This window comes from Streptomyces sp. NPDC001108, assembly GCF_053598535.1.
Map to the genome: position 1 here is coordinate 169,902 of NZ_JBSFKL010000010.1, position 54,555 is coordinate 224,456.

Annotated in this window: 57 protein-coding genes, 1 tRNA gene and 1 pseudogene (2 of these 59 running past the window's edge); 23 read left to right on the plus strand and 36 right to left on the minus strand. The window is 69.9% G+C overall.

Translation table 11 applies throughout. The annotated features are described in order from the left end of the window. The 3 genes from ACWC97_RS22870 to ACWC97_RS22880 form a co-directional block, all read left to right on the plus strand. Positions 1-569, plus strand: the 3' portion of a protein-coding gene (locus ACWC97_RS22870) for an S-methyl-5'-thioadenosine phosphorylase (protein ID WP_385206987.1). 265 nt of this gene lie to the left of the window's left edge; only the last 569 of its 834 coding nucleotides appear in the window; its start codon lies off the left edge, out of view; the stop codon is at positions 567-569. A 402-nt stretch (positions 570-971) separates the two neighbouring features. After that, entirely contained in the window at positions 972-1,439 is a 468-nt protein-coding gene (locus ACWC97_RS22875) for a hypothetical protein (protein ID WP_450651226.1), read from the plus strand. 129 nt (positions 1,440-1,568) lie between these two features. Next, positions 1,569-2,039 carry an MscL family protein gene (locus tag ACWC97_RS22880; protein ID WP_352278159.1) on the plus strand — a complete coding sequence of 157 codons (471 nt, stop codon included), beginning with the start codon at positions 1,569-1,571 and terminating at the stop codon, positions 2,037-2,039. Positions 2,040-2,094: 55 nt separating this feature from the next. Here the strand turns inward: ACWC97_RS22880 and ACWC97_RS22885 are convergent, their stop codons facing one another. From ACWC97_RS22885 to ACWC97_RS22910, 6 genes are read right to left on the minus strand one after another with little or no spacing between them, the layout of a single operon-like run. Beyond that, the gene (locus tag ACWC97_RS22885) at positions 2,095-2,298 is read right to left on the minus strand and encodes a hypothetical protein (RefSeq protein ID WP_352278157.1); all 204 of its coding nucleotides are present in this window, start codon (positions 2,296-2,298) and stop codon (positions 2,095-2,097) included. A gap of 21 nt (positions 2,299-2,319) precedes the next feature. Then, positions 2,320-2,691, minus strand: coding sequence for a hypothetical protein (locus ACWC97_RS22890; RefSeq protein ID WP_450651370.1), 372 nt, complete (start codon positions 2,689-2,691; stop codon positions 2,320-2,322). Positions 2,692-2,723: 32 nt separating this feature from the next. Next, positions 2,724-3,395: a Rieske (2Fe-2S) protein gene (locus tag ACWC97_RS22895; RefSeq protein ID WP_450651229.1), complete on the minus strand. Its 672-nt coding sequence runs from the start codon at positions 3,393-3,395 to the stop codon at positions 2,724-2,726. Further along, on the minus strand, positions 3,392-3,994 hold the full coding sequence (locus ACWC97_RS22900; protein ID WP_352278151.1) for a 4Fe-4S dicluster domain-containing protein: 603 nt from the start codon (positions 3,992-3,994) through the stop codon (positions 3,392-3,394). The genes ACWC97_RS22895 and ACWC97_RS22900 overlap by 4 nt, the downstream gene beginning before the upstream one ends. 6 nt (positions 3,995-4,000) lie before the next feature. Continuing rightward, positions 4,001-6,358 (minus strand): molybdopterin oxidoreductase family protein, encoded by a 2,358-nt coding sequence (locus ACWC97_RS22905; protein ID WP_450651231.1) that lies wholly within the window; start codon positions 6,356-6,358, stop codon positions 4,001-4,003. After that, a complete protein-coding gene (locus tag ACWC97_RS22910) occupies positions 6,355-7,518 on the minus strand; it encodes an MFS transporter (protein ID WP_352278149.1) in 1,164 nt (387 codons plus the stop codon). Before ACWC97_RS22910 ends, ACWC97_RS22905 begins: the two co-directional genes overlap by 4 nt. Positions 7,519-7,642: 124 nt before the next feature. Between ACWC97_RS22910 and ACWC97_RS22915 the strand changes: the two genes are divergently transcribed. From ACWC97_RS22915 to ACWC97_RS22925, 3 genes are all read left to right on the plus strand, one after another. Then, positions 7,643-8,806 (plus strand): low temperature requirement protein A, encoded by a 1,164-nt coding sequence (locus ACWC97_RS22915; RefSeq protein WP_450651233.1) that lies wholly within the window; start codon positions 7,643-7,645, stop codon positions 8,804-8,806. A 40-nt stretch (positions 8,807-8,846) separates the two neighbouring features. Further along, the gene (locus tag ACWC97_RS22920; protein WP_450651234.1) at positions 8,847-10,055 is read left to right on the plus strand and encodes a P1 family peptidase; all 1,209 of its coding nucleotides are present in this window, start codon (positions 8,847-8,849) and stop codon (positions 10,053-10,055) included. A 142-nt stretch (positions 10,056-10,197) separates the two neighbouring features. Next, entirely contained in the window at positions 10,198-10,968 is a 771-nt protein-coding gene (locus ACWC97_RS22925) for a DUF6227 family protein (RefSeq protein ID WP_450651236.1), read from the plus strand. Between the two features lie 118 nt (positions 10,969-11,086). On the opposite strand, the gene ACWC97_RS22930 is transcribed toward ACWC97_RS22925, so the two are convergent. Beyond that, the gene (locus tag ACWC97_RS22930; RefSeq protein WP_450651238.1) at positions 11,087-12,670 is read right to left on the minus strand and encodes an MFS transporter; all 1,584 of its coding nucleotides are present in this window, start codon (positions 12,668-12,670) and stop codon (positions 11,087-11,089) included. Between the two features lie 219 nt (positions 12,671-12,889). Here ACWC97_RS22930 and ACWC97_RS22935 point away from each other — a divergent pair, with 219 nt between their 5' ends. After that, positions 12,890-13,852, plus strand: a complete 963-nt coding sequence (locus ACWC97_RS22935; protein ID WP_450651240.1) for a helix-turn-helix transcriptional regulator — start codon at positions 12,890-12,892, stop codon at positions 13,850-13,852. Between the two features lie 202 nt (positions 13,853-14,054). Here the strand turns inward: ACWC97_RS22935 and ACWC97_RS22940 are convergent, their stop codons facing one another. Further along, a complete protein-coding gene (locus ACWC97_RS22940) occupies positions 14,055-15,053 on the minus strand; it encodes a sigma-70 family RNA polymerase sigma factor (protein ID WP_352278141.1) in 999 nt (332 codons plus the stop codon). 484 nt (positions 15,054-15,537) lie between these two features. Between ACWC97_RS22940 and ACWC97_RS22945 the strand changes: the two genes are divergently transcribed. After that, positions 15,538-16,578, plus strand: a complete 1,041-nt coding sequence (locus ACWC97_RS22945) for a questin oxidase family protein (protein WP_450651243.1) — start codon at positions 15,538-15,540, stop codon at positions 16,576-16,578. Positions 16,579-16,674: 96 nt separating this feature from the next. Here the strand turns inward: ACWC97_RS22945 and ACWC97_RS22950 are convergent, their stop codons facing one another. Beyond that, the gene (locus ACWC97_RS22950; RefSeq protein WP_352278138.1) at positions 16,675-17,457 is read right to left on the minus strand and encodes a dioxygenase family protein; all 783 of its coding nucleotides are present in this window, start codon (positions 17,455-17,457) and stop codon (positions 16,675-16,677) included. Positions 17,458-17,595: 138 nt separating this feature from the next. On the opposite strand from ACWC97_RS22950, the gene ACWC97_RS22955 reads away from it, so the two are divergent. Next, on the plus strand, positions 17,596-18,108 hold the full coding sequence (locus ACWC97_RS22955; RefSeq protein WP_385207022.1) for a MarR family winged helix-turn-helix transcriptional regulator: 513 nt from the start codon (positions 17,596-17,598) through the stop codon (positions 18,106-18,108). A 228-nt stretch (positions 18,109-18,336) separates the two neighbouring features. On the opposite strand, the gene ACWC97_RS22960 is transcribed toward ACWC97_RS22955, so the two are convergent. Both ACWC97_RS22960 and ACWC97_RS22965 read right to left on the minus strand, forming a co-directional pair. Then, on the minus strand, positions 18,337-19,866 hold the full coding sequence (locus ACWC97_RS22960; protein ID WP_352278135.1) for an MFS transporter: 1,530 nt from the start codon (positions 19,864-19,866) through the stop codon (positions 18,337-18,339). Positions 19,867-20,098: 232 nt separating this feature from the next. Further along, positions 20,099-20,911, minus strand: a complete 813-nt coding sequence (locus ACWC97_RS22965) for a TetR/AcrR family transcriptional regulator (protein ID WP_450651246.1) — start codon at positions 20,909-20,911, stop codon at positions 20,099-20,101. Positions 20,912-21,199: 288 nt separating this feature from the next. On the opposite strand from ACWC97_RS22965, the gene ACWC97_RS22970 reads away from it, so the two are divergent. Further along, positions 21,200-22,474, plus strand: a complete 1,275-nt coding sequence (locus tag ACWC97_RS22970) for a M6 family metalloprotease domain-containing protein (RefSeq protein ID WP_450651248.1) — start codon at positions 21,200-21,202, stop codon at positions 22,472-22,474. Between the two features lie 121 nt (positions 22,475-22,595). Here the strand turns inward: ACWC97_RS22970 and ACWC97_RS22975 are convergent, their stop codons facing one another. Next, positions 22,596-23,174, minus strand: a complete 579-nt coding sequence (locus ACWC97_RS22975; RefSeq protein WP_450651250.1) for a TlpA family protein disulfide reductase — start codon at positions 23,172-23,174, stop codon at positions 22,596-22,598. Positions 23,175-23,506: 332 nt separating this feature from the next. Between ACWC97_RS22975 and ACWC97_RS22980 the strand changes: the two genes are divergently transcribed. Then, entirely contained in the window at positions 23,507-24,025 is a 519-nt protein-coding gene (locus tag ACWC97_RS22980) for an SRPBCC family protein (RefSeq protein WP_450651252.1), read from the plus strand. 210 nt (positions 24,026-24,235) lie between these two features. Next, positions 24,236-24,308: transfer RNA gene (locus ACWC97_RS22985), tRNA-Arg, on the plus strand. Positions 24,309-24,388: 80 nt separating this feature from the next. On the opposite strand, the gene ACWC97_RS22990 is transcribed toward ACWC97_RS22985, so the two are convergent. From ACWC97_RS22990 to ACWC97_RS23040, 11 genes are all read right to left on the minus strand, one after another. After that, positions 24,389-25,543: a tyrosine-type recombinase/integrase gene (locus ACWC97_RS22990; protein WP_385543791.1), complete on the minus strand. Its 1,155-nt coding sequence runs from the start codon at positions 25,541-25,543 to the stop codon at positions 24,389-24,391. Then, positions 25,543-25,734 carry a helix-turn-helix domain-containing protein gene (locus ACWC97_RS22995; RefSeq protein WP_450651254.1) on the minus strand — a complete coding sequence of 64 codons (192 nt, stop codon included), beginning with the start codon at positions 25,732-25,734 and terminating at the stop codon, positions 25,543-25,545. Before ACWC97_RS22995 ends, ACWC97_RS22990 begins: the two co-directional genes overlap by 1 nt. After that, a complete protein-coding gene (gene repSA / locus ACWC97_RS23000; RefSeq protein WP_450651372.1) occupies positions 25,731-27,110 on the minus strand; it encodes a replication initiator protein RepSA in 1,380 nt (459 codons plus the stop codon). The genes ACWC97_RS22995 and repSA overlap by 4 nt, the downstream gene beginning before the upstream one ends. 111 nt (positions 27,111-27,221) lie before the next feature. After that, entirely contained in the window at positions 27,222-27,539 is a 318-nt protein-coding gene (locus ACWC97_RS23005; RefSeq protein ID WP_450651255.1) for a SpdD-like protein, read from the minus strand. A gap of 23 nt (positions 27,540-27,562) precedes the next feature. Beyond that, positions 27,563-27,718, minus strand: coding sequence for a hypothetical protein (locus tag ACWC97_RS23010; RefSeq protein WP_266690365.1), 156 nt, complete (start codon positions 27,716-27,718; stop codon positions 27,563-27,565). A gap of 13 nt (positions 27,719-27,731) precedes the next feature. Further along, positions 27,732-27,923, minus strand: coding sequence for a mobile element transfer protein (locus ACWC97_RS23015; protein ID WP_383920488.1), 192 nt, complete (start codon positions 27,921-27,923; stop codon positions 27,732-27,734). Between the two features lies 1 nt (position 27,924). Continuing rightward, positions 27,925-28,119 carry a hypothetical protein gene (locus ACWC97_RS23020; protein ID WP_450651258.1) on the minus strand — a complete coding sequence of 65 codons (195 nt, stop codon included), beginning with the start codon at positions 28,117-28,119 and terminating at the stop codon, positions 27,925-27,927. A 19-nt stretch (positions 28,120-28,138) separates the two neighbouring features. Further along, positions 28,139-28,804 (minus strand): DUF2637 domain-containing protein, encoded by a 666-nt coding sequence (locus ACWC97_RS23025; RefSeq protein WP_450651260.1) that lies wholly within the window; start codon positions 28,802-28,804, stop codon positions 28,139-28,141. Positions 28,805-28,886: 82 nt separating this feature from the next. Then, positions 28,887-30,242, minus strand: a complete 1,356-nt coding sequence (locus ACWC97_RS23030; protein ID WP_450651262.1) for an FtsK/SpoIIIE domain-containing protein — start codon at positions 30,240-30,242, stop codon at positions 28,887-28,889. A 3-nt stretch (positions 30,243-30,245) separates the two neighbouring features. Further along, positions 30,246-30,602: an SCO3933 family regulatory protein gene (locus ACWC97_RS23035; RefSeq protein ID WP_450651263.1), complete on the minus strand. Its 357-nt coding sequence runs from the start codon at positions 30,600-30,602 to the stop codon at positions 30,246-30,248. 139 nt (positions 30,603-30,741) lie between these two features. After that, positions 30,742-31,521: a GntR family transcriptional regulator gene (locus ACWC97_RS23040; protein ID WP_450651265.1), complete on the minus strand. Its 780-nt coding sequence runs from the start codon at positions 31,519-31,521 to the stop codon at positions 30,742-30,744. Positions 31,522-31,539: 18 nt separating this feature from the next. Here ACWC97_RS23040 and ACWC97_RS23045 point away from each other — a divergent pair, with 18 nt between their 5' ends. Then, complete coding sequence (locus ACWC97_RS23045) at positions 31,540-32,004, plus strand: NUDIX hydrolase (RefSeq protein ID WP_450651267.1); 465 nt, start codon at positions 31,540-31,542, stop codon at positions 32,002-32,004. Between the two features lie 369 nt (positions 32,005-32,373). Here the strand turns inward: ACWC97_RS23045 and ACWC97_RS23050 are convergent, their stop codons facing one another. Genes ACWC97_RS23050 through ACWC97_RS23060 form a run of 3 tightly spaced genes read right to left on the minus strand, consistent with a single transcriptional unit; the run spans position 32,374 to position 35,128 of the window. Continuing rightward, the gene (locus tag ACWC97_RS23050) at positions 32,374-32,967 is read right to left on the minus strand and encodes a hypothetical protein (protein ID WP_450651269.1); all 594 of its coding nucleotides are present in this window, start codon (positions 32,965-32,967) and stop codon (positions 32,374-32,376) included. A gap of 47 nt (positions 32,968-33,014) precedes the next feature. After that, positions 33,015-33,998: a hypothetical protein gene (locus ACWC97_RS23055; protein WP_450651271.1), complete on the minus strand. Its 984-nt coding sequence runs from the start codon at positions 33,996-33,998 to the stop codon at positions 33,015-33,017. A 5-nt stretch (positions 33,999-34,003) separates the two neighbouring features. After that, a complete protein-coding gene (locus ACWC97_RS23060) occupies positions 34,004-35,128 on the minus strand; it encodes a nucleoid-associated protein (RefSeq protein WP_450651273.1) in 1,125 nt (374 codons plus the stop codon). Between the two features lie 539 nt (positions 35,129-35,667). Here ACWC97_RS23060 and ACWC97_RS23065 point away from each other — a divergent pair. Together ACWC97_RS23065 and ACWC97_RS23070 are read left to right on the plus strand one after the other, a co-directional pair. Then, positions 35,668-36,234, plus strand: a complete 567-nt coding sequence (locus tag ACWC97_RS23065; protein WP_450651275.1) for a hypothetical protein — start codon at positions 35,668-35,670, stop codon at positions 36,232-36,234. Between the two features lie 310 nt (positions 36,235-36,544). Beyond that, on the plus strand, positions 36,545-37,189 hold the full coding sequence (locus ACWC97_RS23070) for a hypothetical protein (protein WP_450651277.1): 645 nt from the start codon (positions 36,545-36,547) through the stop codon (positions 37,187-37,189). Between the two features lie 292 nt (positions 37,190-37,481). Here the strand turns inward: ACWC97_RS23070 and ACWC97_RS23075 are convergent, their stop codons facing one another. From ACWC97_RS23075 to ACWC97_RS23090, 4 genes are all read right to left on the minus strand, one after another. Then, positions 37,482-37,790 carry a hypothetical protein gene (locus ACWC97_RS23075; protein WP_450651278.1) on the minus strand — a complete coding sequence of 103 codons (309 nt, stop codon included), beginning with the start codon at positions 37,788-37,790 and terminating at the stop codon, positions 37,482-37,484. Next, entirely contained in the window at positions 37,787-38,518 is a 732-nt protein-coding gene (locus tag ACWC97_RS23080; RefSeq protein WP_450651374.1) for a GntR family transcriptional regulator, read from the minus strand. The genes ACWC97_RS23075 and ACWC97_RS23080 overlap by 4 nt, the downstream gene beginning before the upstream one ends. Before the next feature lie 8 nt (positions 38,519-38,526). Then, positions 38,527-38,751, minus strand: a complete 225-nt coding sequence (locus tag ACWC97_RS23085; RefSeq protein WP_450651280.1) for a hypothetical protein — start codon at positions 38,749-38,751, stop codon at positions 38,527-38,529. 529 nt (positions 38,752-39,280) lie between these two features. Then, positions 39,281-39,559, minus strand: a complete 279-nt coding sequence (locus ACWC97_RS23090) for a hypothetical protein (RefSeq protein ID WP_450651282.1) — start codon at positions 39,557-39,559, stop codon at positions 39,281-39,283. A gap of 78 nt (positions 39,560-39,637) precedes the next feature. Here ACWC97_RS23090 and ACWC97_RS23095 point away from each other — a divergent pair, with 78 nt between their 5' ends. Together ACWC97_RS23095 and ACWC97_RS23100 are read left to right on the plus strand one after the other, a co-directional pair. After that, complete coding sequence (locus ACWC97_RS23095) at positions 39,638-40,393, plus strand: GntR family transcriptional regulator (RefSeq protein WP_450651284.1); 756 nt, start codon at positions 39,638-39,640, stop codon at positions 40,391-40,393. Between the two features lie 20 nt (positions 40,394-40,413). After that, on the plus strand, positions 40,414-40,611 hold the full coding sequence (locus ACWC97_RS23100; RefSeq protein ID WP_450651286.1) for a hypothetical protein: 198 nt from the start codon (positions 40,414-40,416) through the stop codon (positions 40,609-40,611). A gap of 277 nt (positions 40,612-40,888) precedes the next feature. Here the strand turns inward: ACWC97_RS23100 and ACWC97_RS23105 are convergent. After that, a pseudogene (locus tag ACWC97_RS23105) lies at positions 40,889-40,990 on the minus strand (tyrosine-type recombinase/integrase); the annotation flags it as partial. A gap of 69 nt (positions 40,991-41,059) precedes the next feature. Here ACWC97_RS23105 and ACWC97_RS23110 point away from each other — a divergent pair. Continuing rightward, a complete protein-coding gene (locus ACWC97_RS23110; RefSeq protein WP_450651288.1) occupies positions 41,060-41,320 on the plus strand; it encodes a cold-shock protein in 261 nt (86 codons plus the stop codon). Between the two features lie 270 nt (positions 41,321-41,590). Here the strand turns inward: ACWC97_RS23110 and ACWC97_RS23115 are convergent, their stop codons facing one another. Beyond that, positions 41,591-43,429, minus strand: coding sequence for an MFS transporter (locus ACWC97_RS23115; RefSeq protein WP_450651290.1), 1,839 nt, complete (start codon positions 43,427-43,429; stop codon positions 41,591-41,593). Between the two features lie 329 nt (positions 43,430-43,758). Further along, positions 43,759-46,350 (minus strand): serine hydrolase, encoded by a 2,592-nt coding sequence (locus ACWC97_RS23120; RefSeq protein ID WP_450651292.1) that lies wholly within the window; start codon positions 46,348-46,350, stop codon positions 43,759-43,761. A 194-nt stretch (positions 46,351-46,544) separates the two neighbouring features. On the opposite strand from ACWC97_RS23120, the gene ACWC97_RS23125 reads away from it, so the two are divergent. From ACWC97_RS23125 to ACWC97_RS23135, 3 genes are all read left to right on the plus strand, one after another. Further along, positions 46,545-47,267, plus strand: coding sequence for a GOLPH3/VPS74 family protein (locus tag ACWC97_RS23125; protein WP_352278103.1), 723 nt, complete (start codon positions 46,545-46,547; stop codon positions 47,265-47,267). A 226-nt stretch (positions 47,268-47,493) separates the two neighbouring features. Continuing rightward, complete coding sequence (locus ACWC97_RS23130) at positions 47,494-48,360, plus strand: helix-turn-helix domain-containing protein (protein ID WP_352278101.1); 867 nt, start codon at positions 47,494-47,496, stop codon at positions 48,358-48,360. Positions 48,361-48,689: 329 nt separating this feature from the next. Continuing rightward, positions 48,690-48,896, plus strand: coding sequence for a DUF397 domain-containing protein (locus ACWC97_RS23135; protein ID WP_450651295.1), 207 nt, complete (start codon positions 48,690-48,692; stop codon positions 48,894-48,896). A gap of 132 nt (positions 48,897-49,028) precedes the next feature. Here ACWC97_RS23135 and ACWC97_RS23140 read toward each other — a convergent pair whose 3' ends face one another. Continuing rightward, positions 49,029-49,889 carry a hypothetical protein gene (locus tag ACWC97_RS23140; protein WP_352278098.1) on the minus strand — a complete coding sequence of 287 codons (861 nt, stop codon included), beginning with the start codon at positions 49,887-49,889 and terminating at the stop codon, positions 49,029-49,031. A 91-nt stretch (positions 49,890-49,980) separates the two neighbouring features. Between ACWC97_RS23140 and ACWC97_RS23145 the strand changes: the two genes are divergently transcribed. Continuing rightward, a complete protein-coding gene (locus tag ACWC97_RS23145) occupies positions 49,981-50,763 on the plus strand; it encodes an SDR family oxidoreductase (RefSeq protein WP_352278096.1) in 783 nt (260 codons plus the stop codon). A gap of 151 nt (positions 50,764-50,914) precedes the next feature. On the opposite strand, the gene ACWC97_RS23150 is transcribed toward ACWC97_RS23145, so the two are convergent. Next, positions 50,915-52,030: an ADP-ribosylglycohydrolase family protein gene (locus ACWC97_RS23150; RefSeq protein WP_352278094.1), complete on the minus strand. Its 1,116-nt coding sequence runs from the start codon at positions 52,028-52,030 to the stop codon at positions 50,915-50,917. A gap of 290 nt (positions 52,031-52,320) precedes the next feature. On the opposite strand from ACWC97_RS23150, the gene ACWC97_RS23155 reads away from it, so the two are divergent. Further along, complete coding sequence (locus tag ACWC97_RS23155) at positions 52,321-53,385, plus strand: cobalamin-independent methionine synthase II family protein (protein ID WP_450651297.1); 1,065 nt, start codon at positions 52,321-52,323, stop codon at positions 53,383-53,385. Positions 53,386-53,494: 109 nt separating this feature from the next. Here ACWC97_RS23155 and ACWC97_RS23160 read toward each other — a convergent pair whose 3' ends face one another. Further along, positions 53,495-54,555 carry the end of a bifunctional FO biosynthesis protein CofGH gene (locus tag ACWC97_RS23160; protein ID WP_450651299.1) on the minus strand. 1,522 nt of this gene lie beyond the right edge of the window, so only the last 1,061 of its 2,583 coding nucleotides appear in the window; its start codon lies off the right edge, out of view; its stop codon occupies positions 53,495-53,497.

Below are 54,555 nucleotides of genomic sequence, written 5' to 3' on the forward strand. Positions count from 1 at the left end.
GCCTGCGCCCGGAGTACGGACCGGGCACGCTGCTCGTCCCGGACCAGATGGTGGACCGCACCAAGAGCCGGACGCAGACCTTCTACGACGGGGAGCCCCGCGCCGACGGCGTGCGGCCGAACGTGCTGCACCTGGGCTTCGCCGACCCGTACTGCCCCGAGGGGCGGCGGGCCGCGCTGGCGGCGGCGCGGGCGAAGGGCTGGGAGCCGGTGGACGGCGGGACGCTGGTGGTCGTCGAGGGCCCGCGCTTCTCGACCCGGGCGGAGTCGCGCTGGCATGCGGCGATGGGTTGGTCGGTGGTCGGGATGACCGGTCACCCGGAGGCCGTCCTCGCCCGTGAGCTGGGGCTCTGCTACACGACGACGACCCTGGTGACGGACCTGGACGCGGGCGCGGAGGCCGGTGAGGGCGTTTCGCACGCGGAGGTGCTGGAGGTGTTCGCGGCCAATGTGGACCGGCTGCGTTCGGTGCTCTTCGACGTGGTCGCCGCGCTGCCCGCGGAGGCGGACCGGGACTGCCCGTGCTCGCACGCGCTGGACGGCATGGAGCCGGGGTTCGAGCTGCCGTGATCCGGGGGTCCAGATGATCCGGGTGACCCAGGTGGGCCGAGTGGTCCGGGATGGGCTGGGTGGGCCGAGTGGTCCGGGTGGCTGTCGGGGCGTGCGTGGGTGACGGAGTTGTCCACAATCCCGGGAGCGTCCACAGCCTCCGGCGGGGATCGCGCGGACGGTGGATCGTGAGGGGAGTCCGCCCGGATCTCCTCACGACAGGTGGTGCCCACCGTGTTTCCTTCCGCCCCTCCCCCTGCCCCGCTGCCGCCGACCGCCCCTCCTTCCGCCTCGCCGTCGACCGCCCCGGCCGCGACTCCGGCCGCTTTCTCCTTCGCGCGACCCGCTCCTTCCTCGGTACCGCCCACGCGTGAGGTGCCCGCCTTCGAGCCGTTACGGGTGCGCGGAGGCGGAGGGCGCCGGTTGCGGCAGGCCCTGTGGCGGCAGCGTCGGGCGCTGGCCGCCGGGCTGGCCCTGACGGCCGCCGTGCTCGGCGTCACGGTGCCGGGCGGGGGCGGTACGGCGCCGGGCGGCGCGGCCGCGTACGGGGCGGGGAGCGGAGCCGGGGAGGTGCCGGAGCGGGGCCGGCCACCGGGGCGGCGGGTCTCCGCGCCGGTCCGGATCGCGGACGCGGGGGCGGTGCGCCTCCTGCGCCCCGGCGACCGGGTCGACGTGGTCTCGGCGGGGCGGGGCGGGCCCGGGAGCGACGCCGGGGACGGCGACGGGGTGCGGGTGCTGGCGAAGGGGGCGCTGGTCGCCGAGGTGCCGCCGCCCCCGGTCGAGGACGCCGGCCGGGACGGCGCGCTGATCGTGCTGTCCGTCCCCCGGTCCACGGCCACCGCACTGGCGGGCGCGGCCATCTCGTCCCCGCTGGCGGTGACCCTGTGCTGAGCTTCATTCGTACTGGCGACCGATCACCTCGCCTTGCCGCGCACCGGAATGGGGCGTTTTCTCCGCTTACTGCCGTACATTTCACCCGAGTCTGCTCGGTCCACGGCACATGCGAAGGAAGGCTCATCCGTGAAGGAGAAGAAGGTCGGTCTGCTGGAAGGGTTCAAAGCCTTCCTGACCCGCGGCAATGTCGTCGATCTCGCGGTCGCGGTCGTCATCGGCGCCGCGTTCACCCAGATCGTGAACGCGTTCGTCAAGGGCGTCATCAATCCGCTGGTCGGTGCGTTCGGCACCAAGGACCTGGAGAGCTACAGCTCCTGCCTCAAGGGTCCGTGCGTCACGGACCCGAAGACGGGCGAGGCGACCGAGGGCATCCGCATCCTGTGGGGTTCGGTGCTCAGTGCCGCGATCGGCTTCGTGATCACGGCCGCGGTCGTCTACTTCCTGCTGATCCTGCCGATGTCGAAGTACCTCGCCAGGCGGGCGGCGATGCAGGCGGCGAAGGACGGCGTCCAGGAGACGCTGGAGGTGAGCGAGCTGGAGGTGCTGAAGGAGATCCGCGACACCCTGGTCGCCCAGCGCGGCGGCCCGACGGGGTGACCCCGGCGCCGTGGGAGCGGGTGGCGGCGCCACCCGACCACCACGGCGCGGAACGTCAGATGTGGTGGGGCGGCTTCTCGTCGAGGAAGCGCGCCAGATCGGCGGCGCTGCCACCGGCCGGGGCCCGCTCGCCCCATCCCTGGTCCGTATCGTCCGAGGACTGCTGGTCCAGCGGATCGTCGAAGACCAGCGCCGGTCTCGGTTTCGGAGCCGGCTGCTGCTCCGGATCACGCGGGCCGGGGGCGGGGGCGGTACTCATACGTCAAGGGTACGGCGGCGGTCAGCGGTCCTTCGGGTCGATCAGCCACAGCGCGAGGACGACGAGGAACGACAGGCAGAGGAAGCCCGCGCCCCACCAGGCGGTTCCGGTGCGGCCCTCCATCCAGGAGTCGATGACGACGGTCAGCCCCCAGAGCTGGCCGATGACCACCGTCATGGCGAGGGTCAGCCGGGCCGTCAGCTTCGAGGACCGCTCGGGCTCCTGGTCGGTGCCGGCCCCCGGGCCGGGCCCGGTGTGGCGGACCCGGGGGTCGCCGTAGCCGCTGGTGGCCCGGATCTGCGGGTAGCGCTCGTGGACGGGCCGGTTCAGCTCGGGGCGGGCGCTGCCCGGGTGGTACTCCGGGTACCGCTGGTCCCCCGCATTCGGGCCCATGGGCCGGTCGCCGCCGGGCTGCGGGGAGCCGGTCATGACGGCCTGCCCGGGTGACCGGCGGCGGTGCCGGCGTCGGGGGCCTCCGCGCCGCCGTCCCTGACGTTCGGGCAGCCGATCCGGGAGGCGAGGTCCGGACGGTTCTCGCCGAGCTGACGGCACAGGCCGTGCTGGACGCTCTCGCCGGAGCGCGTCGTGCCGACCGCCCAGATGCTGCCGTCGGGCTGTTCGGCGAGCACCACCTTGGGCAGTGGGCGGGGCGGCGGACCGGCGGTGACCTCGCCGGTCCGGGCGTCGAAGACCCCCTCGTGGCAGGGGCAGTACAGCTCGCCCTCGGTCCCCCGGTCCTTGCGCCACAGCACGGCGCAGGCGAGGTGGGTGCAGATCGCGGAGTAGCCGACGAGGGTGCCGTCGTCCAGCCGTACGGCGACCGCCCGGTCCTCCTCCTGCGGGTAGCGGAAGGCGAGGGACTCACCGGGCAGGAGCTGGGCGGCGATCCGCTTCGGCGCGGGCGCCTTGGCGTCCTCCAGTTCGCCGTGGCGCGGCAGGATTCCGGCGGCCACGCCGAGGCCGCCGACGGCGAGCCCGCCGGAGACGGTCGTCACGATCCGGAGGTAGTCGCGCCGGGTGGTGAGGGAGTCCGCGGCGATCCGGTCGTGCAGGGCTTCGCGCGGGTCCCCGGCCGGCGGCTGGTCGGTGACGCTCATCGGCGGACGTCCTTCCCATTGATCTCGACGACGGGGAGGCCGCCGGGCACCGGCCACTGGACCCGGTCGGCGGGCACGACCATGGCCACGCCGGTGCGCACCTCGCTCCGGCCGAAGGTGAAGGTGTCGGCGACCTGGACGCCGGGGCGCTCGGCCTGGAGTTCCTCGACGGTCCCGTAGAACAGGGCGCCGGTCGGGCAGACCGTCGCGCACATGGGGGCGAGGCCGTAGGCGGTGCGGTCGTAGCAGAGGTTGCACTTCATCTGGAGCTTCGCCCGCAGGTCAATCTTCGGTACGCCGAAGGGGCAGGCGTTGACGCAGTTGGCGCAGCCGATGCAGCGGGTGGTGTCGGCCTGTTGGACCACGCCGTCGGCGGTCACCAGGATCGCGTCGGCGGGGCAGACCTCGGCGCAGGGGGCGACGGGGTCCTCGCAGTGCATGCAGACCGTGGGAAGGGAGGCCACCGAATGGCCCTCGTCGGTGTAGTCGAGGTGGATCATCGATTTGCCGCGGTGCGAGTCGCACTCCCGGCAGGCGGAGACGCATGCCTGGCAGCCGATGCAGCGCCCCGGGTCGATGAAGATCGTTCGGCCCATCATGGGCGTTCAGCTCCTCTCCGAGGTGCCGCGCCCCTGCGGGGAGGTGGGCGGCAGCGGGTCGGTGCGGGAGACCTGGGTCTCCGGATAGGCGACGTGGCCGGGTGCTACGGGGGGTGCGGGGACCTCGTCGATCGTCTCGGCGTGCTCGATGCGGCAGGCGCACACCTTGTACTCGGGGATCTTGGAGCGGGGGTCGAGGGCGTCGATGGTGAGCGCGTTGGCCGCGGTGGGGACGGGCCAGTGGTACGGGACGAAGACGGTGTCGGGGCGGATCGCCTCGGTGACCAGCGCCGGGAACACCTCGCTGCCGCGCCGGGTGATGACCCGGACCGGTTCGCCGTTGCGGAAGCCGTGGGAGGGGTGGAGCTCGGCCCAGGGGCGCGGGGTCTGTTCGACGAGGGCGCCCAGGCGCCGGGTCTGGTTGCCGGAGAGGAAGTGCGCGACGGTCCGCCCGGTGGTGAGGCTCATGGGGTACTCGTCGTCGTACGGGTCCATCGGGGCGTGCCACTCGACGACCTGGAGATGGATCCTGCCGTCGGGGTGGTAGGTCTTCCCGTCCTCGAAGAGCCGGGGGGTGCCGGGGTGGTCGGTGGTGGGGCAGGGCCAGGCGATTCCGCCGGTCTCCTCCAGGCGTTCGTAGGTGATGCCGTAGTAGTCGTTGACGGTGCCGGCGGAGGCGATCCGCAGTTCGTCGAAGACCTCGCGGGAGTTGGCGAAGGCGAACTTGTCGCCCGCGCCGAGCCGCCTGGCGAGTTCGCACATCACCCAGGTGTCGGTGCGTACGCCGGGCGGCGGGTCCTGGGCCTTGTTGTGCTTGACGACCCGGGCCTCGGCGTTGGCCATCACCCCTTCGTCCTCGGCCCAGGTGGTGACGGGGAAGACGACGTGGGCGTTGGCGGCGGTCTCGGAGAGGAAGAAGTCGAACTGGGCGTGGAACTCGATGGTGTCGTACCCGTCCTTGACCACCCGGTAGTTGGGGAGGGAGACGAAGGGGTTGTTGCAGATGCCGATCAGTCCGCGGATCTCGCCGCGCTGCATCTGCCAGACCATCTCCATCATCGAGGTGCCGGCGGGCGGGAGTTCGGACTCCTCGATGCCCCAGATCTCGCAGATCTGCCGCCGGTGTTCCTCGTTCATGATCGAGCGGCCGCCGGGGAGGAGGTCGGCCTTCTGCCCGTGCTCCCGGCCGCCCTGGCCGTTGCCCTGGCCGGTGAGGGTGCCGTACCCGGCGCCGGGCCTGCCGATCTGGCCGGTGGCGGCGCAGAGGTTGATCACGGTGAGGCAGTTCTCGACGCCCTGCGAGTGGTGCTCGATGCCCCGGGCGTGCCAGGCCATCGCCCTGGGCGCGCGGGCGAAGGTGCGGGCGACCTGGACGATCTGTTCGGCGGGGATGCCGCAGATCCCGGCGGCGCGGGCCGGCGGGTACTCGGCGACCTTGGCCTTCACCTCCGCCCAGCCGGTGGTGTGGGCGGCGAGGTACGCCTCGTCGGTGAGGCCCTCCTCGACGACGACGTGGAGCACGGAGTTGAAGAACGCCGAGTCGGTGCCGGGCCTGAGCGCGACGTGGATGTCGGCGGTGCGGGCGATCGCGGTCTCCCGGGGGTCGATCACGATCAGGCTCGCGCCGCGGTCCCGGGCTCCCCACACGTACTGGGTCATCACGGGGAAGCACTCGCCGACGTTGGAGCCGGCGATCAGCAGGCAGTCGGTGAGCAGGATGTCGGAGAAGGGGTTCCCGGCCCGGTCGATGCCGAAGGCCAGCTTGTTGGCACCGGCGGCGCTGACCATGCAGAGCCGCCCGTTGTAGTCGACGTGCCGGGACTTGAGGGCGACCCGGGCGAACTTGCCGACCAGGTAGGTCTTCTCGGAGAAGAGGCTGGCGCCGCCGAGGAGCCCGAAGGCGTCGTTCCCGTAGCTGTGCTGGATGCGCTTGATCTCGGAGACGGTGAAGTCCAGCGCCTCGTCCCAGGAGACCTCGCGGAACGGTTCGTCGCGGGAGCGGCGCAGCAGCGGGGCGGTGAGCCGGTCGGGGTGGTTGACCTGCTGGTACGCGTTGATGCCCTTGGGACAGAGCCGCATCCGGTTGATGTCGTGGTTGCGGGGTTCGACGCCGAAGACCTTGCCGCCGTGGTCGACGCGGAGATACATCCCGCACTGCACCCCGCAGAAGCAGCAGTGGGTGGGGACGAGCGTCTCGCCCTCCTGGTCGGCGCGCCACTGGTCGGCGGGGATGCCTCCGGCGTCGCGGAAGGCCCGGGTGCCGGGCGGGGCGAGCGCCGGGTCGAGCGGTACGGCCGTACGGAAGCCGGAGCCGGTACGGGGGACGGTGGCGCCGGGGTCGGCCGGGCGCGGGTCCGCGGTCACTTGAAGCCCTTCTTCACCTGGGAGAGATAGGCGCTGCCGCGCAGTACCCGCTTGCAGCGCGGGCAGTACTCGGCCCACTCGTCGAAGCCGAGGTCGAGGTCGCGCATGGTGCCGCGCAGGTTCTCGACGTACGGCCCGGTGTCGATGGGCTCCTCGCAGCGGCGGCAGCCCCGGACCTCCTCGTCCCGCCGGGAGGTGTACTTGAACAGCTGCATGCCGACCGCGGCCGGGCGCTGGACGATGTGGAAGAACTTCCCGAACGGGATGTAGATGAGGGTGAACACCACCGCCACCATGTGGAGGACGGCCAGGAACTGGTAACCGCCGCCGTGCAGGAAGATCGAGGAGAAGGTGAGCAGCAGACCGGTCACCGAGATGACGATGAGCGCGATCAGCGGTACCAGGTCGTAGCCGAAGCGCTGCCCGGTGATGGCACCGCGGTCCTTCATCCGGCGCCACAGGAAGTACGCGGCGCCGGGGATGACGAGCACGGCGGCGATGTCCAGGCCGTGGAACATCAGCCAGCCCGGGACGGAGAGGGAGTCGAAGCCGAGGATCTTGAACCCCCAGATCCGCATCTCGTAGCCGGGGCCCGAGCCGCTGCCGGAGGTGAAGGTGAACCAGCCCCAGGTCAGCGGGAAGGTGATCAGCGCGGCCAGGACACAGCCCCAGAAGATCAGCTGGTGGGCGGCCCAGCGGGCGTGCGAGCGGGCGCCGAGGAACTTCTGGAAGCCGAGGTAGGTGGCGATCATCCGGGGCAGCGCGGTGGGCGCCCTGCGGAAGTTGGCCGCCGAGAAGAAGCTCCGCCAGCCCTGCTTGAACAGCCGCCGGGCGCCGGGGGCGGAGACCCAGACCGTGTAGCGGTAGGCGACGCCGAAGGCGAGGAAGACGGTGGCGACGGCGTACGGGAGGAGGGCGGAGTCGAAGTTCTCCAGCAGCCGGCTGCCGAACACGATGGCCAGGATCAGCAGGACGGAGACGGCGGCCCCGGCCGCGGTCGCGCGGCCGGCGACGGAGCGGGAACCGGCGCCGGTCCGCGGTCCGGCGGTGCGTGGTCCGCCGGTGCGCGTGCCGCCGGTGCCCGGGGCGTCGGCCCGGCGCCCGTCGGCCTGTGCGGGGGCGGGTTCGGGGGCGGCGGAGGCGTCTGACGGCTCGGTCACCCCGTCAACATAGGTCTGTATATGGGGGTTACCCCCGTTTTGCGGATCGGGTGGGTGAATCGTTGCTCCGTCCGGGGGTGTCCCCCCTCCGGCCGAGTGGCGCGCGTCTGGTGTGCTGGCTGCCATGCCTGTCATGACGGCTCGCAGCCGTACCGAGAAGCACCGCGTGTCGACGCCGCTGGAACTCTTCTTCGACCTCTGTTTCGTGGTCGCGGTGTCCCAGGCGGGCGCGCGGCTGGTCCACGCCGTCGCCGGGGGCCACGCCCTGGCCGGGATCGGCGGCTACGCGGCCGTCTTCTTCGCGATCTGGTGGGCGTGGGTCAACTTCAGCTGGTTCGCCTCGGCGTACGACACCGACGACACGCTGTACCGCGTCGTCACGCTGGTCCAGATCACCGGGGTGCTCGTCCTCGCCGCCGGGGTGCCGCGCGCCTTCGACGCGGGCGACTGGGCGGTCGTCGTCGCCGGGTACGTGGTGATGCGGCTCGCGCTGACCAGTCAGTGGCTGCGCGCCGCGCACTGCACCCGGGGCGCCGAGCGGCGGGTCGCGCTGCGGTACGCCGCCGGGATCACGCTGGTACAGCTCGGCTGGATCGCCATGCTGTTCCTGCCCGGCAACGCCTCCGTCGGGGTCCGGGCCGCCGTGTTCGTCGTGCTCGTGCTCGCGGAGATCACCGTTCCGGCGGTCGCCGAGCGCGACCGGCCGACGAGCTGGCATCCGCATCACATCGGGGAGCGGTACGGGCTGTTCACGATCATCGTGCTGGGCGAATCGATCGCGTCGGCCACGATCGCGGTGCAGGAGGCGCTGGACGAGCACGACGCGCTCGGCGAGCTGCTGCCGATCGCCGCGGGCGGGCTGCTGATCGTCTTCTCCGCCTGGTGGATCTATTTCGCCGTGCCGATCCATGACTACCTGCGCGGAAGCAGGGAAGCGTTCCTCTGGGGGTACGGGCACTATCTGATCCTCGGTTCCGCGGCGGCCATCGGCGCGGGCATCGAGGTCTCGGTGGAGGAGGCCGTGGGCAAGGCCCATGTCCCGACCACGGTGGCCGCCGCCGCGGTGACCCTCCCCTCCGCGCTCTTCCTGCTGACGGTATGGGCGCTGCACGCCCGCCACTTCAAGCGCGACCTCGCGGAGCAGTTGCCGCTCCCCGTGGCCGCAGCGGCCATCCTGGCCTGCACGTTCGTCGGCGGGTGGGCGGTGCTCGCGGCCGGTCTGGTGGCCTCGGCGGCGGTGGCCGCCGGGGTGCTGCTGTCCCGGCGGTCCGTGTCGGCGGCGGACTGAGCGCGGTGTGCGGGCAGGGCGGCGTGATGAGGAGCTGCGGATGACGGAAGCACCCCGGGGACCGGCGGAGCGCACCGGACCGCCCACTACCGGACCACTGGACTCCGGACCGCCCGCTGCCGGACCGCTCGACTCCGGACCGCCCGCTGCCGGGCCGCTGGACGCGCTGACCGATGTGGCGGGGCTGTGCGTCGGTCATGCCCAGGTGCCCGGCGCGGGCGCGCTGAGCGGGACGACCGTGGTCCTGGCACCCGAGGGCGGGGTCGTCGCGGCCGTCGACGTACGCGGTGGCGGCCCCGGCACGCGGGAGACGGACGCGCTCGATCCGCGCAACCTGGTGCAGCGGATCGACGCCGTGGTCCTGACCGGCGGCAGCGCGTACGGGCTGGACGCGGCGTCCGGCGTGATGGCCTGGCTGGAGGAGCGGGGGCGCGGGGTGCGGGTCGGCCCCGATCCCGCACAGGTGGTGCCGGTGGTCCCCGCCGCCTGCCTCTTCGACCTGGGGCGGGGCGGTGACTGGCGGGCCCGCCCGGATGCCGGAACGGGCCGCGCAGCGGTGGAGGACGCGGCGGGTACGGGGCCGGGGGCGCCGGTACCCGAGGGATGCGTGGGGGCCGGCACGGGGGCGGTGGCCGGTTCGCTCAAGGGCGGCGTGGGCACCGCGAGCCTCCGGCTGCCCTCCGGGATCACGGTGGCGGCGCTCGCGGCGGTGAACGCGGCGGGTTCGGTCGTCGATCCGCGCACCGGCGTGCTGTACGGGGAGTACGGCGCCGCCGGAGCGCCGGCGCACCACCCGGCGCCCGACACCGTGCGCGCGGCGGCGGATCGCCTGGCCGAGCTGCGGGAGGCCAACGCCCGGCCGCCGCTCAACACCACACTGGCCGTGGTCGCCACGGACGCCGACCTCACCCGGGCGCAGGCGCAGAAGCTCGCGGGCACGGCGCACGACGGGCTCGCGCGCGCCGTGCGCCCGGTGCATCTGCTCACCGACGGGGACACCGTCTTCGCGCTGGCCACGGGTGCCCTGCCGCTCGCCCCGGGCGGCCCCGCACCGTTCAACGAGCTGCTGGCGGCCGGGGCGGAGGTGCTGGCGCGGGCCATCGTGAAGGCGGTCCGCGCGGCCCACGGCGTCGACGCCCGCCCCGACGGCGGCTGTTACCCCTCGTACAGCGACCTGTACGGCATACGGGCACGCCCCTCGCCCGCGCCGGGGGACGGGCCGCCGGCTCCCGACTTGCCCGCCGGATAGGGCAGTTCGGACATTCGGACGAACCATCAGGAACCATCCTCGTGCGCCATACGTTTTCCCGAACCCCGGCCACGATGTCGGCCCCAGGGACTACGTTAAGCACGCAGCAAGTAACACGCGGCGACGGCCTGGAGACAGCACCTTGAGCGATCCGTACGAGACAACCGAGCAGCACCTCGACCGACTCCTGCGACGGGCACTCAACTCTTTCGACCTGCCCGACAGCACGGTCGAAAGACTCGGTACCGCGCTCGCCCACAGCAGTTCCCTGCACTCCTCGCACCACAGTTCCGTGCTCCACCGCGAGACCTACCGGCACACGTACCTCCTGTCGGACGGTTCGACGCTCAGCCTGTGGGAGCTGGTCCACGGCGGGCCGCGGAGCACGGCCGGCCCGCAGGCACGTACGGAGCCCGCCCTCACGCACCACGAGCTGTACGACGACGAGGGCGACGCCCAGGTGGCCGCGGCCCGGCTGGCGGGCAGCCTCGGCGACGTCCCGGTCTTCGCGGACGACGCGGTCCAGACCGACCTGGAGACGCTCTCGTTCCTGATGGCGGCTCCCCCGGCCCCGCTCCCCCGGGAGTACGCGCCGGACAACTCCGCCGACCACGCCCGCCGCGTCCTGCGCCGCGCCGAGAACAGCGACGGTCCCGGCGAGGAGACCGCCCGGCTGCTGCGCGCCGCCTTCGCCCACCACATCACCCAGGTCTGCGGCCGCCACTGCCAGGTGGAGGGGCGGGACGCCGGATTCACCCTGTACGAGCACGCCTTCCTGCTGCTCGACGGCAGCGAGACGAGCCTGTGGGAGGTCGAGCACACGGCCACCCCGGACGGCCGCCACATGTGCGAGGTGTACGGGGACGAGGACACCGCGCGCGGCGTGATGGAGAACCGCACCCACATCTGCTGACCGGGGCCGCGCCCCGCGATCCGGACCACGTGGACATGACGGTGCCCGCGCCCCGGAGCGGGGCGCGGGCACCGTGTGCGGCGCGGAGGCCGGTCGTCAGAGAGGCGGAGGCCGGTCGTCAGGGAGTCAGCGCGGGCTTCCTGGCGTCCTCGACGCCGTCCGTCGCCGCCCCGGCGTCCTCGGAGGCGTTGTCGGCGGCGCCCGCGTCGGGCTCGTCGCCGCCCTCCAGGTGCTGGCGCGGCCGCGCGGGCAGCGCGAACATCACCAGGAAGATCACCGCGAGCACCCCGGCCACCCACCACAGCGAGTGGCGGAACGCCTCGGCGAACGCCGGGCCCACCTCCTGCGGCATCAGCCGGTCGCCGATCGCGCCGAGGAAGACGACCGAGACCAGTCCGAGCCCGAGCGCGTTGCCCATCTGCTGGACGGTGTTGATCAGCCCGGAGGCCGAGCCGGCGTGCTCCTTCGGCACCTCGGACAGGACCGCGTCGGTCAGCGGCGCCACGATCAGACCCATGCCGAGCCCCATGACGGTCAGCGGCAGGATCATCTGCCAGGACGTGATCGCCATGCCGTAGTGGTCGGACTCCCAGATGTAGATCAACAGTCCCGTGACCATCAGCAGCGCACCGGCCTGGAGGACCTTGCGGCCGAACCGGGGCACCAGCTTCTGCACGGAGATCCCGGCGGCGACCGAGACGGCGACCGAGAACGGCACCCCGGTCAGACCGGCCCGCAGCGCGCTCCAGCCGAGCCCCATCTGCATGTACAGCGTCCAGACCAGGAAGAAGATGCCGAGCCCGACGCCGAAGGTCAGCTGGACGGCGATGCCCGCGGCGAAGCTCTTGACGCGGAACAGGTCCAGTTCGATCAGCGGCGATCCGCTCCGCCGCTTCTTGGCCCGCTCGAACAGCACCAGCGCGAGGAAGACCAGCAGGCTGCCGGCCATCGAGAGGTGGCCCCAGAGCGGCCAGCCCAGCTCGTGGCCACGGGTCAGCGGGTAGATCAGCATCAGCATGCCGAGGGTGACCAGGAAGACGCCGACCAGGTCGAGCCGGAGCGCCTTCGGGGCCTTGGACTCGGTGATGAACTTCCGGCCGAGGAGCAGACCGGCGATGCCGACGGGCAGGTTGATCAGGAAGATCGGCCGCCATTCGAGCCCGGCGATGTTCCACTCGGTGAGCAGCGCGCCCAGCAGCGGTCCGGAGACCGCTCCGAGGCCGACGATCGCGCCGAAGAGGCCGAAGACCTTGCCGCGCTCGTGCGCCGGGAAGGTGGCGTGCACGATCGACAGCACCTGCGGCACCATCAGCGCGGCGGTGCCGCCCTGGAGGATGCGGGAGGCCACCAGCATCTCCGGGTTGACGGCGAAGCCGCAGAGCGCGGAGGCCAGGGTGAAGCCGCCGATGCCGATGAGGAACAGCCGCTTGCGGCCGTAGATGTCGCCCAGGCGGCCACCGGTGATCAGGCCGGCGGCGAAGGCCAGGGCGTATCCGGCGGTGATCCACTGGATCGAGGTGAACGAGGCTCCGGTGTCCTCCCGGATGCTCGGTATCGCGATGTTGACGATCGTGACGTCGACCAGGTCCATGAAGGCCGCGGTCATCACGATGGCGAGCGCGAACCAGCGCCGCCGGTCCGACGGGTCCGGGGACGCCGCGGGTCCGGATGGAGCGGACGACAGAGATGAGGAGGAAGTCATGGGGACAACCTAGACAGCCATTAGGTCAGGTAATGACCCAATGGGCCATCATCCTGAGGGGACGCCCGACACACCGGGCGGCCACTCCGGACGGCTGCTGGCAGGGCGGCCGCTGTCCGGGCGGCTGGACGACGGGCGACCGTCGCTTGGACGCCCGACACTCCGGACGACACCGGACACCCCGTCCCTGGATGCCCGAACACCGGCGGAAGGCCAGCCATGACCGACACTCCGGCACGACTGCTGAACCTGTTGTCGCTCCTCCAGACGCCCCGGGAGTGGCCGGGCAGCGAGCTGGCCGAGCGGCTCGACGTCAGCCCGCGCACCATCCGCCGCGACATCGACCGGCTGCGCGAGCTGGGCTATCCGGTCGAGGCCACCCGGGGCTCGGTCGGCGGCTACCGGCTCGTCGCGGGCGCCGCGATGCCGCCGCTGGTCCTCGACGACGAGGAGGCGGTGGCCATCGCGGTGGGGCTGCGGGCGGGGGCGGGGCACGCCATCGAAGGGGTGGACGAGGCATCCGTACGGGCGCTGGCCAAGCTGGAGCAGGTGCTGCCGTCCCGGCTGCGGCACCGGGTCTCGGTCCTGCAGAACGCGACGATGCCGCTGGCCAGGGGTGACGGCTCGGCCGTCGATCCGCGGACGCTGACGGTGATGGCGGCGGCGGTCACCGGGAAGGAGCGGCTGCGGTTCTCCTACCGGGCGGGCGACGGTACGGGGACGAAGCGGGAGGCCGAGCCGTACCGGCTGGTGAGCACGGGGTGGCGGTGGTACCTCGTCGCGTACGACCTCGGGCGCGAGGACTGGCGCACGTTCCGGGTCGACCGGGTCAGCGAGCCGTTCGCGACCGGGGCCCGCTTCACACCGCGCGAGCTGCCCACCGGGGACGCGGCGGAGTTCCTCGCCGGGTCCATCGCCCGGCGGCAGCCGGAGCTGGCGGTGGACGTGAGTTTCGCGGCTCCGGCCGAGTTCGTCGCAGCGCGGCTGCCGGGGTCGATGAGGCCGCTGGAGCGGACCGGGGAAAACGGCTGCCGGCTGCGGGCGGTGCTCGCGGACTCGCTGGAGTGGGTGGCGCTCCGGCTGGCATTGGTGGACTGCGAGTTCACCGTGCACGAGCCGCCGCAGCTGGTGGACCACCTGGCCCGGCTGGGCGCCCGCCTGACCCGCGCGGCGAACCACTGAAGGGGCCTCCGCGACGCGCGACGCTCCGACCCTCTGCACCCATGCGGCCCGGCCCCCCTGCGACCCGGGGGCCCGGCGGCCTGCGGAGGAAGGGGCCCGGGCCAAAGAAATGAGCCCCGGCGCCAGGGGGGGTGGGCGCCGGGACTCAGCTCGGGGCGGGTCACTCGAGGCGACCCATTTCATATGTTACTGGATGAATCGGTCAGGCCGCAGCGTCGAAGCCCGTGTCGTGCGCCATGCGCTTCAGCTCCAGCAACGCGTGCTTCTCGATCTGGCGGATCCGCTCACGGGTGAGGCCGTGCTGCTTGCCGACCTCGGTGAGCGTCCGCTCGCGGCCGTCCTCGATGCCGTACCGCATGCGGATGATCGACGCCGTGCGGTGGTCGAGCTTGCCGATCAGGTCCTCCAGCTCCTCGCTGCGCAGCAGCGTCAGCACGGACTGCTCGGGCGAGACAGCGGAGGTGTCCTCCAGCAGGTCGCCGAACTGCGTCTCACCCTCGTCGTCCACGGACATGTTGAGGCTGACCGGGTCACGGGCCCAGTCCAGCACGTCGCCCACGCGCTCCGGCGTGGAGTCCAGCTCGGCCGCGATCTCCGCGTGCTCCGGCTCGCGGCCGTGCTCACGGTTGAACTCGCGCTGCACCCGGCGTATCCGGCCGAGCTCCTCCACCAGGTGGACGGGGAGCCGGATCGTGCGGGACTGGTCGGCTATGGAACGGGTGATCGCCTGACGGATCCACCAGGTGGCGTACGTGGAGAACTTGAAGCCCTTGGCGTAGTCGAACTTCTCGACCGCGCGGACCAGGCCCGCGTTGCCCTCCTGGATCAGGTCGAGCAGGGGCAGCCCGGCCCGCGGGTATCGGCGGGCCACGGCGACGACGAGCCTCAGGTTGGAGCGGATGAATACGTCCTTGGCGCGCTCGCCGTCGGCGACCAGCGCCTCCAGCTCCTCACGCGTGGCCCCGCCCGCCTCGCTGTCCACCGCGCCGTCGAGTATCCGCTGGGCGTAGACGCCCGCCTCGACGGCCTGTGACAGCTCGACTTCCTTCGCTGCGTCGAGCAGGGGCGTTCGCGCGATCTCGTCCAAGTACATGCCGACCAGGTCGCGATCGGCGATCTCTCCGCCCGAGGCGCGAACACTGCTCGCCCGGCTGGTCCCAGAGGTGGCGGACGAACGACGGGCGACGGCACGGGTTGCCATGCGTGCTCCCTTGCTGAGTAGGTCGCGACACCCTCCCGGGTGCCCTGCATCCGATGGAAACAACGACTGGAATCCGGACAGAATTCCCACGCCTGGCATTCTTTTTCTCGATCATGCAGTATCCTGCGCCGTCACATGACGGCACGCATGCGGAAATGCCCTGCGGAACCGCAGGTCAGGCGGGGCTTCGCGAGCGTTCCGACAGTCCCCCGGAACGTTCGCCGCGCCCGTCACATGAGACCGCGCTCACACATACAGGCCCCCTCGCCTCCTGAACGGCGGAAGCCCCACTCGCGTTCCCGCCAGGAGAGACGGCCCGGCCGACTCCCGGGTTGCTCGTACACCCCCGGGACCCCGGGTCGCGGGACCCCGGGTTGCTCGTACACCCCCGGGCCACAGCCCTAAGCCCTAAGCCCTGAGCACGGGGCGACCCGGGACCGTGGCCCGTTACGCAGCGTCCGGCCCGTGCCTAGCGTGTTCCGGCATGGGGAACACACCGAGCGACCACACATCGAGCGACGACACCGGCACACTGGACGAGGCGCTGGAACGGCTGCACGCCTCCGGGCCCGAACACGGCGGCTGGCTGAGCAACCATGCCCCGATGGCCGTCGAGGCCCTGGTCAGGCACGGTCAGGCACCGGCCGTCCACCACTGGCTCGACGGCTACCGGCACAAGCTGGAGGACATGCCGGAGACCTCGACCCGGGTGACCGCCGACAACTGGCGCGAGGCGCTCGGCGACCACCGCCGGGTCGCCGACTGGACGGAGTACTTCCTGCGGGAGACCGGGGAACGCCCCTGGCGGGAGGTGCTGGCCGAGTGGTGGCCCCGGCTGCTGCCCGGCATCGCGGCGGGCGCCACCCACCCGGTGATCCGGGTCGGCCACTCCGTACGCACCCTGCTCGCCGGGGAGGAGACCGCACCCCGGGTCGCGGAACTGGCGCACGGGCTGGGCTACTGGGCCGCCCGCCATCAGCCGCTGCCCGCGCTGACCCCGTTGGCGCCCGCCCGGTCCGCGGCGGCGGCGCTGGACGCGGTGCCTCCCGTTCCGGACCAGAGCGGCGGCATCCGGGACCGGCTGGCGCAGCTCGGCGCGTTCCCGGTCTGGCCCGGGGAGGTCACCGGCGACCCGGACCAGGCGCGGGCCCGGCTGACGGAGCTGGTCACGGCCGCCACGCACCGGTACGCCACGCACGGCCACGGGGAGCCGGTCATGCTGGTGCACGCGGCGACCGCGCCCAACGCGGTGCTGCGCACCCTGCCCGCGCTCCCCCGCACGCTGTGGGCACCGAGCACGGCGGCGGCCTGGGCCGCGAGCGCCGCGGTCACCGCCGCGTACGGCCCGGCCGAGGCCGCCCCGTACCGGCCGGCGGGCGCCTCCGCCGAGGAGCTGTTCGCCCGGGCGGCGGCGCACGGCGACGACCACACCATCAAGTTCACCGACACCGCGCTGGACGTCGGCGACGCGACGGCCCTCGCCGCCGCCCTCCGCTCGATCGAACTGAACCCGCCGGTCGGATAGCGCGGGAAGGGCGGACAGCGCGGGAAGGGCGGGCAGTACGGGGGAGACGCGTAGTGCGGGAGGGAGCCGCCGGTCGGGGAGCACCGGCGGGGCGGCTCAGCCGAACTGCACCGAGCGCTTCGCGAGCCCCATCCAGAAGCCGTCGATGACGCTGCGCCCCTGGTCCAGCTCGCCCTCCGAGGCACCGAGCGTCACGAAGAGCGGCGCGAAGTGCTCGGTGCGCGGGTGGGCCAGGCGGCCGGCCGGGGACTTGTGCTCGAAGTCCAGCAGCGCGTCGACGTCCTGCGCCTGGAGCGCCCGGTTCCCCCAGTCGTCGAACTCCGCCGACCAGCCGGGAACACCCCCGCCGGTGTGGCGCAGGGCGGCCAGGTTGTGGGTGAAGAAGCCGCTGCCGACGATCAGTACGCCCTCGTCGCGCAGCGGCGCGAGCTTCCGCCCGATCTCCATGAGCCGCTGCGGGTCCAGCGTCGGCAGGGAGATCTGGAGGACGGGGACGTCGGCGTCCGGGAACATCTCGACGAGCGGGACGTACGCGCCGTGGTCGAGCCCGCGGTCCGGGATGTCCTGGACCGGCGTACCCGCGCCCCGGAGCAGTTTGCGGACGCTCTCCGCCAGCTCCGGTGCACCAGGGGCGGCGTACTGGACGCGGTAGTAGTGCTCGGGGAAACCCCAGAAGTCGTAGATGAGCGGGGCCCGCTCCGTGGCACCGAGCGCCAGCGGGGCCTCCTCCCAGTGCGCGGAGACCATCAGGATCGCGCGCGGCCGGGGCAGCTCGGCCGACCAGGCGGCCAGCTCGCCGGGCCAGACCGGGTCGTCGGCCAGCGGCGGGGCGCCGTGCGAGAGGTAGAGGGCGGGCATGCGCTCCGCGGTGACTGTCATGGCACTCCCCATCCGTCGCCGATCCAGGTAAGTCTTCTACTGGCGGGTCTTTGAGAAGGAAGCATTCTTTAATCTTCAAGCTTCCTCTCACCGGAGACCTTAGCCCTATCTAGTTCAACTTTCAAGAAAAGGCGTAGAGTGGAGCACATGACCACGGCATCCACCGACGAGCCCCGCTGGCTCTCCGACGACGAGCAGCACGTCTGGCGCGCCTACCTCCATGCCACCACGCTCATGGAGGATCACCTGGACCGCCAGTTGCAGCGCGATGCCGGTATGCCGCACATCTACTACGGCCTGCTCGTCCAGCTCTCCCAGGCCCCCCGCCGCCAGAAGCGGATGACGGAGCTGGCCAAGGACGCCAAGATCACCCGTTCGCGGCTCTCGCACGCCGTCGCCCGGCTGGAGAAGAACGGATGGGTGCGCCGCGAGGAGTGCCCGTCCGACAAGCGCGGCCAGAACGCGGTCCTCACCGACGACGGTTTCGCGATGCTGCGCCGCTCGGCCCCGGGCCACGTGGACGCCGTCCGCCAGGCGATCTTCGACCGGCTCACCCCCGAGCAGGCGGACGCGCTGGGCGAGATCATGCGGGTCATCGCCGCCGGGCTGGAGCCGGAGGGCACGGACGCGGACCTGCCCTGGCTCCGCTGACCGCCGCGCACGAACGTGCCCGGCCCGCGTAGGAACGCGCGCCCGGGCCCACGTACGACCACTCCCGACCCGGCTCGCGTACGACCGCTCCCCGACTCGGCCCGCGTACGGCCGCGACCCGAACCTCCGCGTCCGTTCCGTCCGTACGACCGCACCTTCGTGCGTGCGACCGCGCCCCGGCCCCCGTGTGTACGGGGACCGGGGCGCGGCGCGCGTTCACCTGGCGGGTCAGTGGGCGACGACCGGCATCCGCACCTCGTCCTCGGCGCCGTCGGCGCCCGCCCCCGGGCCTCCGGACGCCGGGCCGGATCCGGGACGGCCCGCGTCGATGAAGGCCACCGCGATGACGGAGGCGGCCACCAGGATGCCCACCGCCCACCAGATGGCGCCGGTGAAGCCGTGCACCATCGCCTGGAGCTTCAGCAGCTCCGGGTCCCGGGCGCCGAGCGCGGCGTGCGAGGTGGCGTACGCGGTCGCGGCCGAGGCGGCGATGGTGTTCAGCAGCGCCGTACCGATCGCGCCGCCCACCTGCTGCGAGGTGTTGACCATCGCGGAGGCCACCCCGGAGTCCCGGGGCTCGACACCGTGCGTGGCCAGGGACATGGCCGGCATGAACGCCGTGCCCATGCCGAGGCCCATCAGCAGCTGTCCGGGCAGGACGACCGCGGCGTACGAGGAGTCGATGTCCAGCCGGGTCAGCAGCAGCATGCCGACGGCGGCGACCAGGAAGCCGGGGCCCATCAGCTTGCGGGCCGGGACCCGGGTCATCAGCCGGGCGCCGATCTGCGTCGAGCCGGTGATCATGCCCGCGATCATCGGGAGGAAGGCGAAGCCGGTCCTGATCGGCGAGTAGCCCCGCACGACCTGGAGGTAGTACGTCAGGAAGAGGAACAGCCCGAACATCGCGATGACGGCGAGCCCCAGCGAGAGGTAGACACCGCCCCGGTTGCGGTCCAGCAGCACGCGCAGCGGCAGCAGCGGCGACGCGACCTTGGACTCGGTCAGCACGAAGGCGAGCAGCAGCACGGCGGCGGCGACGAACATGCCGATGGTCAGCCCGTCCGACCAGCCCGCGGACTCGGCGCGGGTGAACCCGTACACCAGCGAGACCAGGCCCAGCGCGGAGAGCAGGACGCCCGGGATGTCGAGGGCGGAGCGGTTGCGGCTGCCGGACGGCTCACGGATCACGAAGTAGGCGCCCGCCGCCGCGACGACGGCGAACGGGATGTTGACGAAGAACGTCCAGCGCCAGTTCAGCGCCTGGGTCAGGAAGCCGCCGAGGATCAGTCCGACGGCGCCGCCGCCCCCGGCGATCGCACCGTAGATACCGAACGCCTTGGCGCGTTCCCGGGCGTCGGTGAACATCACGGCCAGGAGCGAGAGCGCGGCCGGGGCGAGCAGCGCCCCGAACACGCCCTGGAGTGCGCGGGAGCCGAAGAGCATGGCCTGGTTCTGCGCGGCGCCGCCCAGCGCGGAGGCCAGCGCGAAGCCGACCAGACCGACGACGAAGGCCCGCTTGCGGCCCCAGAGGTCGGCGATCCGGCCGCCGAAGAGCAACAGCCCGCCGAAGGCGAGGGCGTACGCCGTGATGACCCACTGCTTGTTGGCGTCGGAGATGTCCAGGGCGGTCTGCGCGTGCGGCAGCGCGATGTTCACGATCGTGGCGTCGAGCACCACCATCAGCTGTGCCAGGGCTATGAACGCCAGGGCCTTCCAGCGGCTGGGGTCCGGGAGTCGGAGGTCGGCTGTTTTCGACATGGGGATATCCACCTAGGAACGCGCGTGTACGTCGCGTACGTCGTGTACGTGAGTCGGGTTACGTAAGTCGTGTACGTGGGGTTATGGGTGCGAGGAGTCGTCATGGACCGGCGGCACCGGTGAAGTCGGCGGCCGGTAAAGGGAGTCGTGAGTACGGGCTAGGGGCGCGGGCGGGCGTGGGAGGCCGACCCCGGGGCGCCTCGGCGGCCGGGGGTGGAGGTCGGGTCGGGGATCAGGACCGGAGCCGCAGATCCTCCAAGGTCGCAGCCGTGCCCGGGAGTTCGGACCGGGCCGGGGCCTGGAGTCCGTCCAGGAAAAGCTGCAGATGACGGTGGGTGAAGCGGTCGATGTCCGGGCAACCGATGCCGGGCAGCGGCCGGGTGAGCTGGGAGAGGGCGACGATCACGTCCCCGACGGCGATGTCGGTGCGCAGCCGGCCCTCGTCCATGGCGCGCGACACGAGCCCGTCGACGGCCTCGTCGAGGTGCCGGCGCTCGGCGAGCAGGTCGGGGTGGTCCTTGTCGAAGCCGCCGGAGAGCATCGGGCACAGGGCCCCGATCCGCTCGTCGGCCGCCGCGTGCACGAAGCGGCTGAGCGCGGCGAAGGCGTCGGGCTCCTCGGCCGCCGCCTCCCGCGCCCGTTCGGTGGTACGGGAGGTGACCGAGAGCACGACCTCGTGCACCAGGGCGGCCCGGTCGGGGAAGTTCCGGTAGAGCGTGGCGTTGCCGACGCCCGCGCGCCGGGCGACGTCGTCGAGCGGGACCTCGGGGCCGAACTCGACGAACATCTCGCGCGCGGCCATCACGATCCGCTCGCGGTTGCGCACGGCGTCGGCCCTCGGGCGGGCCGGGCGGGAGGGGGCCCGCCGGGGAGGGGCCTGCCGGGAGGGGCCCGACTGGGCGGAGTCCGACTGGGCGGAGCCCGACTGGGCGGAGCCCGACTGGGCGGAGCCCGAGTAGGACGGGGCCGACTGAGAGAGGTCCGACTGGGAGTGATCCCACTGGGACGGGTCGGCTCCGGCCGTGGTGCTGCTCGCGGTGTCCATGACGACCGTCCCCTTCCCTGCTCTGTCGGACCGCCCGGGGGCGGCCTCGTTCTCCCTCATGCTCCCCGGTGCAACCGGGGACCACTTCCCCGTTTCGCGGGGACACGGGTGCAAACGGGGAAGCAGTCCCCGGTTATTTCCCACCCTTCTCGTGACCCGCGTCACACCTTCGCGGCGGAGAACCAGCCGAACGGCGCACCCAGCGAGCGCCCGCGCACCACCCGCAACAGGCTGAACCGCAGAGCGCAGTCAGGGTCGGCCGACTGCCGCGGACCCCGAGGCGACTGCATGGAGAATCCCCGCCGCCGGATACGCGACCACCGCCGCCCGATCGTGCTCGCCTCCACGACAGCCCTGGTCATAGCATCTCTGGCCACGGCCAGCAGCGTTCTCCCGGACCCCGACCAGGCCTCGGCGGGACCGGACTCCACCATCAGCGCCGCGGGCATAACGCCGTGCCGAATACCGGCGACCATGGGCGTACAGATGTCGGAGGGGATGCCGACACCAACGGGATACGCCCGCTCGACGGGCCGGATACGCGCCCTCAACCTCATGATCGACTTCCCGGACGCGCCGGGCTCCGGTCCCGCGATGGACCGGTACGCGGAGTTCTTCCCGCAGACCACCAAGTGGTTCCGGACCGCCTCGTACGGACAGCTCGACTACCGGCCCGACGCCCCGCTGAAGACCTGGCTGCGAATGCCCCGGCCGTTCTCCGCGTACGGGATAGACCGGGGGTCACCGTACGAGCCGGGCTACCGCAAGCTCGTCAAGGACCTCGTCTCCGTCGCCGACCCGAAGGTCGACTTCGCCAAGTACGACCTGGTCAACGTGTTGGTCACCCCGAACGCCGGTCCGTCCGCACTGGACACCGTGCTGTCCGTGACCTTCTCCGGCAACAACGAGGCCCCCCGCGCGGACGGCGTCCCGCTCGCCAACACCTCGTTCATCTACAGCCGCCAGGACGACGGCTCCGGCTCGTTCGCCCGGGACGGCTACCGCGTACTGCCGCACGAGAACGGCCACGTCTTCGGCCTCCCCGACCTGTACACCCCCACCGGCGGCGGCGCGGTCGGGCACTGGGACATCATGTCCGAGGACTGGGGGGCCAACAACGATCTGCTGGGCTGGCACAAGTGGAAGCTCGGCTGGCTCGACAACAAACAGATCAGCTGCGCCGCCCGCCCCGGCACCACCGACCACCTGCTCGGCCCGCTGTCCGCCAGGGGCGGCACCAAGCTGGCGTTCGTCCCGCTGAGCGACACGACCGGCTACGCGGTGGAGGTGCGCGCCCCGGGCGGCAACGACCGGGCGATCTGCCGCCCGGGGGTGCTGATCTACAAGGTGAGCTCGGACGTCGACACCGGGCAGGGGCCGGTCTCCGTCATGGACAGCACCAAGGGCAGCGCCGGATGCACCCGGCTGCCCAATGTGCACACCGAGCTCTCCGACGCCGCCTTCCTGCCGGGCCAGACCTTCACCGACAAGAAGCACGGCATCCGGATAGCCGTGGTCGACAAGGACGACGGGAAGTACCGGGTCCGGGTATCCCGCCCGTGAGCCCTCCGGCGACGGGGCCGGGGCGCCGGCGGGCGGCCGTCAGCGGGCACACCAAGGCGGGCGGACATCAGTTGGCCGACACAGCGGGCGGGCATCGGTTGCCCGGGACAGCAGCCGGGCATCAGCGGGCGGTGGCGACCAGGCGCTCCAGGCGGCTCTCGGTGACGGGCTCGGAGGCCGTCGCGGCGATCCGCCCGCGCGGATCCACGATCAGGGTGACGGGCACCCCGTGGGTGGCCAGCACCCCCTTGGGCAGGTTGAGAAGGCGCTTGCCGCTCGGATCGAGGACGTTCGGGTACGGCATGTCGTGCTTCTCGGTGAAGACCCGGGCCATCTCGGAGGAGCTGTCCCGGCTCAGCCCCACGACGGCGGCGTCGCCCCGCTCCGCCGCCTTCCGCTGGAACCGGGCCATGACCTCGGCCTGCCCGCGGCAGGCGTCGCACGAGGAGGCCCAGGCGGTGATCACGACGACCTTCCCGTCGAAGTCGGACAGCCGCACAGGGCGGCCGTCGAGCCCGATGCCGGTGTAGTCCGGCGCGCCGGGCCGGTACGCGCTCTCGATCGTCAGCGTGCCGTTCTCGCCGCGGTGGTAGCCCTTGGGCGTTCCGGGGCTCCCGCCGGCCGTGATCGCCGCGATCAGGGCTCCGACGCAGGCGAGGGCGGCGAGTAGGGGGACTATGGGGAGTTTCAGGAGTTTCATGGGGGTCCTTCGGGGCGGCGTCGGTCAGGCGCCACCCGACGTCCGGGCCGGGGGTTCCCCGTGCGTACTGAAGAAACGGACGGATCAGGACAGCCCGTTCCGAACCCCCCGTACCGAACGTTTCCGTTGGGCACTCAGAACCGTACGCCCACCCCAACTTCCGCCCACTACCGCCCCCTTGCCCGACCGGCCGCCGGGCCCGCCCGCCGCCATCCGGCGGAGGGCGCCCGGGTACGGTGAACACGGCCTGCGATCCGGGCCGTTCCCGTACCGCGCGCCGCCGGGCAGGACCACCGACGGCGGCGCGTCCGATCCGTCCCTGGAGGATGAACATGCGTCTCGCCGATGCCCGCGTGGAGTGCGTGACCGACATCGCCGCCCCGCCGAAGCGGGTGTGGGAGCTGGTCTCGGACATCACCACCTCCACCCGGTACAGCCCGGAGCTCCAGGAGGTGGAGTGGCTCGACGGCGCCGAGGGCCCGGCGATCGGCGCCTGTTTCACCGGCCGCAACCACAACGAGATGCTGGGCGACTGGCGCACCGTCAGCCGCATCACGGAACTCTCCGAGCCGCACGCCTTCGCGTGGGCGGTCGTCTACGGGGACACCCCCGGCGGCGACCCGCTCTCCATCTGGACGTACACCCTGGAGCCCCTCGCCGACGGCACCGCCACCCGCCTGCGCCACGGCATGACCCTCGGCCCGGCCCGGGGCCCGCTGAACGCGTACGTGGAGAAGTACCCGGAGAAGGAGGAGGAGATCGTCGGGGGCCGCATCGGCCTGCTCCGCACCGGCATCGAGACCACCCTGGCCGGCATCAAGGCCGAGGCCGAGACCACCCCCGGCCACTGACCCGGGTCAGCGCCCTCGGACCCCGCCACCACCCCGGGCCACCCCGACGCGAAAGCCGCCATCGCGCACCGACACCGCTTCCACCCAACCGCTACACTGTCGGCGGTGGCCCGGGCCTTGATCGGCCCACCCGCCACCACCTTGTCGGCAGCCGACCCGAAACCCCTTGCTCTCAGCACAGGCTTTCGGAAACACTTCCGGCGCATCCCCGCCTCCGTAGCTCAGGGGATAGAGCACCGCTCTCCTAAAGCGGGTGTCGCAGGTTCGAATCCTGCCGGGGGCACACAGGTCAAAGGCCGATCACTTCCGGATTTTCGGAGGTGATCGGCCTTTGACATCCACTTCTGACATCAACGAGGGCGGTCACTGACGACCGGGGCGCCTCTTCCTGAGCAGCCGGTCCATGTGGCTCATGGCCTCGCGCTGCGTGTCCTGCACGACGTGCGTGTACACGTCCATGGTGATGCTGATCTGGGAGTGCCCAAGGATCTCCATCACGACGCGGGGCGCGACCCCAGCCGCCGTGAGGAGCGTGGCCGTGCCGTGCCGAGCGTCGTGCAACCGGATCACGCGGAGGCCGGCGGACTGGGCGACGCGGGTGAAGGAGCGGTAGACGTTCCGAGGCTCGACCTGGCGGCCGGTGCGGGTGGTGAAGACGTAGCCGGACTCCTCCCACCGCTCCCCCGCCTTGGCACGAGCAGCTGCCTGCCGCATCCGGTGCCAGCGCAGGGGCGCAATGCAGAGGGCCGGCAGCGGGACGACCCGGCGACGGCGGCTCTTGGGATCGTCGTCGTAGAGGACGCCCCGACGGCGCTGGGTCTGCTGGCGGACGTGGAGGACGCGGTTGTCCAGGTCGAGGTCCGACCAGCGGAGGCCGACGATCTCGCCCCGGCGGAGCCCCAGGGCGATGGCGAGCACGAAGGCCGCGTACAGCGGGTCCTTACGGGAGGCCGCGAGGAAGTCCAACGTTTCGTCGAGAGTCCAGGGCTTCAGTTCGCGGTTGTCGGTTCGGGGCGGCTCGACGAGCTTGGCGACGTTGCGCGTGATCAGTTCCTCGCGGCAGGCGGAGGAGAGCGCCGATCGCAGGACACGATGGGATTCCTTAGCGGTCGCCGCAGTCGTCTCCTTCTCCAGACGGACGAGGAAACGGCGTACGTCGGCGACGCCGAGCGATTCAAGCCGCTTGGCGCCGATCAACGGCACCAGGTACAGCCGGACATGTGCCTCGTACTTGTCGTACGTACTGAGCTTCCGTCGAGGCTTGATGACGTTGTCCAGCCAGTACGGCAGCCACTCGGAGAGCTTGGCCGAACGGGTGGGCACGGGCACGCCCTGGTCGACCTTGTCGAGCAGTTCCCGGCGCTTGGCGTCGCACTCGGCCCAGGTCTTGCCGTACGCGAACTTGCGGGCGCGGGTGCCGTCCGGCTGAAGGACGTAGACCGCGCACTGGTAACGGCCGTCCTTGCGCTTGGTGATGGTGCCGGCGCCGTTGGGATTGCGCTTGCGCTGACCGGCCATCAGGCAGCCTCCTCGATCTGGCCGAGGACGAAGTCACGAACGGCGACATCGGGGATACGACGAGCCCCATCGATCTTGATCGAGACGAGACGGCGCGAGCGGATCAGGTCGTAGACCTTCGAGCGTCCGACCTTGAGGCGCGCCATGACTTCCGGCACGGTCAGCAGTTCGGCGGTGACGGCGATGTTCATGCTGCGGCCCCTTCCAGGGTGAGTTGGTCTTGCAGTGCTTCGCGCGCCGTCTCCCGGTTGAGCTGGAGATCCCTGGCGATTGAGGCGGTAAGGGCGGATTCACCGGGGGTGTGGCCGTGGCCGGAGTACTGCCAGTCGGTGAGGACGAGGACGGTGTCCGGTTCGCGGTCCTCCAGCCCCAGGGCGGCGGCTTCCTGGGCGGCTCGGTAGTCGGCGCGGGCCTGGCGGAGAGCGCCGAGGGTGGTGGAGTAGCGGCGGGACTTGGAGGAGAAGTGGCCGCGGAAGCCGAGCATGTGCGCCCAGGCCCAGAGGCGCCGGTCCGGGTAGAGGCTGTCCAGGTCGCGGCATGCGGTGATCAGGCGGCGGGTGTGATCCGGGACCTGATGGCGGTCGAGTTCGGCGAGTTCCCCGATGCGGCGGTCAAGGGTGCCGGTGTTCTCGGCCGCCTTGGTGGAGTACTTGGCGACGTAGGAGGCAACGGCCTGTTCGGTGATGTCGGAGCCGTCACCGAAGGCCTTCACCGGGCGGACGTCGAGCTGTGTTCCCCAGCGGAAGGACCGGGCCGGTTGGTCCCCGGCGGACGGGACGGAGACGGACGTGTAGGAGTGCGCCGCAGCTGCGTGGATCGAGTCGGCGAGCAGATCGACCGTTGCCCAGGCGGGTGGCGGCGTTCCAGGCCCCTCTGGGCCGTCGAGCCGGATCACTGCGTGGAAGTGCAGGGCGCCACGCTTCTGGAATTCGGCGACCTTGCCGTAGGAGACGCGGAGGCGGTCGGCGAGTTCTCGGCGGGTAAGGCCAGCGCGGGCGGCGAGTTCGCGACGCAGGCGGGTGGTGAAGCGCTGCCAGAGGTATCCGGCGTGGTTGTTGAACAGGACGGCGCCCGCGTAGTCGTACGTGGCGGGGTCGAGGGCAGTGCCCAGTTCCGATGCGTCCGGGGTGTGCTGGACGCCGCAGCGGCAGACGCCGCGGTCGGGCCGGTTGTGGACCGGGCCGAAGGAAGGGGCGGTGAGGGTGGCGAAGACGCGGGGGTGGTCCCTGACGGTGGTGGGGACGTCCCGGCAGTCGTCACCGGCCAAGCCCGCGCGGATGAGGTGGTAGGTGTCGCCCGCGTAGGTCCAGGCGCAGGAGGGGCAGCGGGAGGCACGGCGGTTGCCGCAGGCGAGGCGGAGACGTCCGCCGGGCTCGTTGGCGGTGGTGTAGTGGTGCAGGGTCTCGCCGGTGGTCTTGTCCTTGTGGAGGGTCCAGCCGGTCAGGTGGATGGGGTCGGAGCAGCCGCCGGTACGGCGGATCTGGTCCTCCCAGCGCGTGTAGTCAGGGGCCGAGGCCACCCGTAGGAGGTCGCCGAGGGTGGTCGGGTCGAGCAGCGGGGCAGGCATGGGCGAGGCGTGATGCGCCATGCTGGGTTCTTCCTTCCGGTTGTGAGATCGGACAGGGGACGGCGCCCGGGCGGCGGATGCTTGGCGGTATCGAGGCCGCCCGGGGGCCGGTCAGCGTCGCTTGGCGTCGGTGTTGACAAGGAAGCGGATCACCAGGGCGCAGAGGGCTACCGAGGCGCCGGTGATGGCGACCGCGAGAAGCATGGAGACCAGGACGGCGCCGACGACCAGGACCACGGCCGCCCCGCTGCCGACGAGGGCGAGGGCGGTGCCCGGGGTGAGCTGCACCGTGGGCTGGGACTGCATCGGAGCGACCGGAGCAGGCGGTAGAACCTGCGCACTCGGCACGACTGTGGTCGGCTCCACCAGCACGGGTGGCATGACGTGACCGGTGGGTGTGGGGTTGGTCGGGATCTTCGGGCGGAGCATCGGTGTTCTCCCTTCGGGTCGTGTTACTTGACGAAGCCGTTGACGACGGGGGCAAGCACGCTGTCGGCGAGGAGGAAGCCGCCGAGGAGAAGCACGGCGATGAGCCACCAGGGCGGGCGGATGAGCTTGACGCCGAGGTAGCCGACGGTGAGCAGCGCGAGCCAGAGCGGAACGTCCATCGGGGTCGGCCTCCTAGCTGACGCGGCAGCGGTGGGTGCGGGCGGCGAGCTGTGCGGCGGACTGGCTGGAGTAGTCGGCGGACCAGCCGCACCCGTCGTTGGTACACACGGCGGCGTGCTTGGTCCGGCCGCGGCGGTCGCGGTGGGTGCCGATCTGCACGGGGCCGATCCGCATCACGGAGTGGAAGAAGTCGCGGGCAGGCATGTCAGTCGGTTTCCTCTCGGGTGGTGGTCGGGTCGGGGAAGGTGGCGCGGTTGCCGACGGCAGTGGGCGGGTCGGTGGTGCGCTGGGCGGCTTCCTCGGCGAGCAGGTGGGCGAGGTAGGGCCGGTTGGCGGCGGTCATCTCGCGGGCACCGTCGAGGTAGTCGGCCGCGGTCAGATCGGCCGGGTCACGGGTCATGGCTTGTCTCCCTTCTGGATCAGGCGAGTTGGGCGGCGATGGCGTCGGCGAGATGGGGCGGGACGCCGAGGCGGGCGCGGAGGGTTTCGGTGTCGATCCGAGCGCCGGTGCGGGCGTGGTGGTCGTCGGCGACCTTGCGGGCGTGGGCGACCAGCGCGGCCGGGACCGGCACGGCTGTGGGCAGGGCCGCGGTTTCCTCGGGATCCGGGGCGGCGACGGGTTCGGGTACCCGGCTCGACTCAGCGGCGACGGCGTCGTGATCCGTCTCGGGCTCGTGGTCCGAAGCCGGGGCGGAAGGTGCCGGCGGAGCCGGGGAGCGGTCCGCGGGTGAGTGGGCGAGGAGGGTGCCGCCCATGAAGGCCAGGGCGGGCCAGGCGGCGACGAGGATGCGCAGCCAGGCCGGGACGTCGTTCAGGTCGAGCAGTCCGGCGGTGGCGACGTTGGCGCCGAGGGAGGCGACCAGGGCGATGAGGAACCAGCACCAGGCCAGCCGGGACGGCCCATCGGCACGCAGCCGACGCCAGGCGGCGACCAGGAGCAGGTCTACCGAGACCGGATAGGCCCAGGCCTTCCAGCCGGTCTGTCCGGCAGCGGCGGCAAGGTCGTGCAGGTGGGCGAAGGACAGTGCCCCGGCGATAACGGCCTGAACGAGTACGGCGTCGATGCGGAGAGCGGGGCGGGCCATCACGGCTCCTTCCTGTGATCAGGCATGGCGGGGGTAGGGAACCGGCGCGAAGGGCGGTCGCGCCGACCGTGGGAGGGGTGGGTCAGGCGGTGGCGGGGGCTGTCTTGGACAGCGGCACGCGGGCCGAGTGCAGCGGGGCGACCGCGGGCCGGAAGGGCGCGAGGGCGGGCAGCTCGGGCGTGCGGTCGGCGTACTTGTTGCAGACGCTCACGGCTTGGCGCAGCGAGGTGTGCGGGGCGCGGATGCGGTGCCAGCCGCCGGTGGAGTCCGCGGCGATGGCAATGCCGCGTGTCTCGGCAGGAATCTGGATGGCGGCGAGTACGGCATCCGGCGCAATGTCGCCGAAGGCCATGTTCGCGGACGTCTCGTCGTTGACGCGGTGCGCGGTGCGGCCGGTGAGCTGGGCGCGGAGCATCGTGATGCCCTTGCCGAGTTCGGAGCCGAAGCGCTGCCCGCAGATTTCCAGGTAGACGCCGGCCGCGCGGCCGAGTTGGGCGAGACGGACCAGGGCGGTGATGATCCGGTCGCGCCGCTTCTCTTCCTCCTTGTTGGCGAAGAGGGCGAGTTCGGCGACCTCGTCGACCAGGACGACGACCGGAACCGGCCGTAGATCCTCGGGCAGGTCCCAGATGTCGGCGGCGATCTCCGCGTCCGGCACGGCGACGCTGACCCGCTGCTCGGCGCGAATGAGTTGATACACGTCCTGCATGTGGGACACCAGCGCCTCCAGCAACTCCAATGCGGTGTCGGGGTTGTCGGCGAGCGCGGAGAACCGGTGTGCCAGCGGGAACAGCTCGACCCCTTGCTTGCAGTCGATGCCGACCAACGCGACGTGGTGTGGGGCGAGCCCGGCGACGAGGTTGCGCTGGTAGACGGACTTGCCGGACTCCGTGGCGCCGAGGGTCAGACCGTGCGGGACGGCGCGGTAGTCGCGGTAGTGAACCGAGCCGTCCTCCCGCAGCGCGACCGGGATGCGCATCGGTCGGGTGTCGGTCTTGGCCGGCATCTGCACCCGTTTGAGTACGTCGTAGCCGGTCATCCGGATCTCGACCACACCGGAGCGCAGCTCTCGGGAGGTCACGCCGTACATCCCGAAGGAGTGGCGCAGCCGGTCCGAGGCGGCGGCGACGTCGAAGGCGTCCTGTCCCGGGCGGAGTTTGAGCCTGAGGACCAGGCCGGTGTGGGTGGGTCGCAGCCGCAGGATGCGCGGCGCGCGGGATTCCGGCGCCGGTCGGTTCGCTATCCGGGCCAGCATCAGCCGCCAGCGCGAGGGCGGGACCGTCAGCCCACAGGCCTCCATGACGGAGGCGTAGCGGACCAGGACGCGCACGACAGCGAGGGTGACCCCGAAGGTCAGCCAGTACCAGGCGGGACGCCGCCACCGCAGGAGACCCGCAGCGGCGACGACCACCAGAAGTAAGACCGTCGGCCACGTCATGGCTCAGGCCGCCTTCGAGGCCGTGCCCATGATGGCCAGCGAGGTGACGGCAACCGCGCGGAAGGCGATGCCGTGCCGCTTCTGGCCGTTGAACTCGTTCTCCCACGGCCGGGCGATCAGCCCCGTGAGCGCGGCCGGGGTGCCCATGGTCAGGTCGCCGGAGATGCCGGTCTCCGGGACGGTGACGGACAGGATCTCGACCTCGTCGTTGGCCGCAAACATCACGTCCACGGTCATCAGCTGTGCGCCGGTCTCGGCGTCGGTGGCGATCTCGCCGGTACGGCGGTCCTTCACCTTCGGCTGCGGGGTCTTGGCAACCATCACGGTCGCGGCGGAGGTGTCGACGGGGATCTGACGCACAGCGGATCACTCCTCTATAGATGCTGAACTCCGCCACTCATGTATATGAGTGGCATGAAGAAGAGTGCATCACTCCTGTACATGAGTCAACCCGCCGCGACATCGAAGTCACGACGGGTTGCAGGAAGTTGATCGAGCGTCAGTCGCCGGCCGGGATCCGATACTCGAAAACGAACTGGTCAGCAGCCATGAGCGTGTCGCAGACCTCAACCACGAGGCCGGTCGTCGTACGGGCCTCCCGGATGAGGTGAACCACCGGCGCACCCGGGCTGAGCGCCAGCTCGGTGGCTTCCGCCTTGGAGGCCGGCCGGGCTTGCAGCGTCTCTACGAACTCAGCGAACTCATGCCCGTGGTCTTCGAGTCGGGCATAGATGCCACCGCCGCCGGGGTTCTCGGCGAACAGCTCCGGGATCTCCTTCACCACGTCCCACGGGAGATACGAGGAGGCGGTCTCGACCGGGGTCCCGTTGCGGAAGTAGAGGCGCCGCCGGGCGAGCACCTGAGTACCGACGGGGACGCCGAGTCGCTGGGCCGCATCCGCGGGGGCCTCCATGGGCCCGATGTAGAGGACGCTCACCTTGGCAGTGGCGCCGGACTGCGCGGACTCCGCGAGGTACGCGGCCTTGCCGCCCTGGCGGAGTGAGCGCCGGAAGCGGTCGGAGGAACGGTGCCGTACCGGCGGCCGGTCCTTCACGATCGAGCCCTTGCCGTGCCGGGTCTCGACGAGCCCGCTCGCCCGCACTTCGACCATGGCCTTGCGGATCGTCCCACCGGACACGCCATAGCGGTCCACCAACTCAGACTCACTCGGCACCATGTCGCCAGGCTTGAGCACACCAGCCCTGATCTGCTGCACGATCTCGTCCGCGATCTGTACGTACCGAGGCCCGGACCTGCCCCCCTCTACCGCAGTTCCCATAGTCCTTCCCCGCCTCCTATGCTCCTGTACATGAGTCAATCACAGGAAGCAACGTCGCCGCCCCTGCACTCCGTATCCGTAGCCGGAGTCGTGGTGCGCGAAGACGGGCGCCTCCTGGCGATCCGCCGAGCCGACAACGGCACCTGGGAACTCCCCGGCGGCGTACTCGAACTGAACGAGACCCCGGAGGCCGGCGTAGCCCGCGAGGTCTGGGAAGAGACAGGCATTCACGTCGAGGTCGACGAACTCACCGGCGTCTACAAGAACACCACCCGAGGCATCGTCGCCCTGGTCTTCCGCTGCAAGCCCTCCGGCGGAACCGAGCGCACATCAAGCGAGTCGACAGCCGTCTCCTGGCTCACACCCGAAGAGGTCAGCGAGCGCATGTCCGAGGTCTACGCGATCAGGCTTCTGGACGCCTTGGACGGCAACGGCCCCCACGTACGAAGCCACGACGGCAAGCACCTCATCACAGCGGGGTAAGACTTTCCCTACTTCATCAAGGCGCCTCGCTCCGCTCGCCGCGCGCTCCCCGGCTCACCGCCGGGGCCTGACGCTCCTGCCTCCGGCCCGCTCTGGCCCCAGCTACGCCGGTCGCGCGGCTAGAGCGAGCACCACGGTGGGGGAGAAACCCGCTGTGGCTGGGGCGGTCGGCTCCACGGCTTTAGCCACCTCCCCGGTTCGGGTCCCGCGTCGAGCAAGACCAGGGGGCCACTCGTTCAAATTCCGGGCAGGATCACAGCCTGCCCGAGTTGCCGGCCAGCGTACGGCCCCCTGATCATGCTCGACCCCAAACCGGGCAGGACACCGGCCAAACCCGCTCCGCCGACCTCACATCAATACCCGACGCTCTCATAATGCCGAACCCTCAGACTCGTCGCGCGTAACCGTGGCCGCTTGCTGAGGGAATAGATGTGGAACCATAGGCCGAGCCTGTAAAGCGAGCTTCCTGTAACTCGTCAAGGTGATGTTGCGCCAAGCTACATAGAAGCCCAAAACAAGAAGGACACCAATTACGGTAGTGGCGGAAATCATCAGAATGCGCCCCTCTAGCGGGAATCGCATAATCGCAAAATCGATCGCAATGAACAAAAGCAAGCTATTGAATACCCAACCCCGACAAATGCGCATTCGGGAGCGTGCATAGTCTGCGCGTGCCACTAGGTCAGGGTTTGACGAAATTGCTCGCTGCGCCTCGGCGTAGGTGGCGCTCGACGCAAAATAGCGCGCACGAAACTGGCGCCGCTTTGACGTTAAAACTGAATCCGCACCTCGATCCACAAGGATCCCCAAGGCATACGCAAAAGCAAGGGCAAGCCCGGCAATCACTGTTGATTCAGCTAGGGGCGCCAGATGAGAAGCGTTCTTCACTCCGGCTAAGGAGACAAGGAACACAACCAACGCGGCCAGAGATCCAATTCCTACCACAAGGACTTCAACGAACATCGCCGTAGCTGCAACTGCCGCTGAAACCTCCGGCTGCGCCGGCCTGGTCAAAGGGACACCCCCCACGCATTAGCCATGTCACTCAGCATGGACTCAGGTAACTCGTCAGACCAAAGACCCTGTAAAAGCAGTTTCGCCGTCGAGAGCCGCTCAAAAATGATCAGGCTTTCTGGTTGACTAGCCAGTATGTAGCGACCGTGCTGCAGGAATTGTTCACTCGCGGGACCGTAGTCCTTGTAGGCCCTCTCTAGATCGGGCCGTCGCTCGGCGGCAAACCTCTCCAACTGATCAACGTAGTTTGAGTCCTTTGGAATAGTTTGCACCAGGACATCTACGATCTCTTCGGAAAGGTCACGCCTGTAGTCGTGATCGGTGAAGGTGCGGAAGATGTGCTCAGCCTCGTGGAGCAAGTTGTTACTAAGCGCAACATCAGGGTGATCTGCCAAGGCTTCAACCCCCCGTTGGACCTCGAGATCGTATAGTTCGACCAGCGCAATCAAACGGTACAGCGAGCGTCTGACATCCGAGGGTACGGGCGTAGAGGCAGGTTTGTACATGAGCTTGTGCGACATGCGCGCCCACAGGTCTGTGGCCTCGGTGCGGATCTGGATCTCGCACTCATAGGGCCGGCCATCCTCGCTGACCTGATCGCCCCAGGCCACAGCTTGCACGTGAAGGCGCGGGTACTGAAGCCGATCTTCCGCCCCGAGGGTGTTCCGGTTGTCCTCAGGCTCACCCACGAGAGTGAGCGTTTCTCTGACCAGGTCAAGCGCCGGATCCAGCAAGCCTTGGTGCTGTACGACAATCCGCACGCCAGCCTTATCCGTTATCTGCACCCATGGATCTTGATAGTCCTTGTGCTGCGCTTTCAGGATGAAGCTGCGCACTTCCTTGGCACGGAAGGACACTTCGCAGCTGATGCGTGCACGTGCTGCGCGTCTACGAATGTGGGCCGCGGTAAGACGTGCCGCACACTCGATTTGAGGGCGCTCTCGACGATAGCGCTCTTGGGCCGCTTCAGAAGTGCTCATGGCCGTCACGCAGGGAGCGAGTCATCGTCGCCCTTCTGAGATGAAGGCTCCTCAGCCGTCTTGTCGACCACGCGTTTACGCCCTCCGGGCGGGGCATACGCTGCCGCATTCGTGACTGTGCCAGTAATTATGACGCTAGTACGGCCGTCACCTTGATCTTCCAGCTGCACGATCTCATCATCGTGCATGGCATCAACCGGCGCTACGATAAAGACTCCATTGGCAAAGGCTACGCGCATATTCTTCAAACGTGATTCCAGTGCTTCAATGTCTTTATCGAAGGCTCTGGCAGGAACATCAGCCGTGTGCAGATACGCCGTAAAATCATCGCGATGAGTGATATCTAGATGCTGTTGCGCAAATGCGGTCGGATCGAGCACTGGCACCGGGCTCTGCAACTCTGACAACGTGGCCATAATATAGTTGATGCGAATATCAGGATCAGTGACGTACTTATTAATCCATTCCGTCGTCGCGTCATGGAATCGCCGAGTCACCTCCCGGGGTTCGTTCTTCTGCCGACATCCCAGAAATCTCTCGAGGAAGAAGCGCGCCATTTTTCCGGTCATTTGCCGGTCGGCAGCCCAACCTTCGATACCCTCCTCCGAGATTCCCTCTTCGGAGAACAATGCAATCTTGTAGACCTTGGACTTTTCAGTGAAAAGAAGATCAGCAAAGTACTGCATGTCGAAAGTCCGCAAGCCGTTAGAGTAAGTCTCTTTTGCCTGCATTCCGGTCTCCTGCTCCAACTTAACAAGGAGCAGCGCACGCATTCCGGACAACCTGGCATCAGCTACCAATAGCAGGCCGGCAGGACTCACTCCCGTTTGGCTATTACGGAGGAGATGGACCATGTCCGCCGACACTTCGACAAGGTCGGACTCGCCAGTCAGGAAGGCGTGGACATACTCCGGAAGCGATGACTTCGATTCCGGATCCTCTTCGATCTCTCTTCCCGTCGCTGCCAGTACACCGCGAAGCTTGGCCTGCAGCGCTGTACGGACGGCATCGTTGAGGTTGCAAACCGTCTCGCTGAGGGGGATTTCCTCCGTAGGGTCGGAGCGTCGGCGCTGCGGAACGACGTGCACGATCGCCTGCTCAATAACGAGATCGCCAAAATTGGTCCGCAACTTACCTACCCGTAACTGCTCTCAGACGTGGAAACCCACATCGGCCTCTGAATCCACCAGGTAGCGACCCTCCAGCAGGTGAGTCGCTCGGGGCCGCACCAGCACGCCGCCAAGCCCACCAGTCGACCGCCCCCTCGTGCCCGCATGGTGACACACCGCGACATTCCTGGGGAGTGACTCGCGTCGTCTGTCTCAATATGAGCTGTTCAACGGCCTGGAGCTGTCCTCCACCTCAGCAGTGTGGTGCCGTAGCAGTGCATCCCAGGTGTCTCAGCGGCCCCTTCCACAGCCGTGCCACACACGTGCCAGAAGGAAGGGGCAGCGACGGACACCAAGGTGCGCTGTCAACATCTAAGACTCACCTGGCGGTCTCTGCCAGCACTGGTCAGACGCCTGATCCCTGAAGAGCGTGCGGTGATTCCCAAGCTGAGAGCTCGAGTCCAATGCTCGTCTCCCGCTCCACTACGAACGTCCAGATTCAAAGCCAGGCCCCCTTCTACTGCCTACGGCCATCGGTCGTCACGTGTCAGACTCCCCTCGTGAGTGAACTCGTGACCGCGATCGTCAGCGGAGCGGCTGGTCTCGCCGTGGGGGGAGCGGCTTCGGCAGTTCAGGTGTGGAAAGTGAGGAAAAACGCGACTGAGGCCAACAGGGCGCGTAAGGCGCGGGACGCCCAATTGGTTGGCGAGATTCGGGCCACGGGGCAGGCGTGGATCGAGTACCTCCTGCGCACGTGTGTACGGCTAGCTGACGGCCAGCGCGTTGACGAGCCAGCGTTCACGGCCCGCGCAGATGAGCTGCGGGAATCCGCCTACCAGGCCATGACAAAGATCCCGCCTACAAATAACGATGACTTCTTCTATGGGTCCTTTGGTGACCTGATGAGGCGGTTGCAGCAACAGGTTGAGGACGCCGTCCGGCGTGACGACCGCGACCTTGCGAGGTGGTTGCTCGCCCCTGGCTCAGCCCTTCAGGTTTCCCGCCATGACGTCTTTACGCATGCGCAATTTCAGCGGCGCATGTCGACGAAGCATTTGTATCGCTTGATCCAAAATGGCGACTTGAATCTCGGTTCTGGTGGTTCTGCGCCAGGAGATGAAAACTGATTGGCCTCCGCGCCCACCTGCCAGCGCCGAGCTGAGCCCGGGTCCTCGCTGTACAGCAGCGAAGTACAGCAACCCCAGCGTTCCCTCACGGTCGACGGCGCGCGTCCCGGGCCCCTGCGTGACCGCTACGGCCGTTGTTGGCCCACCCGCATAGAGCTACGGACCAGAACGCGCTTCTTCTCTGCGCCTGTACGACCCAGAGGAGCAGGACCCGCGGGTGGCGAAATCACGCCCTCTACAGGGCGGGCGTGCAGCTGTACCGTGCGATCCGCGTACAAAGAACCAACCTCAGGGCACTGGAGCCAGACCTGTGATAGCCATTCAACTTGCGTCTGAGGGAACGAACACGGCCTCCATCGCCGCCATAGCTGGCGTGGCCGGCGCCCTGGTGGGAGGGGTGGCCACCGTTGCCGCCGCCCGTTTCTCCAGCCGGGGAACCGTGGGTGCTGCCGCGAAATCGGGAGCCGACGCCTACGGCATGTCCGTTCGGCAGACACGGATGGACTCCTACCAGGAGTTCGCCAAGGCGGCGCGCCTGGCACTAAGTCAGATCCAAGACGCCGTCAACTCAGTCGGGGCATACAGCCAAAGCGCCGGAGAAGGCGAACGCCGTGGTGCAATCCCATCCCTGCAAGACCTACTCACCCAACTAGACCCGATGGGCGATGCCGCGATCCGCGTAAGGCTCGCTGGCCCAAAGGTCGTCGCCGAAGAAGCGTATGTAGTGCTTGAGAAGTGCGGGGACGCGTTGGGTGACCTGGAGAGCTACGTCGGACTGGTCCAAAGCAGCCCCTTCATGTCAGTAGACAGCGATGATCTCACGATCATTACGGAAGGCCCCCTGATCCGATACCGCGAGGTAGCAGCCTCCATCGGAGCTGCGTCGAATGCGATCGCAGGGTTCCTTGACGTGGCCCGTGATCATCTCGACGACTGGAATGGAAAACCCGCTTAGCGGTGTACCGAGAGCTGTCCCGGCCGCACACAGGTCTGCGCCCGATGATTGCCTCACTGTGTGACGACCGTGACAGACAGTCGCGAACAACCGTGGACGTCAGCGGACCATCAGCGCAGGTGACAAGCGCATCGCCCCAAGGACAGTCAGCATCCCAAGTTGCTTCGGGACGAAGTGGTCCTCGTGCTGTCCAAGGTCAGCCGAAGTCGGCAGACAACGCCAGAAGCCCACGGCGTCTGAGCTGGTCAGAGCCGTGGACTTCTCTTGCTGCGCAGATCAGCGGAAGCGTAGCTCAGAAGGCGGGCTCACGCGGTTCGCTCGTCGCCAGAAGGTGGCCGCGGCTAGTTGCGACGCGGAGGATGTCCCGCAGAGCCCCGGTCAGCTCTTTGATCAGGCATCGCATCTCGTCAAGGACTGCGTCCTGGTCGTCGAGGGTGTCGGAGGCTTGCTCCAGCAGCTGGGCAGCCGAGCCTAGTTGGACCGCTTCGATGTTGTCCGCCAGGCGGGACACGTAACCACCCCGATCGTCGGTGCTCAGGTAGCACGGTTTGCCGTCCGGGCCCGTCCACGGGAGGAGTCGCAGTTCGTTCCGTGCAGTCATTCTTGGGTCTGCCTCTCGTCGGTCACGTGGTGGGTAGTGAAGACGGCGTCTACGCGATCTCCCGGGAACGCCAGGAGCGCAGCTTCAATGACTCGGCCGGTGGGGTCGGTGGCGATGCGGGTGATGGAGAGGACGACCGATGCCGGGCCGAGGCGAAGGGTTGATGCTTCGTCCGGTGTCGGGGGACGAGCGCACACGGCCTCTCGGAGAGCGGCCGGAGGCGGGGTGAGTACGGCGAATCTTGTGGCTGCGTCTCGGCACGTGGAGTCGTCTTCGAACATTCCGGCCGGGGCCAGGTCGCGAGGCATATAGATGCGAGCCAGACCGCGCGGAGACTCCCCTTCATGGCTGATGCAGGTGATCTCCACGATGGGACTGCCCAATGGCACCTTCAGCAGGGTCGTGAGGTGCGCTTGGGCCTGAACGATGTTGCTGCGGACGGTGACGCGCGATGCCGGCTCGGCGGCAGTCCGGGGGTCCAGGGTGCCCCAGCCGCCGACATACAAGATCTTGCGGTGAGGGCGACGGGCGAAGTTGCCTTTGCCGTGGATCTTCTCCACGAGGCCTTCACCCTGGAGTACGGCGAGGGCTCTCCGGAGGGTCACCGTGCTGACCTTGTACTGGTCGGCAAGGTCGGCTTCGGACGGCAGACGTTCGCTGGGCTGAATACAGCCAGCGGTGATCTGCTGACGAAGATCGTCGGCAATGTCGGAGTGGCGTGAGCGCATGGAGCCGGTCACCGCCTTCTCAGAATGCGCATGGCGACAAACCGGGTACGCGCGTGCATGGTCAGCAGCTCGCCCGACTCGAAGAGCAATTGTTTCGCTCCCTGGGGAAGCTGAATAAGATCTCCCACCCGGCAGGCCTGGCCGCCGAGTTGGATGACGTCGCCGCGCCGAACAGTGGCCGCAGTGATCTCGATGCTGGAGACCAGCACACCGCCAGGGGCCCACGCGCTCACCGTGTCACCTCCGTGGGCATGCACGGGACGGGAGACGAGTGGCACGGGCAGTCACACGCTTCGCAGATCACCGGGAGGTCGTCCGATACCAAGGCCGGGGAGGATTCCGTGCAGCAGGCGTGTGTGCCGATCCTGCAATCGGTTGAGCGATAGGAGACGACTGAGATACCTGAGACGTGTGGTTGTCGACGAGGTGGCATCAGTGGCCTCCAGCGAGGAACGCCCGGCCATCCAGCGTCAGGTGAGAAGCAGCGATCATCGAGCCTGCCCGAACATGCCTTTCTGAGGCCAGCACGTACGGGCGGACGAGCGCAACGTCTTCCCCTCTGAGCAGGGTTCGGTGGGGCGCCACGTCGGCAGTTGCCCGGCCCAGGAAAGGAGTCGGCACGCCAACGGTTTCATGGGAGGCGAGCGGGGACGCCGGAGGGCAGGACGGCGTTAACGCACGGCGGTGCCTGCCTTTTGAGCAGTAGCGCGCCCTGGCGAGGGCAAAGGCGCGGCGGATACGGTTGAGCACGCTGTTCAGCTCCTATCGCTGATAGCTCGGTCCCCCGACATCGCCCGTCGCGGGGACCGCTTTGCGTACGACCGCCCATAAGGTGCGGCCGTTCATGCTGGTGGCGAGAAGTCCGAACCGATCAGCCTCAGCCACCACGTCCAGGACCTCCCGCCATGACTCGACGGAGAGCGCATCGGGCACCTGCGCTTCCACCGACGTATGCCGGGTTCGTTCCTCCGTTCGCGCGGGCAGCCCGAGGGCGGACAGCCGGGCGGCGATGGCCGCCGCGCTAACTCCCGAAGCGGGCACAGGTCGGCCTCCGTCACCAACGATCACCTTCAGTGAAGCTAGTTAACTAGGTTAGAGCTAGTGGACTAGATTTTCCATATGCCTGAGCAGCCGCCCTATCTCCGCATCGCCGACGAACTCCGGCGGCGGATCGTTGAGCACGTGTGGGAGCCGGGAGACCGCCTGCCTTCCCGGTCTCAGATCGGCCAGGAGTGCGGCGTGGGCGAGAACGTGGTCCGCCGGGCACAGGAGCTGCTGATCTCCCAAGGAGTGCTGGAGGGTCGCGCCGGTTCCGGTACCTATGTCGCCGAGCCCCGACAGCGGGTGCGGGTGGTGCGGTCGTCGGCGCGCGAGCAGACGACCGGGTCACCCTTCCGGACCGACATGAAGGCCGTGGGCAGACAAGGGGATTGGGAGAGCCGGACAGACGCCAAAGTGCCGGCCCCCGCAGACATCGCGACGCGACTCGGCATCACCGAGGGCGAGTTGTGCGTGCGCACTGCGTACGAGTTCCTGGCGGACGGCAGGCCGGTGCAGCTGTCGACGAGCTGGGAGCCGTACGACCTCACCGCCGGCACTCTCATCGTCCTGCCCGAAGGAGGGCCCCATGCGGGGCAGGGCGTCGTGAACCGTATGGCCACAATCGGGATCACCGTCAGCCATTCAGTGGAGCAGCCCGAGCCGAGGCAGGCAACCGCCGAGGAAGCGTCGCTACTCGGCATCCAGAAGGCCGCACTCGTCACGCACATCCGACGCACGTACTACAGCGACGAAGGGCGTCCCGTGGAGACGGCCGACATTGTGGTGCCCTCCGCCTTGTGCGAGGTCGTCTACGAGATTCCCATCAATCGATAGCCGAACAAGGCGGGCAGCACATGCGCAATGAGCGGCACGAGGAACGGTTGTCCGACGAGGAACTGGAGCTGTTCCTTCAGTACCTGCATCGGTTCGCGAACCATGACCTGGATCTGTTCGCCCTCATGGAGGTCGGCGATCCCGAGCACCCCACTTACGTGACCTTCAGCAGGACGCCTGAGCATGGCGTCGACGCGTCTGCCTATCGTCGGCCCTAGAGAAGACAGACCAGGCGAAGGAACCTGACATCCACCGCTGACATCAACGAGCCCGAACAGCGGCATACGACAGCGCCCCCGGGCGACCGTCGGACCAGCCGTCGACGGCCCCGGGGGCGGGCGTAGATCGAACTCCTAAAGCGGGTGTCGCAGGTTCGAATCCTGCCGGGGGCACCAGTTCAGAAGGGGTCCACCTCCGGATTCTCGGCGATGGCCCCTTCTGGTGTTCAGACCTGACTCAACAGCGCCGGTCGCTGTCGAGCGAGGCGCCTCCTCAGTAGACGTCCATGGTGATGCTGATCTGCGAGTGGACCAGGATCTCCATCACCAGCCCGGGCGCCACTCCGGTCATCGTGAGTAGCGGGGGCGTGCCATGGGGGCGTCGTGAACCGTCGGCCTGCCGGTCGGGCCTTTTATGATCTTGTGGGTCGGCTGAGGGGAGAGGCAGATGAGTCGTCGCAAGGTGACCCGCAAGGTCACTGCGGGCGTGACCGCGACGGTGCGGGAGTGGCGCGACGAGGAGGGGTGGGGTGTGCTGGACTCGTCCGAGACGCCGGGAGGGTGCTTCGGCCACTACGCCGACATTCAGGCACCTGGATTCCGCACGCTGACACCGGGGCAACAGGTGGATCTCGTCTGGGAAGCCCCCGGGTTCAAGCAGGACGGGTACGACTACCGCGCGGTCAGCATCACCCCCAAGTCCGTCTGACATCCGCACCTGGCGTCAACGGCCGCGAACGTCGGCCGCCTGTCGAAGCAACCGGGGCCGGATCAAACGACCCGCCGTTCAACGCCGGTCCGGCACCCTGCACCGCTCGGTGGCGGCCCGCCCTGACGACGGTCGGCGGTGAGGCACTCGCCCCGGCTGGGCTTCTCAGTCCAGGCGCCTTCGCCTTCGCTGTTCTCTGTCAGGAATACGGCGTCGGCGCGGACCGACGCGGGTGCCACTGACGATACGGGTGCGCCCCGGGTGGCGGCGTCAGCGCAGTTCCTCCGGGCAGGGGGTGCCGGGGGAGATCTGGTACGGGGCGCCCAGGCGGTAGATGCCGGCGCGGGGGGCGAGGAGTTCCGTCCACTCGTCGCCGTCCGCGTCCTCCTCGACCTTGAGGAGGCAGCCGTTGGTGTTGACGAAGGTGCGCGGGGTGCCGTCGTCCGTGCGCCGCTTGGACTCCTCGGTCTCCTGCGGCCGCTCCACGCTCCGGCCCTCGGCGTCGATGAGGGCGAGCCAGCGCGAGTACGGGACGCGGATCAGGACCCGACCCGGCTTCTTCACGTGGATGGTCAGTTCGCCCGCGCCCGCGCGGTCCACCGTCGCCGGCGGGTCGGCCAGCGGCACCGGGCTCTCCACCGCGTAGAGCCGCCAGTTGCTGTCGGACCACACCGGCTTCAGGTACGGCAGTCCCCCGTCGACGAGCTCCGCCTCCCGCACCGCGCCGCTGGAGTCGGGCCTGCCCTTGGGCAGCACCACGTAGTGCACGGCCCAGCGGTCGAGCCACTGGCGGTAGTTCGCGGTGTTCAGGGTGTCGTCGTAGAAGAGCGGGTTGCGCTCCATGTCGGCCTGCCGGTTCCAGCCGCGGGCCAGGTTGACGTACGGGGCGAGCGCGGACGCCTCGCGGTGGCTGCTGGCGGGGACGACCTCGACCCGGCCCTTCTCCGCGCCGACCTGTTGCAGCTGGTGGACGAGGGGGGCCAGCTCGCGCGCCCAGGAGGCGGTGGGGGCGGTGCGGACGATGTCGTCGACGCTCTTGAAGCCGATCCAGAAGTTCAGTCCGGCGAACGCGATGACCAGCGCGTACCAGCGCCGGGAGCGCGGCGCGGCGTAGGGCAGCGCGGCCAGCAGCACCACTCCGGCGTACAGCATCGCCATCCGCGTGATGTTCGACCCGATCTGCGAGTCGATGACGTACGTGAGCAGCGTCCCGATCCCGTACACGGCGGCGGCGGTGCGCACCGTCCGCCAGTCGCGCGGCACCAGGACGAAGACGAGCGCCGAGAAGAGGAACGGCAGCGAGAGCGTCGCGATCGACATCGGCTGCGTACCGGAGAACGGGAACAGCAGCGCCGACAGCGCCACCACCGCGACCGGGGCCAGCCCGATGGCGTACGCGCCGGGGCGCCGCTTGTGCAGGAAGAGCGCGGCGGCGACCACGCCCAGGAAGAGTCCGGCCACGGGACTGCTCGCGGTCGCCAGCCCGGCGAGCGGCGCGGCGACGGCCGCCTTGGCCCACCGCTTGTACCGCCAGCGGTGCGGCCAGCAGAACACCGCGGCCGTGGCGCCGACCGCGAACATCATGCCGAGCCCGAAGGTGACCCGCCCGGAGAGCGCGTTGCAGAGGTACGCGAAGACCCCGGCGAACGAGCAGGCCAGCGGGTTGCGGACGGCCCGGACCCGGACCAGGATCAGCGCGGTCAGCGCCGCCGACACCGTCCCGGCGATCATCATCGTGGTCCGCACGCCGAGCACGGACATCACGTACGGCGAGACCACGCTGTACGACACGGGGTGCATGCCCCCGTACCAGGCGAGGTTGTACGCGGTGCCGGGGTGCCGCCCGACGAATTCGGCCCAGGCGTCCTGGGCCGCGAGGTCGCCGCCGCTGTTGGCGCCGAGGAAGAACCAGAGCACGTGCGCGACGGCCGCGACGATCGTCGTCAGCAGGACCGGGTGGCTGCGGCACCAGTGCGTGAATCCGGTGGAGGGGGACGGCGGAGTGCGGTCGCCGGTGCGCTTCGTGTTCTCCGCGGCGGGTGGTGTGCTCTCCACGGTGCTCTTCGCCTCCGCGGCGGGCTCCGCCCGTCTCGGCTCAGCAGTGGTCACTGCGCATCTCCCCGTCCTTGTCCGGACCATGATCGGAGCCGACGGCGTACCGCGCGGGCCTTGTCTGCCGGAAGACGCGCCCCAGCATCCACACGTTGTCTCCGGGACGCTAGCACGCACCGTTTTAATGGCCGAAAACAGCCGTCTGGAATTAGCTTGCCCGGAAATGACCGGGTGGGCCTCGCACCCGTGCCCCGCAGCGCGTCGGGCGCTGCGGGGCACGGGTGGTACGGGACACAGGTGGTACGGGCCCGAGGGCCCGGCCCATCCGGATCAGCCGATGCGGATCAGCCGGCCCGGGTCAGCCGGTCCGTATCAGCTGATGCGGGTCAGCTGATGCGGGTCAGCTTCTGGCTGACGCCGGGGGACTTCAGGTCGCTCTGGAGGGCCACCGGTGCGCTGACCATGCCGGGCCCGGTCCCGACCGTGACCACGCCCACCTCGGTGCCCGCGGCCGCCTCGTGCGGGATCTCCTTGCCGTTGTTCGAGACCGACAGCTCGACCTTGAGCCCCGGCCAGCCCTTGGCCTTCAGATCGCGGGTCGCGACCAGCGGGGTGTGGCCGCCGAGCCCGTCGTCCACGTACCCGACGACGTCGCCCTTCTTCACGACCCGGGCGGAGGTGACGGCCTTCTGCGCGTCCTTGATCAGCTCAAGGCTGTTGTCCAGGGACATCTTCAGGCTGTCGTACGGCTGGCCGGTGCCCGCCTGCTGGCCCATGACGGCGCCGTAGATCCACAGCTTCTTACCGTCGACCACGGTGTTCGCGGACCAGAGCAGGTTGCCGCCCGCCGGGGTGGACGAGCCGGTCTTGATGCCGCTCACCCCGGGCTCCAGCAGGATCGTGTTGTTGTTGTAGATCGTCTGGTCGATCCCCGGGATGTTGATCTGCGGGGTGTCGACGATGCCCCGGAACACGTCGTTCTGCATGACCGCCCGCGCCAGCTTGAGCTGGTCCTCGGCGGTGGAGACGGTGCCCTTGTCCAGACCGCTGGGGTCGGTGTACGTCGTGTTCGTCATGCCGAGGTCCTTGGCCGCGGCGTTCATCTTCGCCACGAACTCCTTCTCGGACGGGGCGTCCCAGCGGGCGAAGAGCCGTGCCGCGTTGTTGCCGGAGGGAATCATCAGCAGCTGGAGGAGCTGCTTCTGCGTGAACTGCTGCCCCTTCTTGATCGGCGCCGTCGACTCGTCGTCACGGTTGGACTCGTCCTCGGCCTGCTGGTCGACGGTGATCTTCTCGCCCTCCTCCTTGCCCTTGAGGGGGTGGCCCTGGAGGATCACGTACGCCGTCATGACCTTGGCGACACTGGCGATGGGCGCGGGCTTCTGCGCGCCCGCGCTGCCCATCGTGCCGACGCCGTCCACGGTCACCGCGGACTGGCCCTGCTCGGGCCAGGTGAGGTTCAGCCGGCCGCCGCTGAAGGTGTAGGCCGGATCGACCGACAGCTTCGGTTCGGGCGTCGGCAGCGGGCGCACCATCTGCACGATCGCAAAGACGATCAGCAGGAGCAGGACCAGCGGCGTCCAGATCTTGACCCTGCGGACGGCGGTACGGACCGGCGTCTCCGGCGGCGGAGGCGTGTTCGTCAGCTCGGCCAGCAGGTCGAGCGGCGCCTTGGGCGGCATTGGCTGCTGCGTGGTCCGCTCGGCCGGGGCCAGCGAGGCGGGCTCCGCCGTGGCCGCCCCGGCGGGCGCTCCCGGCCGGCCCGGCGCGGGCACGGACGCGGACGCGGGCGCGGGCGTGGGCGTCTTGGCCTGGGGTACGTCGTCGCCGCGCAGGGGGACGAACGTGCTGGTCCGCCCGGGGGCGCCCTCCGGCTTCGACGCGGACTCCGCGTCCGCCTTCGCGCCGGGCTTCGTTCCGGACTTCGTCGCGGCCTTCGACTCCGGCGGGGCGGCGATCTTGAGCGCGGTCGTCGGCTGGTCGACCCGGGGGGCGGGCGCCCGGAAGATGGCGGTCGGCTGGTCGACGCCACGCTTGTCGTCGGTGTCGGTGTCCGCGTCCGCGCGGGCGTCGGCGCGCTTGTCGTCGGCGTCGGCGGCGTCGTCCCTGGCCTTGTCCTTGCCCGCTTCCTCGCCCTTGTCCTTGTCCTCGTCCTTGGGCTTCGGCTCGGCCTTGTCCTCGGCGGCGCTCTCTTCGGCCTCCGAGTCGGCCTGGGCGTCGGCCTTCAAGTCGGCCTTGGCCTCGGGCTTCGCAGCGGACTTGGCGTCGGCCTTCTCGGGCTCCTCGGCCTTCTCGGGCTCCTCGGCCTTCGTCACAGGCTCGGGCTTGGGCTCGGGCTTGTCGTCGGCGTCGGCCTCCGCCTTAACCTCCGCCTCCGGCTCCGGCTCCTTCTCGCGGGAAGTGGTCCCGGCGTCGCCGGAAGCGTCAGAAGCAACGGAGGACGCCTCGCCCTCTGCCTCCTCCTCGCGCCCCGCAACGCCCTCAGAGGCTTCAGGAGCCGCGTCCGGCCCCTTGGCGCCCGTTCCGGCATCGGCCGCCCCGGCGGCCCCCTCCGCGCCCTCGGAGTCCGCAGCGCTCCCGGAAACGTCCTCGCCGTCCCCGGAGCCGTCCTCGCCACCCTCGGAGACGCCCTCGTCGCCCCCGGGCACGCCCTCAGCGTCCTGGGAGGCGTCGTCCTTCACCGACTTCGTACTGAAGACCGCCGTAGCCGTGTCCGTCTTGCCTTCGTCGGCCGTCGGCTTCGTACCGAAGACGGCCGTGGCCGTGTCCGTCTTGCCCTCGCCGGCCGTCGGCTTCGTACCGAAGACCGCCGTGGCCGTGTCCGGCTTCCCGGATGCCCCTTCGTCGGCCCCCGCGTCTTCGGACCCCGTCCGCTCGGCGGGTCCTTCACGGAAGACGGCAAGTCGCGGATCGCTCTCGCTCCGAGCCGTTCCCGACGACTTCTGCTGCTCCGACTTGTCGGGGGACTCGCCCGCCACCGATGCCTCCTCCATACGGCGCGGGAACCCCCCGCGCTGTCCGAACCATCTACCAGTGTCCCGTGGTGAACCACTGGCCCGGCTGCTAGACGAGAACGACATACCTACTGGTTCCCACGCAAAGCACCCTGGCACTCTCGACAGACCAATGTGAGAGGGGTCACCCTGTCATTCATCCACGCGGGGAGGCATGGATGGGCAGGAGCCGCAGAACAATTCCGGAGGAGCTTCTGCTGCTCGCTCTGGACCCGGCCACGGGTACCACAGCGCAGCCGCAGTCGCTCGACCTCGGCCTCGCCGGAGCCCAGCTAGTAGAGCTGGCTCTGGCAGGACGGATAGCCCCTGACGGGGATCGTATCGCCGTGGTGATGCCACGGCCGACAGGAGATCCAACTCTGGACTCCGCACTGGAACTGCTGCGCCGACGCGGCAGCCCGGTTCGGGCGGTCCACTGGATCGGCGGGCCCCGGCTGGGGCTGCGTCAGATCTACCTCGCGCACCTGGAGCGGTGCGGCATGGTGCATGCCGTGGCGGGCCAGATGTGCGGAGTGCTGCCGACAACTCGCTACCAGGCGACGGACACGGCGATCAGCCGGGACATCAGGACCAGGCTGGACAGTGCGATCCGCACCGGCGTACCGCCGGACCCGCGGACCGCGGCGCTCGCCGCGCTGGCCCACTCGGTCGGTCTCGGCAAGCATCTCTACCCCGGGAACGAGGGGCGTTCGTCGCGCTCCAGGCTCCGGGACCTGATCAGGCACGACCCCATGGGCGGACTCGTGGCGCACGCCGTGATGGACGTCCAGAACGGGGCGGCCGCACAGCCGCGCCGCAGTCAGGCGGCCGGAGTTCCGTTGCAGCCGCAAGCGCCGTCGCGATCACGCCGCAGCACCATGGCACGCGCCGCCGCCCACTAGGCCCGCAGCACCGCACCAGCACCAGCACCAGCACCAGCACTCAACCGAATACCGCCGCGCCGTCGTCACAGACCCGGTTCGGGAGCCGCACCGAGCGCGGGGCAATCGTCAACCACGGTTGCCCCGCGCACATTCGTATGGCCATTTCCCAGCGCGGCGGGGCAGACGGGTGGCAATCTGCTCAGCAGTAGATACGCACAGCTACATAGCCGGAGGTGCCGTTTCCGTGCCGTCCAACGTCAATCCCACCGTCAGACGACGCCGGTTGGGCCAGGAATTGCGCCGCCTGCGCGAACTCAAGGGCATGACGGCCGAAGAGGTGGCGGAGCGCCTGCTGGTCTCGCAGTCGAAGATCAGCCGTCTGGAGAACGGCCGACGTTCCATCAGCCAGCGCGATGTACGCGATCTCTGCGGCGTCTACGAGGTCGAGGACCAGCGGGTCGTCGACTCGCTCATGCAGATGGCCAAGGATTCGCGCCAGCAGGGCTGGTGGCACGCGTTCGGAGACATCCCGTACAGCGTCTACATCGGTCTGGAGACCGACGCGGAATCGCTGCGGGTGTACGAACCCCAGGTGGTCCCCGGCCTTCTGCAGACCAGGAGTTACGCCGAGGCACTGATCAACGGAGCCCTTCCGGAGGCCCCGCAGAGCGAGATCGACAAGCGCGTCAGCGTCCGGGCCCGCCGTCAGGACCGGATCACCGACCCGGAGAGCCCGCTGCGGCTCTGGGCGGTGATCGACGAGTCCGCGCTGCGCCGTACGGTCGGCAACAAGCAGGTGATGATCGAGCAGTTGGAGCAGCTCATCGAGCTCTCCCACCTGCCGCACGTGACCGTGCAGGTGCTCCCGTTCGACATGGGCGCGCACCCCGGCATCAACGGGCAGTACGCCATTCTGGAATTCCCGGACGCCGCGGATTCCAGCGTTGTCTATATCGAGGGCGTCACCAGCGATCTCTACCTGGAGAAGGGCAACGACGTCCAGCTCTACAGCGTCATGTACGAGCACCTTCGGGCGCAGTCGCTGAATGTCGAGCAGACCCGGCACTTCATCGCCGGGATCGCGAAGGAGTACACGGACCTGGACGGCTGATTCCACGGCCGACTCCACGACCGGCTCCACGGTCGGCTTCACGGCCGATTCCGTGGCTGATTCGACGAAGGATTCTTCGGAGGATTCCGCAGTGGATTCCGCGGAGGATTCTGCGACCGATTGTCCGGATTGCCGACAATGGAGTAATGCTGCGGGAGGGGTGGCCGCAAGGTACACCGCCGCCCCTCCCGGACGGAAGATCTTATTGGTACACACCACTCGGTCGAGTGAACGCCTCCTTTGCGCCAGGGGCTTGGCGAGTAGCGTCGATCAGACCAGCCGGAACAGTGATTCCGGACATCGCGCGACTCTTCAGAACCGGAGTGAACATGGCCATTCGTCAGGGTGCTACGGACCAGTGGACGAAGTCCTCGTATTCCGGGGGCAACGGCGCCTGCGTCGAAGTCAGGTCCCCCTTGGTGCGGGCGATTTCCGTGCGTGACTCGAAGGCCCCCGAGGGCCCCTCGATCACCTTCGTTCCCGCCGCGTGGAACCGCTTCGTGCGGGATGTCGCCGGGAGCGGCGTCGACGCCTGACCGGTGCGCCCCCGTTCGCGCAGCGGCATCACCCGGGGTGCCGCCGTCGGCCCTCTCGACCGGTCCGCCGTCCTGGCCGAGAGGGCCGATGCGCGTGTGTGCGGGCGGAGTTCGCCGGTCAGGTTTCGCCGGTCAGGTGCGGCGTAGCTGGTCGACGTAGAGGTCGGTGCCCGGCACGGTCGGGATGAACGGCGCCACCAGCTCCACCCTTCCCAGGCCGGACTCGGCGACCTCCGCGTCGAGCCCGGTGAAGTGTTCCGCCCAGCATTCCCCCGGCTCACGCTGGAGGAACCACAGCAGGGTCAGCCGGGTGTCGACGCCCTCCACCTGCTTCACGTAGCTCATCCGGTCGCCGGGAAGCGGCGTCGGGCGGAAGACCGTCACCATCGCCGCCGGTGAGCCGGCCAGCCGCTTCGGCAGGTGCCGGGTGCGCAGCCACTCCAGCAGTTCGGCCCGCCGCTCGGGCCCCTCCGCGTCGACGACTTCGAGGACCAGCCCCGCGTACGGGTGGTCGAGGGCGTGGAAGTCCCGGGGGCCCGCCGCTCCGTCCCGGTAGACCGTCGCCTCGTGGTCCTGGAACGCGGTGAAGACGTGCGTACGGGCCTGGTGGACCCGGCCGTCCTGGTTCAGCCTCCGGTTGATGCCGACGGTCCACCGCATGTGGTCGTCGTAGCGCCCCTCCGTCACCCAGTACGTCGACAGGTAGCAGCCCGCCGTGACCGGCCGCGCCACCGCCGAGGTCTCCGGGTATCGCAGCTCCTGGAGCGCCCGGGTGGCCACCCAGCGCCGCCCCGCGAAGATCCAGGGCATGGCCATCGCGCCCGCGTAGTAGTGGTCGTCCTCGTACCAGCGGTTGTACGCGTACTCCTGGCCCGGGTGCGGTTCGACCATGGTGATCAGCGCATGGCCGGGGCGGACCCCGTACGGGCCCAGCGCGGCCAGTTCGGCGTAGGTCTCGCTCCGGGTACCCCCGGCCGGTGTCTCCTCGCTCATGACGTTCACTCCTGCCCTTCCGTACTCCGTGGCGGCGCTCTACTCTGACGCACCGTCAGAAGAACTGCCAGGGTGTGTCGGGAGGCCGTCGATGTTGCTCGCGGGGAAGACCGTCGTGGTGTCGGGAGTGGGGCCGGGGCTCGGGCACCGGGTCGCGGCGGCGGTGGTGCGGGACGGCGGCAACGCGGTGCTGGGGGCGCGGACCGCGGCGAATCTGGAACGGTCGGCGGCGGAGATCGACCCGGACGGCCGGCACACGGCCTCGCTGCCCACCGACATCACCGACGAGGAGCGGTGCGGGGCGCTCGCCGCGCTGGCGGTGGAACGGTTCGGGCGGATCGACGCGGTGGTCCATGTCGCCGCGCTGGACAGCCACTTCGGCGGGATCGAGGACGCCGATCTCGACGCCTGGCGGTCGGTGCTGGACGTCAATCTGCTCGGCACGCTGCGGATGACCCGGGCCTGTCTGCCCGCGCTCAAGGAGCGGGGCGGGGCGGTGGTGATCATCGGTACGCAGTCCGCGGTGGCCGCGCCGACGCAGGTCAGGCAGGCGGCGTACGCGGCCTCGAAGGGGGCGCTGACCTCGGCCATGTACTCCCTGGCCCAGGAGTTGGGGCCGCATCGGATCCGGGTGAACACGGTGCTGCCGGGCTGGATGTGGGGGCCGCCGGTGCAGGGGTTCGTACGGGCGACGGCGCGGCGCGAGGGGGTGCCCGAGGCGGAGGTGCTGGGCAGGCTGACCGAGCGCATGGCGCTCCCGGAACCGGCCACGGACGGCGATGTCGCGGAGGCCGTCGCGTTTCTGGCCTCGGACCGGGCGCGGGCGATCACCGGGCAGTCGCTGCTGGTCAACGCGGGTGAGCTGATGCGGTAGCCGGGCGCGGCGGGCCGGGCCCAAGAACGACGGCCCGGTTCAAGAGGACAACGGCGCGGCTCAAGAACGACGGCCCGGTTCAAGAGGACAACGGCGCGGCTCAAGGACGACAAGGACGACAAGCACGCCGCCCCGGTTCGGAAATGGTCGTTCAGGCGCGCGGGTAGCGGCTCAGCCAGCCCGGGGCCGCGGCGGCCGGGCCGTGCAGGGCGGGTCCCTGCGTCATCTCCATGGCGAAGTCGTCGGCGAGCTCCAGCACCGTGGCCCGGCCCTCCAGTTCGGCGAGCCAGGCGGGCGGCAGGGCGGTCTCGCCGTGCAGGGCCCCGAGCAGCGCCCCGCACAGGGCCCCGGTGGTGGCGGACGGTCCGCCGTGGTTGACGGCCAGCCGGAGGCCGTGCCGGACGTCCTCGCCGACCAGCGCGCAGTACACGGCGACCGCGAGGGCCTCCTCCGCCGCGTCGGTGGCCCCCAGCGACTCGATCAGGGCGGGCCCGGGGATGCCCTGGCGCACCGTTCCGAGGGCCTGTTTCAGGGCTTCGGTGACGGGTTCGTGGCCGGGGCGTTCGGCGATCAGGGCCAGGGTGTGCTGGATGGAGCCGTCGAGTGTCTCGCCCCGGGTCAGCCCGTGGACGAGGACAGCGAGGGCGCCGGCCGCGAGCAGGGTGGTGGGGTGGCCGTGGGTCTGGGCGGCGCACTCGACGGCGAGCTGGAGGACGAGTTGCGGCTCCCAGCCGACGAGGAGCCCGAAGGGGACGGAGCGGGTGAGGGGGGCGGCGTCCCGTGCGTCGGGGTTCTTGGGCCGGTCGAGGGTGCCCATGGTGGTGTCGCCGAGGCCCATCAGGCATTCCCGGGTGGGGTCGCGGCGGGCGTAGAGCCATTCCTGGCGGCCGAGCCAGCCGTTGTCCTCGCGGCGTTCGTCGGGCCCCCAGTCGTGCTGGGTGGCCGCCCATCGCAGGTGGGCGCGGTGGATGTCGGTGGGCGGGTGCCAGGCTCCGATGTCGCGGCGCACCTGGGCGCGTATCAGTCCGTCGATGGTGAAGAGGCCGAGCTGGGTGACGGCGGTGACGGTGCCCCGGGTGCCGTGCACGGGCAGGAGGTCGGTGACGCCGTCGGTGCCGTGGGCCTCCCGGATCTCCTCCAGGGCGAGCCGGTCGACGGCCGCCCCGAGGGTGTCCCCGATGGCCCCGCCGAGCAGCGCGCCGCGCACCCGGCTGCGGAAGTCCTGCTGCTCGGCACGGCCCCACACGGCCGTGGTTCCTGCACTCACCGTGCCCTCCCCCGCCGGGCCGTTTTCCGGCCCGCCTGCGACTGCGCAGCACTGTAATCGAACAGGAACCGTCGGTAGAGGGCCGCGGAAGCGGGTACGCGTGGGTATGGCAACGGTCGTCCGGCAGGTCGTTTTTGGCCTGCCGGACGCCCGGAGCCGGGCGCCTGGAGCCGGGCGCCTGGAGCCGGGCGTCAACCACGGCGGCGCCCATGCCCGGAAAGAGGCCGAAGTATCAGGCATCTCCTCCCATACGCGGAGTTTCGCCCGGCCGGTCCTCCTACGCTGCCGCCATGGCAATCCCCACCGAACCCATCGGCAGCATCCCCCGCTCCCCCGAGCTGCTCGGCGCCCTCGCCGCCTTCCGCTCCGGGGAGCTCGACGAGGCCGCGTTCGCGGACGTCCGGTCCCACGCCGTCGCGGAGACCGTACGGAGTCTGGAGGCGGCGGGCTCGCCCGTCGTGACCGACGGCGAGCAGGCCAAGCCCAGTTTCCTCACCTATCCGGTCGACGGGCTCCCGGACCTCTCCCCCGACGGTGTGGTCCTTCCGTTCGCCGACGGCCATCAGCGGCAGCTCCCCGCGCTCGCCTGGGGGCCGTTCCGGTACCGGACGTACGCGGCGGAGTACCTGCGGGCGGCGCGGCAGCAGGCGGGCGTGCCGGTCAAGCAGGCGGTCGTCACCCCTTCGGCGCTGAGCCTGCTCTACCCGCCGGCCGGGATCGACGGCTACCCCCGCGAGCAGTTCCTCGCCGACCTGGTGGACGAGGCGGAGAAGGACATCCGGGGCTGCCTGGACGCGGGGGCGCACGTGGTCCAGCTGGACTTCGAGGAGGCCCGTCTGGCGTTGAAGCTGGACCCGAGCGGTGGCGTGCTGCGGGACTTCGTGGAGCTGAACAACAGGGTGCTGGCCCGCTTCGGCGAGGAGGAGCGGGCCCGGATCGGCGTCTACACCGGCCCCGGCGCCGACCAGGACTCCACCCACAGCCTCGACGTGGACTACGCCGGGCTCCTGCCGGAGCTGTTCAGGCTCACCGCGGGCAACTTCTACCTCCAGCTGGCGAGCGAGCCGGACCCGGAGAAGGTCCTGCGCATCGTCGCCGAGCACCTGCCCTCCGGGGTCCGGGTCTTCGTCGGTGTGACCGATCCGCTCGATCCACGGGTGGAGACGGCCGAGGAGGTCCGCGACCGGGTCCTGACGGCCGCCCGCCACCTCCCGGCGGACCGGCTCGGTACCTGCGACGACGCCGGGTTCGCCCCCTTCGCCGATGACAGGTCGACCTCGCGGGAGACCGCGTTCGCCAAGATCCGCGCCCGGGTCGAGGGCACCGCGCTGGCCGCGGCGGAACTGGGGTTGTAGGGCCGCGTGGCGGAAGGACGGGGCGCCCGGTCGTAGGAAGACCGGGCGCCCCGTCTTTCGTTCCGCCGACGCTCCGCCGTTCCGACGTTCCGCCGTTCCGCCGTTTCCGTCAGTCGGGCAGGACCGGCAGGAGTTCCGGAAGGTGCCCGTCCGACGCGGCGGCCGCCGCCACCCGCTCCTCGGGGACCTCCCCGTACAGCGTGGTGCGCGGCTTCGCCGGGCGGCCGGCCCGTTCGGCGATGGCGACCAGGTCCTGGACCGAGCGGTACGAGCCGTAGCCGGAGCCCGCCATCCGGGAGATGGTCTCCTCCATCAGGGTGCCGCCCAGGTCGTTGGCGCCGGAGCGGAGCATTTCGGCGGCGCCCTCGGTGCCGAGCTTGACCCAGCTGGTCTGGATGTTGGTGATGTGCGGGTGCAGCAGCAGCCGGGCCATCGCGGTGACCGCCCGGTTGTCCCGGTCGGTCGGGCCGGGCCGGGCGATGCCCGCGAGGTAGACCGGTGCGTTGGTGTGGATGAACGGCAGGGTCACGAACTCGGTGAACCCGCCGGTCTCCTGCTGGAGCCGGGCCAGGGTCCGCAGGTGGCCGAGCCAGTGGCGGGGCTGGTCGACGTGGCCGTACATCATCGTGGAGGAGGAGCGCAGGCCGACCTCGTGGGCGGTCCGGACGACGTCCAGCCAGGTGGCGGTGGGCAGTTTGCCCTTGGTGAGGACCCAGCGGACCTCGTCGTCCAGGATCTCGGCCGCCGTGCCGGGGATGGAGCCGAGCCCGGCCTCCTTGGCGGCGGTGAGCCAGTCCCGTACGGACATGCCGGTGCGGGTCGCCCCGTTGACGACCTCCATCGGTGAGAAGGCGTGCACATGGATGCCGGGCACCCGCTCCCGGACCGCCCGCGCGATGTCGAAGTAGGCGGTGCCGGGCAGGTCCGGGTGGATGCCGCCCTGCATGCAGACCTCGACGGCGCCGACGTCCCACGCCTGGGCGGCCCGGTCGGCGACCTGGTCCAGGGAGAGGGTGTACGCGTCGGCGTCGGTGCGGCGCTGCGCGAAGGCGCAGAACCGGCAGCCGGTGTAGCAGACGTTGGTGAAGTTGATGTTCCTGGTGACGATGTACGTGACGTCGTCGCCGACCACGTCGCGGCGGAGGGTGTCCGCGATCCGGCAGAGTTCGT

What these genes read in the sequence shown, in the direction of transcription:
- ACWC97_RS22885 (WP_352278157.1), bottom strand. Translation starts at nt 2,298, where the DNA reads ATGAGTACCGCCCCCGCCCCCGGCCCGCGTGATCCGGAGCAGCAGCCG.
- ACWC97_RS22890 (WP_450651370.1), bottom strand. Translation starts at nt 2,691, where the DNA reads ATGGGCCCGAATGCGGGGGACCAGCGGTACCCGGAGTACCACCCGGGC.
- ACWC97_RS22895 (WP_450651229.1), bottom strand. Translation starts at nt 3,395, where the DNA reads ATGAGCGTCACCGACCAGCCGCCGGCCGGGGACCCGCGCGAAGCCCTG.
- ACWC97_RS22900 (WP_352278151.1), bottom strand. Translation starts at nt 3,994, where the DNA reads ATGATGGGCCGAACGATCTTCATCGACCCGGGGCGCTGCATCGGCTGC.
- ACWC97_RS22915 (WP_450651233.1), top strand. Translation starts at nt 7,643, where the DNA reads ATGCCTGTCATGACGGCTCGCAGCCGTACCGAGAAGCACCGCGTGTCG.
- ACWC97_RS22920 (WP_450651234.1), top strand. Translation starts at nt 8,847, where the DNA reads ATGACGGAAGCACCCCGGGGACCGGCGGAGCGCACCGGACCGCCCACT.
- ACWC97_RS22930 (WP_450651238.1), bottom strand. Translation starts at nt 12,670, where the DNA reads ATGACTTCCTCCTCATCTCTGTCGTCCGCTCCATCCGGACCCGCGGCG.
- ACWC97_RS22935 (WP_450651240.1), top strand. Translation starts at nt 12,890, where the DNA reads ATGACCGACACTCCGGCACGACTGCTGAACCTGTTGTCGCTCCTCCAG.
- ACWC97_RS22940 (WP_352278141.1), bottom strand. Translation starts at nt 15,053, where the DNA reads ATGGCAACCCGTGCCGTCGCCCGTCGTTCGTCCGCCACCTCTGGGACC.
- ACWC97_RS22945 (WP_450651243.1), top strand. Translation starts at nt 15,538, where the DNA reads ATGGGGAACACACCGAGCGACCACACATCGAGCGACGACACCGGCACA.
- ACWC97_RS22950 (WP_352278138.1), bottom strand. Translation starts at nt 17,457, where the DNA reads ATGACAGTCACCGCGGAGCGCATGCCCGCCCTCTACCTCTCGCACGGC.
- ACWC97_RS22960 (WP_352278135.1), bottom strand. Translation starts at nt 19,866, where the DNA reads ATGTCGAAAACAGCCGACCTCCGACTCCCGGACCCCAGCCGCTGGAAG.
- ACWC97_RS22965 (WP_450651246.1), bottom strand. Translation starts at nt 20,911, where the DNA reads ATGGACACCGCGAGCAGCACCACGGCCGGAGCCGACCCGTCCCAGTGG.
- ACWC97_RS22970 (WP_450651248.1), top strand. Translation starts at nt 21,200, where the DNA reads ATGGAGAATCCCCGCCGCCGGATACGCGACCACCGCCGCCCGATCGTG.
- ACWC97_RS22975 (WP_450651250.1), bottom strand. Translation starts at nt 23,174, where the DNA reads ATGAAACTCCTGAAACTCCCCATAGTCCCCCTACTCGCCGCCCTCGCC.
- ACWC97_RS22980 (WP_450651252.1), top strand. Translation starts at nt 23,507, where the DNA reads ATGCGTCTCGCCGATGCCCGCGTGGAGTGCGTGACCGACATCGCCGCC.
- ACWC97_RS22990 (WP_385543791.1), bottom strand. Translation starts at nt 25,543, where the DNA reads ATGGCCGGTCAGCGCAAGCGCAATCCCAACGGCGCCGGCACCATCACC.
- ACWC97_RS22995 (WP_450651254.1), bottom strand. Translation starts at nt 25,734, where the DNA reads ATGAACATCGCCGTCACCGCCGAACTGCTGACCGTGCCGGAAGTCATG.
- repSA (WP_450651372.1), bottom strand. Translation starts at nt 27,110, where the DNA reads ATGCCTGCCCCGCTGCTCGACCCGACCACCCTCGGCGACCTCCTACGG.
- ACWC97_RS23005 (WP_450651255.1), bottom strand. Translation starts at nt 27,539, where the DNA reads ATGCTCCGCCCGAAGATCCCGACCAACCCCACACCCACCGGTCACGTC.
- ACWC97_RS23010 (WP_266690365.1), bottom strand. Translation starts at nt 27,718, where the DNA reads ATGGACGTTCCGCTCTGGCTCGCGCTGCTCACCGTCGGCTACCTCGGC.
- ACWC97_RS23015 (WP_383920488.1), bottom strand. Translation starts at nt 27,923, where the DNA reads ATGCCTGCCCGCGACTTCTTCCACTCCGTGATGCGGATCGGCCCCGTG.
- ACWC97_RS23020 (WP_450651258.1), bottom strand. Translation starts at nt 28,119, where the DNA reads ATGACCCGTGACCCGGCCGATCTGACCGCGGCCGACTACCTCGACGGT.
- ACWC97_RS23025 (WP_450651260.1), bottom strand. Translation starts at nt 28,804, where the DNA reads ATGGCCCGCCCCGCTCTCCGCATCGACGCCGTACTCGTTCAGGCCGTT.
- ACWC97_RS23030 (WP_450651262.1), bottom strand. Translation starts at nt 30,242, where the DNA reads ATGACGTGGCCGACGGTCTTACTTCTGGTGGTCGTCGCCGCTGCGGGT.
- ACWC97_RS23040 (WP_450651265.1), bottom strand. Translation starts at nt 31,521, where the DNA reads ATGGGAACTGCGGTAGAGGGGGGCAGGTCCGGGCCTCGGTACGTACAG.
- ACWC97_RS23045 (WP_450651267.1), top strand. Translation starts at nt 31,540, where the DNA reads ATGCTCCTGTACATGAGTCAATCACAGGAAGCAACGTCGCCGCCCCTG.
- ACWC97_RS23050 (WP_450651269.1), bottom strand. Translation starts at nt 32,967, where the DNA reads ATGTTCGTTGAAGTCCTTGTGGTAGGAATTGGATCTCTGGCCGCGTTG.
- ACWC97_RS23055 (WP_450651271.1), bottom strand. Translation starts at nt 33,998, where the DNA reads ATGAGCACTTCTGAAGCGGCCCAAGAGCGCTATCGTCGAGAGCGCCCT.
- ACWC97_RS23075 (WP_450651278.1), bottom strand. Translation starts at nt 37,790, where the DNA reads ATGACTGCACGGAACGAACTGCGACTCCTCCCGTGGACGGGCCCGGAC.
- ACWC97_RS23080 (WP_450651374.1), bottom strand. Translation starts at nt 38,518, where the DNA reads ATGCGCTCACGCCACTCCGACATTGCCGACGATCTTCGTCAGCAGATC.
- ACWC97_RS23095 (WP_450651284.1), top strand. Translation starts at nt 39,638, where the DNA reads ATGCCTGAGCAGCCGCCCTATCTCCGCATCGCCGACGAACTCCGGCGG.
- ACWC97_RS23100 (WP_450651286.1), top strand. Translation starts at nt 40,414, where the DNA reads ATGCGCAATGAGCGGCACGAGGAACGGTTGTCCGACGAGGAACTGGAG.
- ACWC97_RS23110 (WP_450651288.1), top strand. Translation starts at nt 41,060, where the DNA reads ATGAGTCGTCGCAAGGTGACCCGCAAGGTCACTGCGGGCGTGACCGCG.
- ACWC97_RS23125 (WP_352278103.1), top strand. Translation starts at nt 46,545, where the DNA reads ATGGGCAGGAGCCGCAGAACAATTCCGGAGGAGCTTCTGCTGCTCGCT.
- ACWC97_RS23135 (WP_450651295.1), top strand. Translation starts at nt 48,690, where the DNA reads ATGGCCATTCGTCAGGGTGCTACGGACCAGTGGACGAAGTCCTCGTAT.
- ACWC97_RS23140 (WP_352278098.1), bottom strand. Translation starts at nt 49,889, where the DNA reads ATGAGCGAGGAGACACCGGCCGGGGGTACCCGGAGCGAGACCTACGCC.
- ACWC97_RS23145 (WP_352278096.1), top strand. Translation starts at nt 49,981, where the DNA reads ATGTTGCTCGCGGGGAAGACCGTCGTGGTGTCGGGAGTGGGGCCGGGG.
- ACWC97_RS23155 (WP_450651297.1), top strand. Translation starts at nt 52,321, where the DNA reads ATGGCAATCCCCACCGAACCCATCGGCAGCATCCCCCGCTCCCCCGAG.